Here is a 54,191-nt window from a genome sequence, read left to right on the forward strand (position 1 = left end):
CGCCGTCGATGGTCGTGAACTCGTGCTGGACGCCATCGATCTGGATGGCCTCGACGGCAGCACCGGAAAGCGAGGAGAGAAGGACCCTGCGCAGCGAGTTGCCGAGCGTATCGCCATAGCCGCGCTCGAGCGGCTCGGCGCTCACGCGCGCGAGGTTCTCGTTGATCTCCTCGACCGACACCTGGGGTCGGATGAATTCGGACATTGCTACCTCCAAACCTGGTCGGGCTTACTTGGAGTAAAGCTCGACGATCAGCTGCGCGTCGATGTCGAGGTCGATCTGATCGCGCGTCGGCAGCTGGAGGACGGTGCCCTTGAGCTTCTCGATGTCAACCTCGAGCCAGGCCGGCACGGCCATGTGCTCGGAGGAGATGAGGGCCTCCTTGATGGGAAGCAGGTCGCGGGCCTTCTCGGCGACGGCGACGACGTCGCCGGCCTTCACCTGGTAGGAGGGGATGTCCACGCGCTTGCCGTTCACGGTGATGTGGCCGTGACGGACGGTCTGACGGGCCTCCTTGCGGGTGCGGGCAAAGCCGAGGCGGAAGACGACGTTGTCGAGACGGCACTCGAGCAGCATCATCAGGTTGTCGCCGGTGATGCCCTCGATCTTCATGGCGCGGTTGTAGTAGCCGCGGAACTGCTTCTCGAGAACGCCATAGATGAACTTGGCCTTCTGCTTCTCACGAAGCTGGATGCCGTACTCGCTCTCCTGGCGACGACGACGCTTAGGCTCGCGGTGGGAGGTCTTGTTGATGCCCATCACGACAGGGTCGATGCCGAGCTGACGGCACCTCTTGAGGACGGGAGTCCTATCGATAGCCATTGATATTCCTCCTAGCTACACGCGGCGACGCTTGCTCAGACGGCAACCGTTGTGCGCGATGGGGGTCTTGTCCTGGATGCCCGAAACCTCGAGGCCGGCGGCCTGGAGGGAACGGATGGCGGTCTCACGGCCGGAGCCGGGACCCTTCACGAAGACGGCGACCTTGTGCAGGCCGTGCTCCATGGCCGCCTTGGCAGCGGCCTCGGCGGCGAGCTGGGCGGCGAACGGCGTGGACTTGCGGGAGCCCTTGAAGCCGACGGTGCCGCCGGACTGCCAGGAGATCACGTTGCCCTGGGGGTCGGTGATCGAGACGATCGTGTTGTTGAACGTGCTCTTGATGTGGGCCTGGCCCACGGCGATGTTCTTGCGCTCGGAGCGGCGCACGCGGGTGGTGCGCTGGTTCTTCTTCTGCGGCATTGTCTACTCCCTAGCCCCTCTTCTTGGCACCGATCTGACGCTTCTTGCCCTTGCGGGTACGAGCGTTGGTGTGGGTGCGCTGACCGTGGACAGGAAGGCCCTTGCGGTGACGGAGGCCGCGGTAGCAGCCGATCTCCATCAGACGGGCGGTGTTCTGCCTCACCTCGCGGCGAAGGTCGCCCTCGGTGGTGAAGTTGGCATCAATGTAGTCACGGATCTTGGTGACCTCATCCTCGGTCAGATCCTTGACGCGGGTGTCGGGGTTCACACCGGTCTCAGCGCAGATCTTGGTGGCGCTGGTGCGACCGATGCCGTAAACGTAGGTGAGTCCGATCTCGACGCGCTTCTCACGCGGCAGATCGACGCCGTTAATACGGGCCAACTGAAGCTCCTTCCTTAGCCCTGACGCTGCTTGTGGCGCGGGTTCTCGCAAATGACGTAAACCTTGCCATGGCGACGAATGATCTTGCACTTGTCGCACATCTTCTTGACCGAAGGACGTACCTTCATGCGTCTTTTCCTTCCGATCGTGCTGATACGAACTTATCTACTCGCCCAGCCGCTGGCGTGAATATCCGAGGCTGTGTGAGCGCGCCTACTTGTAGCGGTAGGTGATGCGCCCCCTGGTCAGGTCGTACGGGGAGATCTCCACAACGACCTTGTCACCGGGGAGGATGCGGATGTAGTTCATCCTGATCTTCCCGGAGATGGTGCAGAGAATGGTCTTGCCGTTCTCGAGCTCGACGTTGAACATGGCATTGGGCAGGGGCTCGACGACCTTGCCCTCAAGCTCGATGGCATCTTGCTTGCTCAATGTTCTATCCCTCTCATCGCTGCCACAGCGACCAAATATCATACCTAATAATCACAAAAACTTCCAGGCTGCATCAGACGCACATAAGACGCAGCCTGGAAGTTCATGAGACGGGAAACTACTCCTCGACGCCGCCCTGCATCGGGCACCACGGGCCCTGCTCGTCCTCGGTGAGGATGACGGGGCCGTCGGCCGTGATCGCAACGGTGTTCTCGTAGTGCGCGGCGGGCAGGCCGTCGCGCGTGACGACGGTCCAGCCGTTGGCGAGGGTCATGCACTGGTAGGTGCCCATCGTGATCATGGGCTCGATGGCGATGACCATGCCGGCCTGCAGACGAACGCCGCGACCGCGCTTGCCGTAGTTTCTGACCTCGGGGTCCTCGTGCATGACGCGGCCGACGCCGTGGCCCACGTAGTCGCGGACCACGCCGTAGCCGTTGCCCTCGGCGAGCTCCTGCACCGCAGCGCCGATGTCGCCGAGGTGGTTGCCCGGGACGGCCTGCTCGATGGCGGCCTTGAGGCAGTCGCGCGTGCACTCGCAGAGCGCCTTGTACTCCTCGGAGGGCTCGCCGACGTAGAACGTCCAGGCGTTGTCGCCGACCCACCCCTGGTAGGTGGCGCCGGTGTCGATGGAGATGATGTCGCCGTCCTGCAGCACCGTCGAGGGGGACGGGATGCCGTGGACGATCTGCTCGTTGACCGAGGAGCAGATGCTCGCGGGGAAGCTGCCGTAGCCCTTGAAGGTGGGGGTGGCGCCGTGGAGGCGGATGAAGCCCTCCACGACCTGGTCGATCTCCTTCGTGGTGACCCCGGGGCGCACGAGGGCCCCAGCACGACGAAGGGCCGCCTTGGACAGAGCCCCGGCGGCCTTCATCTGGTCAATCTCAACAGGTGACTTGATGTTGATCATAGACCGAGGAGACTCTTGGCATCGGCGTAGACAACGTCGACGGGACGGTCTCCGTCAACCTCCTTCAGAATGGAGTGACCCTTGTAGTACTCGATCAGCGGCGCGGTCTGCGTCGCGTAGACGTCCAGGCGGTGCTGGATGGTCTCGGGCTTGTCGTCATCGCGCTGATACATCTCGCCGCCGCAGCGCGGGCAAGTGTCCACGCCGGCGGGCGCCGTGTAGCCGCAGTCGCGGCAGGTGCGGCGGGAGCTCAGACGCTCCACGATGACGGAAGGCTCAACGGAGACGAGCAGGGCGGCGTCGAGAGAGCGGCCCATGGCGGAGAGCTCGGAGTCGAGGGCCACGGCCTGCGCGGTGTTGCGCGGGAAGCCGTCGAGGATGAAGCCCGCCTGAGCGTCATCGGCCTCGAGGCGCTCCTTGACCAGGTCGATCACGAGGTCGTCAGGAACGAGCTGGCCGGCGTCCATGAAGCCCTTGGCCTTCTTGCCGAGCTTGGAGCCCTCCTTGATGGCCGCGCGAAGCAGGTCACCGGTGGAGATGTGGGCAAAGCCAAACTCTGCCACGAGCTTCTGGGCCTGCGTGCCCTTGCCCGCGCCCGGACCGCCGAGAAGAACGATGTTCATTGCAACCGCCTTTCTGTAGCCTGTCCCTACCCTGCCAACGACGGCCTACTTGAAGAAGCCGTCGTAATTGTGCATCTTGAGCTGGCTCTCGATGGACGAGAGGGTGTCCATGGCAACGCTCACCATGATCAGGATCGAGGTGCCGCCAAAGGCCTGGATCAGCGGATTGCCCGTGAACCAGAAGATGACCGTCGGCACGACGGCGAGAACCGCCATGAACAGCGCGCCCGGCAGCGTGATGTGATCGATGGTGCTCTTGATGTACTCGGCCGTGGCCGCGCCAGGACGGACGCCCGGGATGAAGCCACCCTGCTTGCGCAGCTGGTCCGCGGTCTCGGTGGGGTTGAACACCATCGAGGAGTAGAAGTACGCGAAGGCCACGATGAGCAGGACGGAGAGCACCCAGTTGATCCAACCGGAAGAGAGCGCGTTGGCGACCGCCTGGACCCAGTCGACGCTCGGGAAGAAGACGGCGAGCTGAGCCGGGAGGTACAGGATGGCCGAGGCAAAGATGATCGGCACGACGCCGGCGGTGTTCACCTTGATCGGGAGATAGGTGGACTGGCCGCCCATCATCCGACGCCCCACGACGCGCTTGGCGTACTGGATGGGGATGCGGCGCTGGCCACGCTCGACGAAGACGATGAGCGGGATGACCGCGACGATGATCACGAGGGTCACGACCGTCAGGATGATGTTGCCCGCAGAGGTCACGGAGCTGATCAACGAGGTCGGCAGACCGGACATGATGTTCGCGAAGATGATCAGCGACATGCCGTTGCCCACGCCGCGCTGGGTGATGATCTCGCCGAGCCACATGATGATCATGGCGCCCACGACCATCGTGAAGACGACGAGGACGTCAAGCAGAAGCTCGGGAGCCCCCGCGTTGGCGAGGCTCACGCCATAGCTCCTGAACAGGAACAGGTAACCGATGGCGTTGAGCAGGGCGAGGCCGATCGTGAGATAACGCGTGTACTGCGTGATCTTGCGCTGACCGGCCTCGCCCTCCTTCGCGAGTTCGCCAAGGGACGGAATCACGGCCTGGAGCATCTGCAAGATGATCTGCGCCGTGATGTAGGGCATGATGCCGAGGCTGAACACGGACATGCGGGAAAGCGCGCCACCCGAGAAGAGGTTGAGCACGGCCATAGCACCGCTCGAGGACAGCCCGGCCTGATAGGCGCTGAGCAGGTCCTGGAACGGGGCACCCGGAACGGGCAGATAGGCGCCAAAGCGGTAGAGCAGAAGAACGCCCGCCGTCAGCAGCAGCTTCTGTCGGAGCTCCGGAATGCGGAATGCGTTGGCGATTCCCTTTAGCACGCCTGCTCGACCTTTCCTCCGGCCGCCTCGATCTTAGCCTGGGCAGAGGCGGAGACCTTGTCCACCTTGACGGTGAGCTTCTTGGAGAGCTCGCCGTCGCCGAGGACCTTCACGGGAATATAGTTGTGCTTGATGACGCCCTTGGCAACCAGGGCATCGGCGTCCACGACGTCACCGTCGGCGAACAGCGCCTCGAGACGGGCGACGTTCACGGGAGCGTACTCGACGCGGTTGTGGTTGATGAAGCCGGGGAGCTTGGGGAGACGCATCGCGAGCGGCTGCTGGCCACCCTCGAAGCCCTTGCCCTTGCCGCCGCCGGAGCGGGAGAGCTGGCCCTTGGTGCCGCGACCGGCCGTGGTGCCGTGACCGGACGAGTTGCCGCGGCCGATGCGCTTGCGGTTCTTGCGCGAGCCCTCCGCGGGACGCAGATCGTTGAGCTGCATGAGTGACTCCTAGTTCTCTTCCACGGTGACAAGGTGCTTGACCTTGAAGATCATTCCACGAATGCTCGGGTTGTCGGGCTGGACGACCTCGTCGCCGATCTTGCGGAGGCCGAGCGCCTTGCAGGTGGCCGTCTGGTCCTTCTTGACGGAGGCCACGGCGCTGCGCACGAGCTTGATCTTGAGGGACTGAGCCATCGTTAGTTCTCCTTCCCGCAGAACATCTCGCCGACGGTCATGCCGCGACGCTCGGCGGCCTGCTCGGGGCTGGAGAGCTCCTTGAGGCCCTCGGCGGCGGCCTTGATGATGTTCATGGCGTTGTTGGTGCCGAGGGACTTCGAGAGCACGTTGGTGATGCCAGCGAGCTCGAAGAGCGGGCGCACCGGGCCGCCGGCGATGACGCCGGTACCCTCGATGGCCGGCTTGATCAGGACGCGGCCGGCGCCGTAGTGGCCCTCGACGGTGTGCGGAATCGTGCCGTGCTCGGTGACGGGCACCTTGAACATGTTCTTCTTGGCGTCCTCGATGCCCTTCTGGATGGCCAGCGGCACCTCGGCGGACTTGCCCATGCCGAGGCCGACGTTGCCCTTGCCGTCGCCGACGGCGACGAGGGCGACGAGGGACATGCGGCGACCGCCCTTGACGGTCTTGGAGACACGGTGGATGTAGACGACGCGCTCCTGAAGATCCGTGTCCTGCTGGCGCTTACGATCTCGTGCCATTGAATCCTCCTAGAACTTCAGGCCCGCGCTGCGGGCACCGTCTGCCAGAGCCTTGACACGGCCGTGATAGATGCGACCACCGCGGTCGAAGGTGACCTCGGTGACGCCCTTCTCGACGGCGCGCTTCCCGACGAGCTCGCCCACGAAGGTGGCGGCGTCCTTGTTGGAGCCGAGCTTGCCCGTGGCGCGGAACTCGGGGTCGAGGGTCGAGGCAGAGCAGATGGTCTTGCCGTCGGCATCGTCGATGACCTGAGCGTAGATGTTGGCGTTGGTGCGGTGCACGCTGAGGCGCGGACGCTCAGCGGTGCCGAAGATCTTGGCGCGGACGCGGCGCTCGCGGCGCTTGAGGCCGGCCTTCTTCGCCTGCTGCTTGTTCATTCCTTCTCCTTAGACGTGCCATTACCTGACGGGGTAATGGTCTTTCCTAAACCTCAGGCTACTTGGCGGCCTTGCCGAGCTTCCTGCGGATGTGCTCACCCACGTAGTGGATGCCCTTGCCCTTGTAGGGCTCGGGCGGACGCTTCATGCGAATCTCGGCCGCAACCTGGCCGACCTGCTCCTTGGAGATGCCCTTGACGTTGATGTGGGTGTTGTCGGGCACCTCGAACGTGATGTTCTCGGGAGCGGGGTAGATCACGGGGTGGGAGTAGCCCAGGGAGAGGTCGAGGTCCTTGCCCTTGAGCGTGGCACGGTAGCCGACGCCGGTGAGCTCGAGCTTCTTCTCGAAGCCCTCGGACACGCCGACGACCATGTTGTGGAGAAGGGTGCGGGTGAGGCCCTGCTGGGCGTTGGAGGCGGTGGACTCGTCGACGCGCACGACGTGAAGCTCCTCGCCCTCCTCCTCGATCTTGACGAGGTTGGAGAAGGTGCGGGTCAGCTCGCCCTTGCCGCCCTTGACGGTAACGGTGGTGCCATCAACTGTCACAGTGACTCCGGCGGGAACCTGGACAGGCTGCTTACCAATACGAGACACGTCAGTCTCCTTTCATTCCTGCCGGGAGTTACCAGATGTAGGCGATGACCTCGCCGCCGATGCCCTGCTTGCGGGCGTCGCGGTCGCACATCATGCCCTTGGAGGTGGAAATGACGGCGGTGCCGAGGCCACCGAGAACGCGGGGGAGCTTCTCGGCGGTGGAGTAGATGCGAAGACCCGGCTTGGAGATGCGACGGATGCCGCGGATGACCTTCGCGTGACGGGCGCCGTACTTGAGGGTGACGTGCAGGGTCTTCTGCGGGGTCGTGTCCTCGACCTCGTAGCCTGCGATGTAGCCCTCCTCGCAGATGACGCGGGCAATCTCAACGAGCACCTTGGTCGAAGGCATGGAGACCTCCGGCTTGTTGGCAGCGTTGGCGTTGCGAATGCGCGTCAGCATGTCAGAAATGGGATCAGTGATCTTCATGGATCATTCTCCTTCGGTAATGATGAACCTGCGTGTCCGGTTCGCCTGCACCCATGGCGCAAACGCCTGGACGCGAGAGCCCCGGGGTCCTACCAGCTCGCCTTGCGGACGCCAGGAAGCTCGCCCTTGCTCGCAAGCTCGCGGAAGCAGACGCGGCAGAGGCCGAACTTGCGATAGACGGAGTGGGGACGCCCACAACGCTGGCAGCGGTTCTGCTTGCGCGTCGAGAACTTCGGCTCGCGCTGAGCCTTGACGATCATCGATGTCTTAGCCACAAATCCTCCTTCAGTGCACTCTTGGCGACCCGGGTCCCCGGGACGCCGTGACGATATTTGACCTACTCAGCCTTGAACGGGAAGCGGAAGGCCTTGAGCAGCGCCTTGCCCTCCTCGTCGGTCTGAGCGGTGGTCACGATGGTGATGTCCATGCCGCGGGTGTGGTCGATCTTGTCGAAGTCGATCTCCGGGAAGATGAGCTGCTCGGTGACGCCCATGGAGAAGTTGCCACGGCCGTCGAAGCTCTTCGGGGAGATGCCGCGGAAGTCGCGGATGCGCGGGATGGCGATGCAGATGAGACGATCGAGGAACTCCCACATGCGGTCGCCGCGCAGGGTCACCTTGGCGCCAATGGGCATGCCGGCGCGCAGGTGGAAGGTGGCGATGGACTTGCGGGCGTGGGTCACGAGCGGCTGCTGGCCGGTGATGGCGCGCAGGTCGGCGACGGCGCCGTCGATGGCCTTGGCGTCCGTGGCGGCCTCGCCGACGCCCATGTTCACGACGATCTTCTCGATCTTGGGGATCTGGTTGACGTTCTTGTAGCCAAACTGCTTCTGGAGCTCGTCACGGACGGTGGCGAAGTACTGCTCCTTGAGACGCGGGACCATCTTGTCTGCCATGTTCTTCTCCTCAACTCTTGGGGTTCTCAGCACGGGGTTTCTGACCTCGTACCTCCCGGCTTGGCGGGCCGGGAGCCATATGCGCGCGCCCGAGGCAGAACTGTCCCTACCTACAGACGCAAGGAAACAGTTTATGCCTTTGCACACAGAAATTCCAGCACGTCGTTCACAGCGCGGAATGTCCACATTCCGCGGTCATGAGGGGCGACACGCGGCGTTGACCCCAAGCGAGCGCGCCCCGCTCGAGGGTGTGCACCCCGTCCTGAGGGTGCGCACACCGTCTGATTTCGAACGGCCCACGTTTGCACAGGCAGTCAATCCACTGAGAAGAACGCGCCGGACGGATGTGCGTACCTGCCCTCAGAGCAGGGCGCACGCACCCTCGCAGGCCGATCGGGAGCGAGCTGCGGCCGCTGTCGCACTGAGCGCCCTTCGCGCGCCGAGCATGCCATATGGGACGGTTTCCCGGCAGCGGATGCCGGATTCTGTCCCATATGGCATGCTCGGGCGGAGGGGCCCAGGGGTGCTGGCGAAAAGGGCCGGAGGAGAACTCACGACCCGGCGGCAAGCCGCGCGTCCCGCCTCAGATGTCAACAACGGGCCAACCGCCCACCCGTGTCCCAGCCCCAGCCGCCCAACGATCCGCGCCCCATCGGTCGGAAGCGTGTGCCTACAGAGCAGAGCCCCCGGTATTCCGGAGAGAAGTTTCACGTAGCGCACTTCTCGTAGGAATACCGGGGGCTCCCCTACTGCGATGAGGTCAAGCTCTTAGAACTTGGCGCCGCACTTCTTGCAGACGCGGACCTTCTTGCCCTCGTCGTTGACGTCGTGGCCAACGCGGGTGGGCTTGCCGCAGGTCGGGCAGACGACCATCACGTTGGAGGCGTCGATGAAGGCCTCCTGCTCGATGATGCCGCCCTGCTGGTTCTGGGCGTTGGGGCGCACGGCCTTCTTGACCACGGCGACGCCCTCGACGAGAACCTTGCCCTCGGCGGGCTTGGCACGGAGGACGGTGCCCTCCTTGCCCTTGTCCTTACCGGAGAGCACGACGACCTTGTCGCCGCTCTTCACATGCATCTTAGCCATTCGTCCTCACTCCCTAGAGCGTCTCAGGCGCGAGCGAGACGATCTTCATGTACTTGTGGTCGCGCAGCTCGCGGGCGACGGGCCCGAAGATACGGGTGCCCTTGGGCTCGCCCTCCTTGTTGACGAGAACGCAGGCGTTCTGGTCAAAGCGGATGTAGCTGCCGTCCTTGCGACGGGTCTCCTTGACCGTGCGGACGATGACGCAGCGAACGATGTCGCCCTTCTTCACCTGTCCGCCCGGGGTGGCCTCCTGCACGGCGCCGATGATGACGTCGGCCAGGCCGGCGTAGCGACGCTTGGAGCCACCGAGGACCTTGACGCACTTCACGCGTCGGGCGCCGCTGTTGTCAGCGACGTTGAGCATGGTCTCCATCTGAATCATTGGTGTTCCTCCGAACGTGTGCCCACCCAGAGGTGCGTCCGCACGTGCGACGCACGTGGGTTAAGGCTCGTCACTGATACTTACTTGGCGCGCTCGACGATCTCCACGAGACGCCAACGCTTGGTCTTGGACAGCGGGCGGGTCTCCATGACGGTGACGGTGTCGCCGAGGCCGCACTCGTTCTTCTCGTCATGGGCGTGGAGCTTCTTCGAGATGGTCATCATCTTGCCGTACTTGGGGTGACGCTTGCGGTAGTCGATCTTGACCGTGATGGACTTGTCGCCGGAGATGGAGACGACAGTCCCGGTGACGACCTTACGAGCGTTCCTGGTGGTCTCAGCCATAGTCATTCTCCTGCGATCTAGTTCTGCGCAGCGGACTTCTCCGCGGCGATCTGACGGGCGCGCTGCTCGGTGAGGACGCGCGCGATGTCCTTCTTGACGGTCTTGACGCGAGCCGTGTTGTCGAGCTGGCTCGTGGCCATCTGGAAGCGGAGGTTGAAGAGCTCAGCGCGGCCCTCCTCCAGCTTCTTGGCGAGCTCGTCGTCGCTCATGGCCTTGATGTCGGTGTACTTCATTGACTATTCCTCCCCGTCCTGCTCGGTGCGGGTGACGATCTTGCTCTTGATGGGCAGCTTGTGCTGAGCGAGACGGAGGGCCTCACGGGCGACCTCGTCGGAGACGCCGTCGATCTCGAACATGATGCGGCCCGGCTTGACAACGGCCACCCACTCCTCGGGGTTGCCCTTGCCGGAGCCCATGCGGGTCTCGGCCGGCTTCTTGGTGATGGGCTTGTCCGGGAAGATGGTGATCCAGACCTTGCCGCCACGCTTCATGTAACGGGTCATGGCGACACGGCAGGCCTCGATCTGGCGGTTGGTGATCCAGTGAGCCTCGAGGGCCTGGATGCCGTAGCTGCCAAAGTGCAGCTCGGTGTTGCCCTTGGCGTGGCCCTTCATGGAGCCACGCTGGACCTTGCGGTGAAGAACGCGCTTAGGTGCGAGCATTAGCGGTTCCTCCTCTCGTTGCGACCACGACGGGGACGGCTGGAGCCCTCAAGCGCCGGACGCGGGGTGGCCTGGCCGGGGAGCTTCTCGCCGAAGTAGATCCAAACCTTGATGCCGCAGGCACCCATGGTGGTGCGGGCGGTGGACTGGCCGTAGTCGATCACGGCGCGGAGGGTGTGCAGGGGCACGCGACCCTCGCGGTACCACTCGCGGCGGCCCATCTCGGCGCCGTTGAGGCGGCCGGAGCACTGGATGCGGATGCCCTTGGCGCCGGCCTTGCGGGCGGACTGGACGGCCTTGCGCATGGCGCGACGGAAGGCGACGCGGCCCTCGAGCTGCTCGGCGATGGACTGGGCGACGAGGTTGGCGTCGAGCTCGGGGCGCTTGACCTCGATGACGTCAACGGCAACCTGGCCCTTGGAGACGCCGGCGACCTTCTCGAGGTCGGCGCGCAGGACGTCGATGTCGGCGCCCTTCTTGCCGATCACGATGCCGGGACGGCCGGTGTAGATGGTGACCTTCACCTTGTCGCCGGCGCGCTCGATGTCGACGCGGGAGAGGGCGGCCTTGGCGAGGCGCTTCTCGAGGTAGGAGCGAATGGCGAGATCGTTGCCGAGGTTCTCGGCGTAGTTCTTATCGGCGTACCAGCGGGAACGCCACTCCTCGGTGATGCCGAGACGGAAGCCAGTCGGCTGAACCTTGTGACCCATGCTTTCCCTACGCCTCCTTTCGAGGAGCGACGACGACGGTGATGTGGCTCATGCGCTTGTTGATGCGAGAAGCGGAGCCCTTGGCGCGCGGACGGATGCGCTTGAGCGTCGGGCCCTCGTCAACGTAGGCGAGCTTGACGACGAGCGTGTCCTCGCGCAGGCCGTTGTTGTTGACGGCGTTGGCGATCGCGGAGCGCAGGACCTTGGCGACATCGACGGAGGCCGCGCGGGTCGAGAACTGCAGGACCTCGAGGGCCTTCTCGACGGGGAGGTTGCGGATCAGCGAGACGACGGCGCGAGCCTTGCGAGGGGCGACGCGGACATACTTGGCCGTCGCGCGGACCTCGTTGGTGTTGTTCTGAGGCATGTTAGCTCCCTACCCTACTTTTCCTTGTGACCACGGAAGGTGCGGGTGGGGGCGAACTCGCCCAGCTTGTGCCCGACCATGGACTCGGTGACGTACACGGGCACGTGCTTGCGGCCGTCGTGGACGGCGATCGTGTGACCGACCATCTCGGGGAAGATGGTCGAGGAGCGCGACCAGGTCTTGATGACCTCCTTGGTGCCGGCCTCGTTCTGAGCGGCGACACGCGCGAGGAGGCGAGTCTCCACGAACGGGCCCTTCTTGAGACTTCTGCTCATGCTTTCTATCTCCTACTACTCGTGTTGCGACTACTTGGACTTGCGGCGACGGATGATCAGGCGGTTGGAGGCCTTCTTCGGGTCGCGCGTCTTGTAACCCTTCGTCGGCTTGCCCCAGGGCGTCACGGACGGACGGCCGGAGGTGTGGTTCTTGCCCTCGCCGCCGCCGTGCGGGTGATCGACCGGGTTCATGACCGTACCACGAACGGTCGGACGGACGCCCTTCCAGCGGTTGCGGCCGGCCTTGCCGATCACGATGTTGGAGTGCTCGGCGTTGCCCACCTCGCCGATGGTGGCGCGGCAGGTGAGAAGAACGCGGCGAAGCTCGGAGGAGGGCATGCGCAGGACGGCGTAGCCGTTGTCCTTGCCCATGAGCTGCACGGAGGTGCCGGCGGCACGAGCCATCGCGGCGCCCTTGCCGGGCTGGAACTCCACGGCGTGAACCAGGGTGCCGACGGGGATCTCAGAGAGCGGCATGCAGTTGCCGGGCTTGATGTCGACGTCCTTGGTGCCGGAGTAGACCACGTCACCCACGTGCAGGCCCTCGGGGCACAGGATGTAGGCCTTGGCGCCGTTGGCGTAGTGGAGCAGCGCGATGCGGGCGGAGCGGTTGGGGTCGTACTCGATCGTGGCGACCTTGGCCGGCACGTCGTCCATGCGGCGCTTGAAGTCGATCTTGCGGTACTGACGCTTGTTGCCGCCACCCTGGTGACGGGTGGTGATGCGGCCGTTGTTGTTGCGGCCGGCCTTCTTGGGCAGGGGCTCGAGAAGCGACTTCTCGGGCTTGGTGCAGGTGATCTCGGAGAAGTCCGAGACCGTCTGGAAACGCCTGCCGGCGCTCGTGGGCTTGAGGTGCTTGACTGCCATTGACTCTTTCCCTTCGTTTCCGTTGGCCGTCCCGCTCAGGGAGTGGCGGGCGACACCGGATTACCACGGTACCGCGCGTATCCATCACACGCGGCATAGAAGCCCGGCCCCTTTCGGGGCGCGGGCGGAGTGCCGAGCTACTCGGCGGCCTGCTGGCTGCCGAAGATCTCGATCGTCTCGCCGGCGGCGAGGGTCACCACGGCCTTCTTCCAGGAGCGCGTGGTGCCGGGGTTCTGGTAGCGGACGCGCTTCTTCTTGCCGGAGACGTTCATGGTGTTGACCTTGACCACGTGCACGTTGAAGAGCTTCTCAACGGCGGCGGCGATCTCCTCCTTGGGGGCGTTCTTGGCCACCTCGAAGGTGTACTTGCCCTGCTCCATGAGGTCGAAGGAACGCTCGGAGACGATCGGGCGGATGATCACGTTGTAGACGGAGTTCATTATGCGAGCACCTCCCCGAGCTGCTTGGCGATGTCGGCGGTCATGACGAGCGCGCCGTTGTCGATGAGGTTGCGGGTGTTGGCCTCGGAGACGCCGATAACGTTCACCTTCTGGAGGTTGCGGAAGGAGAGGTAGGCGTTGACGTCATCGTCGGAGACGACGACGGTCACGCGCTTCTCGGCGATGCCGAGGGCGGCGAGAAGGGCCACGGCCTGCTTGGTCGAGGGCTTCTCGAAGGAGAGGCTGTCGACGAGGACGAGCTCGCCGTCGGCGACCTTGCCGGAGAGCACGGAGCGCATGGCCAGCTTGACCATCTTGCTGTTGATGCGCTTGGCGTGGCTGCGCGGGGTGGGCCCGAAGATCACGCCGCCGCCGGTCCACTGACCAGCGCGGATGGAGCCCTGGCGAGCGCGGCCGGTGCCCTTCTGACGATAGGGCTTGACGCCGCCGCCGGAGACCTCGTGGCGGTTCTTCACGGAGTGGGTGCCCTGACGAGCGCAGCTCTCGATGGCAACCACGGCCTGGTGAATAACGGGGATGTTCGGCTCGATGCCGAAGACGCCGTCGGCGAGCTCGGCCTCGGCGACCTGAGCCCCCTCGACGTTCTTGATTGCGTACTTGGACATTCTGTCCTCCTTGTTAGCCTAAGAGTTTTCCTGGCACTTAGGCCATGCGGATCTGGACGAGAGCGTTCTTGCCGCCGGGGACAGCGCCCTTGACGAGCATGAGGTTCTGCTCGGCGTCGATGCGGACGAGCTTGAGGTTCTTGACCGTCACGCGAGCGTCGCCCATGTGGCCGTACATGTGCAGGCCCTTGCGGACGCGCGCGGGGTAGGCGCACTGGCCGATGGAACCCGGGCGGCGCTGGTTGCGGGAGCCGTGGGTCATGGGGCCACGGGAGAAGTTCCAGCGCTTGACGGTGCCCTGGAAGCCCTTGCCCTTGGAGGTGCCGATGACGTCGACGGCCTTGACGTCGGCGAAGTCAGCGACGGTCACGACGTCGCCGGTCTTGTGCTCCTCGCCGTTCTCGACGCGGACCTCGCGCAGGTAGCGCATCGGCTCGACGCCGGCGGCCTTGAAGTGGCCGGCCATGGGCTTGTTGACGTGCTTGGCGGAGATGTCTCCGAAGCCGATCTGGACGGCGTCGTAGCCGTCGGTCGCCTTCGTCTTGACCTGCGAGACAGTGCAGGGGCCAGCCTGGATGACGGTGACGGGCACGACGTTGTCGTTCTCGTCCCAGATCTGCGTCATCCCAAGCTTGCGGCCAAGGATCATGCTGACCATGCTCTTTCCTAACCCTCAGTGGTCATGGGCTATTTCGGACGCCCCTTGCGTCCGTCCCCAGAGGACCACGTCCTGTATCTGCTGCTCCGTGGGCACGGCATAGCTGTCCCCATTAGCGCAGCCTGTCTAGTCTACACGCGCATACGCGAATTCACAATGTCTACGCAAAAGTTTTGTGGCGTCTGAGCTGGGGCTCGACTTTCCGCGGCGCCGGGCGTATCCATTCCCGAGGCGAGGCTCTTCTCCTGGGCCGTCTCGCTTCTCTGTCCCTGCATCGAGTGCGGTCCGGGCCGCACTCGTTCGCCGCACTCGATGCCGTCCCGCGAGAGGGTGGGCGCACTTGAGGGGCCGACCGCCCAAAAACGGCCGCACTTCTCGACCGCACTCATGAGTGCGGCCGCACTTCTCTGCAACACCCGAGACGCGGCCCGCACTTCTCAGCCCCCGCATCGAGTGCGGTCCGGGCTGCACTCGTTCGCCGCACTCGATGCCGTCCCGCGAGAGAGTGGGCGCACTTGAGGGGCCGACCGCCCAAAAACGGCCGCACTTCTCGGCGTGACAATTTAACCTGTCCTAATTGTCACGCCGCTGGTTCACGATCTGCTCGCACGCAAATGCGCGCGTCGCGGAGTCGAACTCGTAGACCAGAACGCAGCAGTTGCCGAGGTGGACGTCCTGCGGGCAGCGCGCGAGCGGCTCCCAGGCGCGCTTGAACTGAAGCGTTGCCGAGCCGTGGCTCACCGCGAGCACCGTTTGCGCACGCGAGGAGAGCATGAGCCCGGTTATCGCGCCCACGATGCGCTCCCGCAGCGCGGCGCTCCCCTCCCCACCGTACGGCACGAGCGCCTCGCCGGGATCCCAGAGCTCGGCGGGGACGTCGGCAGCAGGGCCGCTCTCAAAGGGGCCGTAGCTCCGCTCGATCAAGCCGTCGACAGGCTCCACTTCCGGCGCGGGCAGCCCGGCCGCCGCCAGCTCCTCGCGCACAATCTCCGCTGTGGCGAGCGCACGCCCGAGCGGGGACGAGAAGATCCTCCCAAGGCGCGGCCCCTGCGCGGCGAGCCACGCCCCCGCAGCGTGGGCCTGGGCGACCCCGAGCTCGGTGAGCGGCGAGTCGCAGTGGCCCTGCACGCGGCGCTGCAGGTTGAACTCGGTCTGACCGTGCCGCAAGATGTAGAGACGCGGCATGCTAGAGGGCCTCCGTGATGGCGGCGAGCAGCTCGTCGTAGGACTCGAGCGCCGGAAGGTCGGGGTTGGCCTCCTGGATCGCTACCGTGCTCCTAAAGAGGAAGCCCGCCTTGCTTGCGCGGATCATGGCAAGGTCGTTGAAGGAGTCGCCCGCAGCGATGGTCTCATAGCCGCAGGACTGGAGCGCGCGGACGGTCGTGAGCTTGGAGTTCTCGCAGCGCATGACGTGACGGACGATCTCGCCGGACGGCGCCACCTCGAGCGAGTTGCACATCAGCGTGGGCCAGCCGAGCTTGCCCATGAGGGGGCGCGCAAACTCCTCGAACGTGTCGGAGAGAATGACGACCTGCGTGCGCTCGCGCAGCGCGTCGAGAAACGCGCGCGCCCCGGGCAGCGGGTCGATGCGGGAGATGACGTCCTGGATCTGGCGCAGGCCAAGGCCGTGCTCGCGCAGGACGCCCAGACGAAACGCCATGAGCTTGTCGTAGTCCGGCTCGTCGCGCGTGGTGCAGCGCAGCTCGGGGATGCCCGACTCGTCAGCGAACGCGATCCAGATCTCCGGCACCAGCACGCCCTCAAGGTCCAGGCACACTATGTTCATAAGACACCCTCCAACGACGCCGTTCTTCTCGCCATACTAGCGTGCGGGAATAGCGCAATGCAACGCAAGCTGTGGCATGGCACCACCCGTGAAACAATCGTCGCGCCCAGACGAAGCACGCCGGTCTCTTTGGAAGACGGGGATCTCTAGATCGGATTGAAGGAGCCGCCATTGGCGCTGGAGTTCATGTCCAGACTTTCCGCATAGGACCGCATCTCGGCGTACTGCTCACGCTGTAGGGAGCTGCCGCTATCGTACTGAAGGTCGGTCGCCAGGTAGACGACGTACTTCTTGTCCTCGCTCAGGCCCGCGACGAAGGAGGCGGGGATGTCCGCGTAGGCATTGTCCCCCCAGTCGAACGCCTCGAGCGTGAAGACCCTCCCGCCGTAGCCCGCCTCCAGAGCCTTCGAGTAGCTAAAGACGAGGGTGGTGGAGTCGACGGCCTCGATGTGCCACAGACCATCCTCGACCTGGCTTCGAGGCATATAGAGGTTAAAGTGGTCAGTGGAGAGAAGCGCGAGGCCGTCTGTGAGGCGAAGCGTAATGTTCGAGGCAATGTCATAACCGGCGGTCGAACCCGCCCCATCAGAGTCGTCGTGAGATGTGGACGCATCCGAGCCGTAGGAGGAGCCCGACGAGGCTCCCGCGCTCTTCTCAGCGTCGCCATCAAGCAGCTCGTCTGCCTCGAAGTCCTCGTACTCAAGGCTCTGAGCGTCGGTCACCCGAATCTCATCCCCGAGAATGGTGTAGTAGTTGAGGCCGTCACGCACCCTTCCGTAGGGCTTGCCTCGGAACAGGCAGTGGTCCACCTCCTCATCCCCCGCTGCATCGGCGTCAAAAACATGACGATAGGGCTTCTCGTTGGATGCCTCGTAGAGCACGCCCCCATCGTAGATGACCACGTCGACCGTGTCCCGTATCTCCCGCTCGAGCCCCACGTCCTCGAGGGCGTCCTCGCCTGCCCGCAGCACCAGCAGCTTGTCTGAGACCAAATACACGTCATCGCCCTCCGCGAGGAGCAGCGACTCATCGTAGCGATCGCGCGCCTCCTCTACGATGACCGCCTCGGTACCGTCGAGACCGCACCTCAAGAGGGCACCGTCCTCGCCGAGCACGACAAGCGAGCCATCGGCAACGACGTAGTCCCAGACGCCGCTCATCAGCCCCTCTTCGTCGCCGCCGTCGACGGGCGCACCGTACAAATCGCCCTCCACGAGATAGATGATCCCCTGGGACGTCACCCAAAAGTCCTCAATGCCGCCCTGCGCAACAAGAAGCTCCGCATCCTCCGCATCATCCCTGGCGTCCATGCGGTAGATGCCGCCGTCCGTGGAAACGTACAGAACGCCGTCGAGCGCAGCGAGGCGACGGACGTCGTCATCAAAGGCGCCGGCGTCCTCAAGCTCCTCGAGCCCGCCGTTACGCGCGATCGAAGCCACCCGGAGCCCCTCGTCCTCTCCCCAGAAAAGGTAGTCATCGACGAACTCGACATAGGCAGATGCGCGGCCCTCGACCTCGGGGGCCTCATCGGAGACCTCCGCAGCCTCCTTGGACGACGCGTCCGACACGGCCTGCCCGCTGCATCCCGCAAGCCCCACAACAAGCCCGGCGCCAAGAAGGGCGCACAGCGCGAGAAGGACAAACGCGGCGTTCGGCCTAGTCGGACGTCTCATGGCTGCCCCATTCACTCAGTTTCCAACGGCAGCCTATCACATGCCTCGTCGTCCTCTTGCTCGCACCCGCACTCATAACGCCAGGCGGCACCAGACCTCGTCCTGACGGAACGTCGCGGGGCCAAAGTGGCGGCGAGAAAGAAGAACGCCCCGACCTCCTTGGAAGGTCGGGGCGCCCAAACCGTGCGTTAGAGACTAGAGCTTGATCTCGATGTCCACGCCGGCCGGGAGGTCAAGACGCATGAGCGAGTCGACCGTGGAGGGCGAGGGGTCGAGGATGTCGATGAGGCGCTTGTGGGTGCGCATCTCGAACTGCTCGCGGGAGTCCTTGTCCTTGTGCGGCGAGCGGATGACCGTGTAGAGGTTGCGCTCGGTGGGCAGGGGGATGGGGCCGGACACGCGGGCACCGGTCTTCTGAGCGGTGTCGACGATGAGCTTCGCGGACTGATCAACGACCTCGTGATCGTAGCCCTTGAGGCGAATCCTGATCTTCTGGCTTGACACTTTGTACCTCCAAATGAGCTAGGGCTCGTGGTCGTTGACTTAAGAAGCGCTTCCGCCGTTCTTGGCGACGATCTCGTCACGGATGTTCTTCGGGACGGGCTCGTAGGAGTCGAACTGCATGGTGTAGCTCGCGCGACCCTGCGTCTGGGAGCGAAGGTCGGTGGCGTAGCCAAACATCTCGCCCAGGGGCACCTTGGCCTTGATGACCTTGGTGTCGCGACGATCCTCCATGCCCTCGATCTTGCCGCGGCGGGAGGAGAGGTTGCCCATGACGTCGCCCATGTACTGCTCGGGCGTCTCGACCTCGACCTGCTCGACGGGCTCGAGGAGGATCGGGTCGGACTTGCGCAGGGCCTCCTTGATGGCCATGGAGCCGGCGATCTTGAAGGCGGCCTCGGAGGAGTCGACCTCGTGGTAGGAGCCGTCGATGAGCTTCACCTTGATGTCGACGACCGGGTAGCCGGCGATGACGCCGCTCTCGAGCGCCTCCTGAATGCCCTTGTCGATGGAGGGGATGTACTCCTTCGGGATGACGCCACCGACGATGGCGTTCTCGAACTCGTAGCCCTTGCCCTCCTCGTTGGGCTCCATGTCGATGATCGCGTGACCGTACTGGCCGCGGCCGCCGGACTGGCGGACGAACTTGCCCTCGGCATGCATGACGGCCTTGCCGGCGGTCTCGCGGTAGGCGACCTGGGGCTTGCCGACGTTGGCGTCGACCTTGAACTCGCGACGCAGACGGTCGACGATGATCTCGAGGTGCAGCTCGCCCATGCCGGAGATGATGGTCTGGCCGGTCTCGTGGTCGGTGTGGACCTGGAAGGTCGGGTCCTCCTCGGCGAGCTTGGCCAGGCCCACGGACATCTTGTCCTGCTCGGCCTTGGTCTTGGGCTCGACGGCGACGGAGATGACCGGGGTCGCGAACTCGATGGACTCGAGGATGATCGGGTGCTTCTCGTCGCAGAGGGTCTCGCCGGTGGTGGTGTTCTTGAGGCCGACGCAGGCGACGATGTCGCCGGCGAAGCAGGCGTCACGGTCAACGCGGTCGTTGGCGTTCATCTCGAGGATGCGGCCAAGACGCTCGCGGTTGTCCTTGACCGAGTTGTAGACGTAGGAGCCCGCCTCGGCCTGGCCGGAGTAGACGCGGATGTAGGTGAGCTTGCCGACGTAGGGGTCGGTCATGATCTTGAAGGCGAGGGCCGCGAAGGGCTCCTTGGCGTCGGCGTGACGGACGTCGGGCTCGCCCTTGAGGTTGGTGCCGTCGATCTCGGCGACGTCGAGCGGGCTCGGGAGGTAGTCGACGACGGCGTCGAGCAGCTCCTGGATGCCCTTGTTCTTGTAGGCGGAGCCCACGAAGACAAGGTTGAGCTCGCCGGCGATGACACCCTTGCGCAGGGCCGCCTTGAGGTCGTCGACGGAGATCTCGGCCTCCTCGAGCACGGCCTCCATGATCTCGTCAGAGAAGTTGGAGGCGGCGTCGAGCAGCTCCTCGCGCTTCTCCTGGGCGAGGTCGGCGAACTCCTCGGGGATGGAGTCCATGACCTCGGGGTAGATCATGCCCTTGGAGTCCTCCTTGAAGTCCCACGCGGTCATGGTGACCAGATCGATGAGACCCCAGAAATTGGACTCGGAGCCCATGGGGATCTGCGCGGCAACGGCGTTGGCGTGCAGGCGGTCCTTCATGGTGTCGATGGCGTGGAAGAAGTCGGCGCCGACGCGGTCATACTTGTTGATGAACGCGATGCGGGGGACGCCGTAGGTGGTCGCCTGACGCCAGACAGTCTCGGACTGCGGCTGGACGCCGGCGACGGCGTCGAAGACCGCGACCGCGCCGTCGAGGACGCGCAGGCAGCGCTCGACCTCAGACGTGAAGTCAACGTGGCCCGGGGTGTCGATGATCTGGATGACGTGGTCCTTCCAGAAGCACGTGGTGGCCGCGGAGGTGATGGTCACGCCGCGCTCCTGCTCCTGAACCATCCAGTCCATGGTGGCGGCGCCGTCGTGGACCTCGCCGATCTTGTGGGTCTTGCCGGTGTAGTAGAGGATGCGCTCCGTCGTGGTGGTCTTGCCCGCGTCGATGTGGGCCATGATGCCGATGTTGCGGAGGTCCTCAAGCTTGTACTTGGGCTTAGCCATGTGGCAACTCCTCGATCTCGCGGACTAGAAGCGGTAGTGAGAGAAGGCGCGGTTGGCCTCGGCCATCTTGAAGAGGTCCTCGCGACGCTTCACGGAAGCGCCGACGCCGTTGGAGGCGTCGAGGATCTCGTTGGCGAGGCGCTCGGACATGGTCTTCTCCTTGCGGGCGCGCGAGAAGTTGACCATCCAGCGGATGGCGAGCTGGGTGGAGCGGCGGGAGTTGACCTCCATGGGCACCTGGTAGGTGGCGCCACCGACGCGCTTGGGCTTGACCTCGAGGGTCGGGCGGATGTTGTCCATGGCCTTCTTGAAGACGGTGAGGGCGTCCTCGCCGGACTTCTCGGCGACGATGTCGAAGGCGCCGTAGACGACGCGCTCGGCGGTGGCCTTCTTGCCGTCGAGAAGGACCTTGTTGATGAGCTGGGTCACGAGGCGGTTGTTGTAGACGGCATCCGGCTGAATCTCGCGACGGTGGGTCTTAGATGCACGACGCGGCATGTTTGTATCTCCTCAGATCTTAAGGTGCGTTTACGTGACGGACTACTTGGGGCGCTTGGTGCCGTAGCGGGAGCGCGCCTTCTGGCGGTTCTGCACGGCGGCGCAGTCGTAGGCGCCACGGATGATCTTGTAGCGGACACCGGGGAGGTCGCGGACGCGGCCGCCGCGGATCAGCACGATGGAGTGCTCCTGGAGGTTGTGGCCCTCGCCGGGGATGTAGGCCGTGACCTCGATGCCGTTGACGAGGCGCACACGGGCGACCTTACGAAGGGCGGAGTTCGGCTTCTTGGGGGTGGTGGTGAAGACGCGGGTGCACACGCCGCGCTTCTGGGGGTTGTGCTGCAGGGCTGCGTTCTTGGACTTCGACTTGACGCTCATGCGTCCGTTGCGAACGAGCTGGTTGATAGTAGGCAAAGTTCTCTCCTTCTATACCTATCGACGTGCCTTTTTGTTGTATTCAAGGGCCGAGCAGCACCTCTGCCCCGGATTGACGCGACGTTGAACTCTACGCGCATGGCTCCCTGTTGTCAAAACGCCACGGAGCCGGGCGTATCCATCCTCCACGTAAAGTTCACGCGGGCGAGAAGAACGTGCGGCGACCGGACTGTTCTTCTCGGCAGACCGTCCGGAAGCCGCACGTTCCCGAGGCGCATGCGGGTTCCGGACGGTCCGGGAGCCCAAAGTGACCGGAAGCCGCACGTCCGAGAAGAGCGTGCGGGTTCCGGACGGTTCCCAAGTCCAAACCGTCCGGAACCCGCACGAAGGCGGACTGTCGCAGAGACGCTATGCCCAGGAGAGGCCCACGGCACCGAGGCCGAGGTGCTCGGCGAGGACCGGGCCGCCGTCCTTCACGCGGACGCGCGCCTCCGGGAAGCGGGCGCGCACGGCGAGAAAGACCTCGCGGGCCTCGACGCCACGCGGGCCGAAGTGGGAGATCACGAGGTCGGTGGTGCCGTCGGGCACCTGCTCGGCCATCACGGCCGCCATGCCGCGGGCGCCGCGGCCGTCATCGAGCTGCTTGATGCCGCCCTCGTGCAGGCACATGACCGGATAGCGGTTGAGCTTGGTCGCGACGGCGCGGCGGATGGCGCCGAGGCGGCCGCTGCGGGAGAGCGCGTCCATGTTGGGCACGCTGAAGACGATGCGCGTGTCGCGGCGCAGGGTCGCGAGGTCGGCGAAGACCTCCTCGAGCGTGCAGCCGCCGTCGGCGAGCGAGCGGGCGCGGCGGACGAGAAACTCGAGCGCGCCGGCCGTGACCCAGGAGTCCAGGACGGCAAGGTTCTCGCTCGCGAGGTGGGTCGCGGCGTCCTCGGCGCTGCGGAACGCGCCGGACAGGCGCGAGGAGATGGTGACGCAGAGCACGTCGTTGCCCTCGTCGAGCAGGCGCTTGAAGACCTCCTCGAAGACGGAGGTGCGCACCGCGTGGGTGGCGACGTGATGGCTGCCCGAGAAGAGCGCGGCGTAGTCGCCGCCCTCGCCGACGAAGCTCTCCTCGTGCCAGGTGGCGTCGACGGTGTAGGTCATGGGGACGACGGTGACGCCCAGCTCGGAGGCCTCGGCGCGGGTGAGGCCACAGGTGGAGTCGGTGACTATTGCGAGCATATGCGGTTTCCTCCCATTGCGCGGAACTTATCGTAACGACGGCTGACCAGCTCCTCCGCGGAGAGTCCGGAGAGCTCGTCGAGGGCGATCTCGACCTCGCGCATCATATCATGCGCGATCTCTGCGTGGGTGAGGCCGAGGTCCGGCACCATACCGTCGACAAGACCGAGCTCGACGAGGTCGCCCGCCGTGATGTGCAGGGCGGCGGCCGCCTCGTCGGCGCGCTTGGTGTCCTTCCAGAGGATCGACGCGCAGCCCTCGGGGCTCACGACGGAGTAGGCGGCGCTGCCGAGCATGTAGACGCGGTCGGCGAGGGCCAGGGCGAGCGCGCCGCCCGAGCCGCCCTCCCCCACCACGACGCTCACGATCGGCGTCTTGAGCCCGCTCATCTCCACGAGGCTCGAGGCGATGGCCTCGCCCTGGCCGCGCTCCTCTGCACCGATGCCGCAGTAGGCGCCCGACGTGTCCACGAGGCACAACACCGGGCGGTGGAACTTCTCGGCCTGGCGCATGAGGCGCTGGGCCTTGCGGTAGCCCTCGGGGTGGGCCATGCCAAAGTTGCGGCGCACGCGCTCCTTGGTGGTGTTGCCGCGCTCGATGGCAACGACCGTGAGCACGCGCCCGCCCTTCCAGCCGATGCCGGCGACGACGGCCGCGTCGTCGGCGAAGAGGCGGTCGCCGTGCAGCTCGACAAAGCCGTCGAGGCCGCGCTGGGCGAGCTCGAGCGCCGTCGCGCGGTCGGTGGAGCGGGTGAGCTTGACGATGTCATAGGCGCTCTGGGGCTCCGGCGCGCGCCTCGGGCGGGCGCCGCGACGGCCGCGCGGCTCCTCGTGGGCGAGCGCGTGCGGGGCGCCCGCGGCCGGGACCTCGCCCTTGTGGAGGGCGAGGAGCTCGGCGAGGGTGGCCGCCAGGTCCTTGCGCTCCACGATGAGGTCGCAGAACCCGTGCTCGAGCAGGAACTCGGAGCGCTGAAAGCCCGCGGGCAGCTTCTTGTGCGTGGTCTGCTCCACCACGCGCGGGCCGGCAAAGCCGACGAGCGCGCCGGGCTCGGCGATGATGACGTCGCCCTCCATCGCAAAGCTCGCGGTGACGCCGCCGGTCGTGGGGTCGGTGAGGACGGTCAGGTAGAGCAGGCCGGCCTCGGAGTGGCGCCGCACGGCCGCGGAGACCTTGGCCATCTGCATGAGCGAGGTCGTGCCCTCCTGCATGCGCGCGCCGCCGGAGACGGTGAACCCCACGACGGGCAGGCCGAGCTCGCGGGCGCGCTCGAAGGTCCGCGTGATCTTCTCGCCCACGACCGAGCCCATCGAGCCCATCATGAAGTCGGCGTCCATGAAGAACAGGGCGCACGCATGCCCGCCGATGGTGCCGCGGCCGCACACGACGGCGTCAGCCTCGTGGCTCTTCTCGCGCGCGGCCTCGAGCTTCTCGGCATAGCCCGGAAACTCGAGGAAGTCCGTAGCGGCGAGCCCGCGGTCCCACTCCTCGAAGCTCCCCTCGTCGACGGTGATGCGCATGCGCTTGCGCCCGGAGACGCGCAGGTGACGACCGCAGCGAGGGCAGACCTCGAGGCTCTTCTCGAGCTTGTCCTGGTCGATGACGCGCCGGCACCCGGGGCACTTGACGAGGACGTGGCGCTCGGGGAACTCCGGCGAGGCCTCGGTCATGGGCCCCTCGAGGGCGTTGACGCTCTTCTCGCGCTTACTCATAGAGGTGCTCCATCAGGTTGGTGTGATAGTTGCCGGAGACGAACTCGGGGTTGGAGAGGATGTCGAGGTGCAGCTCGCTGTTCTCGGCCACGCCCTCGACCACGAGCTCGCCCAGGGCCGAGCGCATCTTGCGGATGGCCTCCTCGCGCGTGGACGAGCACACGATGAGCTTGCCGAGCAGCGAGTCGTAGTACGGCGGCACCACGGCGCCCACGTAGAGCGCGGAGTCAAAGCGCACCTGCGGGCCGCCCGGGACGTGCAGCATCGTGATGTCGCCGCAGGACGGGAGGAACTCCGGGGTCTCGGCGTTGATGCGGCACTCGATCGCGTGGCCGGTGATGGCGATGTCGTCCTGCGAGAAGGGCAGCTCGGCGCCGGCGGCCACGCGCAGCTGCCACTTGACGAGGTCGATGCCGCTCACGAACTCCGTGACGGGGTGCTCGACCTGCAGGCGCGTGTTCATCTCCATGAAGTAGAAGCTGCCGTCGTCGGCGTAGAGGAACTCGATCGTGCCCACGCCCACGTAGCCCACGGCGCGCGTGAGGTCGCGGGCGGCCTTGTGCATGCGCTCGCGCACCTCGGGGTGGGCGTCGAGGCACGGCGCCGGGCTCTCCTCGATGAGCTTCTGGTTGCGGCGCTGCACGGAGCACTCGCGCTCGCCGAGGCTGACCACGTTGCCGTGGGCGTCGGCCAGGACCTGCACCTCGACGTGGTGGGCGGGCGAGACGAACTTCTCCATGTAGCACTCGCCGTCGCCGAAGGCGGCCTCGGCCTCGGCGCGCGCCTCGGTGAAGGCGCGGCCCGCGTCCTCGGGGCACTCGACCTTGCGGATGCCGCGGCCGCCGCCGCCCGAGCGGGCCTTGATCAGGACCGGGCAGCCGATGCGCTCGGCCTCGGCCACGGCCTCCTCGGCGCTGCCCAAAAGGTCGCAGCCGGGAACGATGGGCACGCCGGCCCCCCGCGCGGTGCGCCGGGCCGCGTCCTTGTCGCCCATGCGCTCGATGACCTCGGGCGCGGGGCCGCAGAACACGAGGCCGCAGTCGCGGCACTCGCGGGCGAAGTGCGCGTTTTCCGAGAAGAACCCGTAGCCGGGGTGGATGGCCTTGGCGCCGGACTGCAGGGCCACGGTGAGGATGGCGTCCTCGTTGAGGTAGCTGTCCGCCGGGCGGGGGCCGCCGACGCAGTAGGCCTCGTCGGCGAGCGCCACATGGAGGGCCTCCGCGTCCGCAGTGGAGTACACCGCCACGGTCTTGACGCCCATCTCCTTGCAGGCGCGAATCACGCGGACGGCGATCTCGCCGCGGTTCGCAATGAGAATCTTGTCGAACATCGTCGCCTCCTGGCGTGCCGCGCAAAAGTGACAGTCACTTTTGCGCGGTGCTCTCTCTCCAATGCCCGGCGCCGTGCAAAAGTGACTGTCCCCTTTGCACGGGGGAGCCTCCGTCACATCAGGGCGAAGGACATCTCCGCCTGGCAGCAGAGCTCGCCGTTCACGCGGGCCTCGCCCGTGGCAAAGCGGAAGGGCCCGCGGCTCTTGGTGATGCGGCAGGTGAGCTCGATGGTCTCGCCGGGGCGCACGGGGCGCTTGAAACGCACCTTGTCGAGGCTCGTGTAGAAGGGCGTGGCACCCTTGGCGGCCAGGTCGTCGGCGAGAAGGACGCAGCAGTTCTGCGCGAGCATCTCGCACTGGATGACGCCCGGGACGATGGGGTTGCCGGGGAAGTGGCCCTGGACGAAGAACTCGTCCCCGGTGATGGTGATCTTGCCGTGGGCCTCGCCGTCGACGACCTCCGCCTCGTCGAGCAGGAGCATGGGCTCGCGGTGCGGCAGCAGGCTCTTGAGCTCTTCCTTGTTCATGGCTCTTCTCCGCTCCTAGTAGATCTTCATGAGGCAGCAGCCGTACTCGACGAGGTCGCCGTCCTTCACGCAGACGTCGACGACCTCGCCGTCCTCCTCGGCGGTGACCTCGTTCATGACCTTCATGGCCTCGATGACGCAGAGGGTGTCGCCCTTCTTGACCTTGGAGCCCACGTGAACGAAGGGCTCGGCACCGGGCGCGGGGGCGGCGTAGAAGACGCCGACCATGGGAGCGCGCACCGCGGTGGTGTGCGCCATGTCGATGGGCTCGTCCTCCGCGGGAGCGGCGGGCGCCGGGGCGGCGGGCGTCACCGGGGCGACGCACCCGCTCTCGAGCTCCACGGCCGAGCCGTCGGGCTCCTCGACGCGCACGCGGACGAGGCCGTGGTCGCGCATGATGTCGGCGATCTGGGAGATCTTGGCAGCATCCATCGCTAGCTCCTCTCGACGGCGCGCAGGGCGAGCGCCGCGTTGTGTCCGCCAAAGCCGAGGTTGGTCGAGAGCGCCCAGGTGAGCTCGCACTCGACGGCCTCGTTGGGGGTGTAGTCCAGGTCGCACTCCGGGTCGGGAGTGCGGTAGTTGATGGTGGGGGGCACCACGCCGTTCTCGAGGGCGAGCGCGCAGGCCATGGCCTCGACGGCACCCGTCGCGCCGATCATGTGGCCGGTCATCGACTTGGTCGAGGAGACATGCGCGGCGCGGGCGGCGTCCTCGCCGAGGGCCTGCTTGAAGCCGCGGGTCTCGGAGGCGTCGTTGAGCTTGGTCGAGGTGCCGTGGGCGTTGATGTAGAGGCCCTCCTCCGGCTTGACGCCGCCCTCCTCCACCGCGAGGCGGATGGCGCGCGTGATGCCGTCGGCCTCGGGGTCGGGGCTCGTGATGTGGTAGGCGTCGTCGGTGTTGCCGTAGCCCACGACCTCGGCGTAGATGTGGGCGCCGCGCTCGACGGCGTGCTGCCACTCCTCGAGGACGAGCACGCAGGCGCCCTCGCCCATAACAAAGCCGTTGCGCTCCGCGTCGAACGGGCGGCACGCGGTGGCGGGGTCGGGGTTGGTGGTGAGGGCGCGGCAGCTCGTGAAGCCCGCGATGGAGTCGGGCATGATCGCGGCCTCGGCGCCGCCCGCGAGGATGGCGTCGGCGTAGCCATGCTTGATGGCGCGGAAGGCCTCGCCCACGGCGTGGGCGGAGGTGGCGCAGGCGGTCACGACGGGCAGGGTGGGGCCGAGCGCCTTGTGGCGGATGGCGATGTTGCCGGAGGCCATGTTGGCGATCATCATCGTGATCATGAAGGGGGAGGCGCGGCGCGGACCGCGCTCGGAGATGACGTGGACGTTGTCGGCGAAGGCGTTGATGCCGCCCACGCCCGAGCCCACGTAGACGCCGAGGCGCTCGCGGTCGATGACGCCTTCGGCGTCGAGGCCGGAGTCGGCCATGGCCTCGTCGGAGGCGACGAGCGCGTACTGGGAGAAGAGGTCCAGGTGCGCCGCCTCCTGCTTGCCGAGAAGGGCCGCGCCGTCGAAGTCCTTGACCTCGGCCGCGACCTTGACCTTGAAGATCTCGGTGTCGAAGTGGGTGATGGGGCCGATGCCGCAGCGGCCGGCGACCATGCCCTCCCACGTCTCCTTGGCCGTGTTGCCAAGCGGCGTGACGGCACCGATGCCCGTGATTGCTACCCTGTGCTCCATCTCATCTCCCAACGGGTCAAAAGGGGACGGTCCCCTCTTGACGTATGCCAATGGGCCGGAAGGGGACGCTCCCCCTTCGGTCCGTTTACATCGCCATGCCGCCGTCGACGCGGATGACCTCACCGGTCACGTAGGACGCGGCGTCGCTCACGAGGAAGCGGGCGACGGCGGCGACCTCGTCGGCGCTCGCAAGCCGGCCGAGGGGGATCTGCGCCTCGTAGTTGGCGCGGACCTCGTCGGCGAGCACCGAGGTCATGTCCGTCTCCACGAAGCCCGGCGCGATGGCGTTGACGGTGACGCCGCGCGGCGCGAGCTCGCGCGCGAGGGACTTGGTGAGGCCCACGAGGCCCGCCTTGGAGGCGGCGTAGTTGGCCTGGCCGGCGTTGCCCATGAGGCCCACGACCGACGCCATGTTCACGATGCGGCCGCCGCGCTGGCGCATGAAGGCGCGCGCGAGGGCGCGGGCGGTGTGGAAGGCGCCCTTGAGGTTGACGTCGATCACGCGGGAGAAGTCCTCGTCGCTCATGCGCACGAGCAGGCCGTCGCGGGTGATGCCCGCGTTGTTGACGAGGGCCCAGACGCTCCCAAAGTCGGCGAGGACCGCGTCGACCGTGGCCTTGACGGCCTCGGGGTCCGAGACGTCGCAGCGGTAGGCGCGCGCGGTGGCGCCGGCCGCCTCGCAGGCGGCGACGGCCTCGGCGGCCGCGGCCTCGTTGCCCGCGTAGACGAGGGCGAGGTCAAAGCCGTCCGCCGCCAGCCCCTCGGCGACCGAGCGGCCGATGCCGCGCGAGGCGCCGGTGACGAGGGCCACGCGGCGGGAGGCGTCGCGCTCGAGGGCGCCGCTCTTCTCGGCCATGGCTACTCCCCTTCCTTTGACAGGGCGGCGAGAACCGCCTCGAGCTGCTCGGCCGTCTCGCACGGCAGCGCGGTGACGCCCTCGAGCGTGCGGGTCACAAGACCCGTGAGGGTCTTGCCGGGCCCGACCTCGACGAAGATGTCCACGCCGTCCGCCGCCATGTTCTGGAGGGTGCGGACCCACTGGACGGGGTTTGCCACCTGGCTGGCGAGAAGGGCGACGCGCCCCGCCTCGTCGGCCGGATAGGCCTCGCCGGTTCGGTTGGCCAGCACAGGCACGGTGGGCTCGGCAGGCGCGTGGCCGTCCTCGAGGTAGGCGGCGAGGCCGCGCTCGGCCTCAGCCATGAACGGGCTGTGGAAGGCGCCCGAGACGGCGACCTTCATCGCGCGGCCCTTGGCCTCCTTCACCAGCGCGTCGAGGCGCTCGCAAGCCTCGGGCGTGCCGGCGACGACGGTCTGCAGCGGGCTGTTGTAGTTCACGGGCCAGCACGCGCCATCCTCGCCCGCGGCCTCGGCCGCGAGGCGCTCGACCGTGGCGGAGTCGAGCTTCACGACGGCGCGCATGGCGCCCGGGTTCTTCTCGGCGGCGTCAGCCATGAGCTCGGCGCGGTGGCACACGAGCTCGAAGCCCTGCTCGTCGGTGTAGGCGCCGGCAAACGTGAGCGCGGCGACCTCGCCGAGCGAGAAGCCCGCGACCACGTCCGGCGTCACGCCGCGCGCGGCCAGCGCGCGGGCGCAGGCGAGGTCGGCGGCAAAGACGCAGGGCTGCGTGTTGATGGTCTGCGAGAGCTCCTCCTTGGTGCCGGAGAGGCACTGCTCGGTGGTGCCGGGACGCACGGCGTCGGCGGCGTCGAAGACGGCCTTGGCCGCGGCCTCGGACTCGATGAGGTCCGCACACATGCCGGGGTGCTGGGCGCCCTGGCCGGCAAACAGAAACGCTACCTTACCCATTGCATCGCTCCTGCCAGGACCTTCTCGGCCCCGTTGACGAGGTCGTCCACGATCTCGAGCGCGCTCTGGCGCTCCTTCACCATGCCGGCGATCTGCCCGCACAGGAAGCTGCCGTTCTCGTAGTCGCCCTCCTTGGCGGCCTTGCGCAGGGCGCCGGTGCCGAGGGCGTTGAGCTCCTCCTCGGAGGCGCCGGCGGACTCCATCTGGGCGTACTTGTTGGAGAACGGGTTCTTGAGGGCGCGGACGGGGTGGCCGGTGGAGCGGCCCGTCGCGCGCGTGGAGATGTCGTTTGCCTTGAGGACCAGGTCCTTGTACTGGTCGGACACGGTGCACTCGTTGGCAACGAGGAAGCGCGTCCCCACCTGGACCCCCACGGCACCGAGCATGAAGGCCGCGGCGACGCCGCGACCGTCGGCGATGCCGCCGGCGGCGATGACGGGGATCTTCACCGCGTCGACGACCTGGGGGACGAGCGCCATCGTCGTGGTCTCGCCGATGTGGCCGCCGGACTCGGTGCCCTCGGCGACGACGGCGACGGCGCCGGCGCGCTGGACGAGCTTGGCCATGGCCACGGAGGCCACGACGGGGATGACCTTGATGCCGGCCGCGTTCCAGGCCTTCATGTACTTGGTCGGGTTCCCTGCGCCCGTGATGACCACGGGCACCCGCTCGTCGATGACGACCTGGGCGACCTCGTCCGCAAACGGGCTCATGAGCATGACGTTCACGCCAAAGGGCTTGTCGGTCTTCTCGCGAAGCTCGTGGATCTGGTCACGCAGCCAGTCGGCGTTTGCGTTCATGGCCGCGATGATGCCCAGGCCGCCGGCCTCGGAGACCGCCGAGGCCAGGGAGGCGTCGGCAATCCAGGCCATCCCGCCCTGGAAGACGGGCTTCTCGATGCCGAGAAGGTCGCAGATGGGGGTGCGCAGCATGACTAGTTCTCCAGAAGGGAGTCGACCATCTCGACGAACTCGCCGATGGTGGTGGGGTTGGACTCGGCGTCAATCTCGATGCCAAACTCGTCCTCGCAGGCCATGACGGCCTCAACGGTGGCCAGGCTGTCGAGGCCAACCTCAGCGAGCGTGGTCTCGGCGGTCAGCTCGACGTCGTCGAGGCCGCCCTGCTCGCGGACGATCGCGCACACGCGCTCAAAGGTGCTCTGGTCTGCCATTGTTGGTACTCCTTCTTTTTCCATGCGCCCGACGGGCGCTCCAATGGACGTGATGCGGCGCCTACTCCCAGCGAAGGAGGCAGGCGCCCGTGTCGAGGCCAGCGCCAAAGCCCACGAGGGCAACGAGCTGGCCGGGAGTGATCTTGCCGGCGCGGGCGAGCCGGTCGAGGGCGAGCGGGACGCACGCGCTCGAGATGTTGCCGGTCTCCGCGAGCGAGCGCGTGACCTTGGCGTCGTCAAGCCCGAGGCGGGAGACGGCCGAGGAGAGGATGCGCTCGTTGGCCTGGTGGAACACGAAGTGGTCGATGTCCTCGACGGCAATGCCCGCCTCGCGGGCGAGCTCGGTCACCGAGGTGCAGATGGCGTTCACGCCAAACTTGAAGACGCGACGCCCCTCCATGGAGAGGACGCTCGCCGGGCGCTCCGTCTCGTCGTACGGGGAGCTGCCGGCAACGCCCGGCACGTGGAGGATCTCGACGGAGGGCTCGGTCGAGAGGCGCATCGCGAGCGGGTTCTGGCCGCCCGCGGCGAGCACGGCCGCGGCCGCGCCGTCGCCAAAGAGCACGCACGTGGCGCGGTCCTCCCAGTCCACCAGGCGGCTCATCTTCTCCGCCGCGACCACGAGCACGCGCTCGGCGCGACCGCGCGCGAAGTAGCCGTCCGCAAGGTCGAGCGCGAAGACAAAGCCCGCGCAGGCCGCGGAGACGTCGAAGGCGGGGCACGAGGCGCCGAGAAGCTCGGCGATGGCGCAGGCCTGGGCCGGGATGAGGTGGTCGCCGCTCGTGGTCGAGCAGATGATGAGGTCAAGCTGGTCGGGCGTGACGCCGGCGGCCTCGAGGGCGGCGCGGCTGGCCTCGACCGAGAGCTCGTCGAGCGACTCGGCGGTGCAGATGCGACGACTCTTGATGCCGGTGCGAGGGAAGATCCACTCGTCGGAGGTGTCAAGGAACTCGGAAAGGTCCTCGTTGGTCACCGAGCGGGCCGGAAGCGCCGACCCCGTTCCCAGAATACGAAAGCCCACCTGCCCGCCTTCCCTCGTTGTTAACCCGTCAACATCTGTTACGTAGGCTAGTCAAAGCCGGGCGCCCGTGTCGCCAGCTTTTCAAGCTTCTCAATATTGCCACGAGTCCTTCACATGCGCATCTGCGGATACAATCGTTTCCGCAAGCGTAGGAGGGAGCAGCATGGGCGTCCTGCCCGACATCCTGATCTTCGACGAGGTGGGCTCCACCAACGACGTCGCGCACGACCTTGCCGAGAAGAACGCCGCTGCCGGGACGGCCGTCGCCGCGCGCCGGCAGACTGCCGGGCGCGGGAGGCGCGGTCACGCGTGGGCCTCCCCTCGCGGCAACCTCTATCTCTCCGTGCTGTTGCGGCCCCGCGTGGCGCCCTCGCGGCTGCCGGGGCTCGCGGCAGCGTGCGGACTGGGCGCCCTCGACGGGCTCGCGGCTCTGGGGATTTCAAACGAGCCGCAGCTCAAATGGCCCAACGACGTGCTCGCGCGCGGACGCAAGCTCGGCGGCATCCTCGTGGAGGCCAGGCGCGACGGCGCGGGCGAGGCGTTCGCCGTGTGCGGATTGGGCATCAATGTCGAAAGCGCCCCGCGCGGGCTGGGGGCCGTCTGCCTGACGGAGCTGGGGGCGGCGCCGTCCTTCTCGACCCTTGCGGAGGCGCTGCGGAGCGACATCGTGGCGCGAGTCGACGGCTGGGCCGCGAGCGGCGGCGTCGAGCCGCTGGCCGGCATCCGGGACGACTACCTGGCGCGCCTCGCCTGGCTCGGGGAGCCGGTCGTGGCGCTCTCGCCCGAGGGCGAGCCCCTGGCCGCGGGGCGCCTCGAGACCGTGGACGCGTGGGGCCGCGCCGTGCTGGAGACCGCTGACGGCCCCGCGTTCTTCTCAGCCGAGCAAGCCTCCCTGCGACCCGCCACCCCGAGCAAACTCTGACTTTTCTGTACACAAAGTTCGCCGGAGCCGCGACTACCTCGCACCGCAGGCAGCCTCACAACCCAGCCCTTTGGTTGCCCGCGCCCTTCGATAAGAAGGCCGAGCGGCCCCGCCCTTCTCATCCGGCGACTTCTGCGCGAAGCGCAGTGAGCCGGAGAGAAGGGCGGGGCCGCTCTAACGGGTTCGTAGTCGAGCGCTACTCCTCTTCGGACTCCTGGCGGACCACCTGCGAGAGGAGGTCGTCGAGGGAGCCGAGATCCTCGTTGATGATGTCGGAGTCGCTGGACGGCGCCTCGGAGCCGCCGATGAGCTCGTCGTCATCGAAGTGGTGCGTGGAGGGCGCCGCGGTGCCGAGCATGATGTCGGCGTCGGCGTCAGGCGAGAAGACCATGTTCAGAAGCTGGGACAGGTCCTCGCTGTCAGCCTCGGAGTCATCGGGCTCGAGGATGTAGAGCAGACCGCGGGCCTCGAGGCCGTCGCGGAGCTCCTCGATCGCCTTGGCGCCGATGCCGTCGATGCGCAGCAGGTCGTCCTCGGTCTTGCCGATGAGGTCGCCCACCGTCTCGATGCCCACCTCGCTGAACTTGTTGGTCCAGCGCTGCGAGACGCCGAGGTCGTCGAAGAGGTAGAGCTTGGCGTCCTCGCTCGAGAGCGTGCGGCCGTTCTTGGAGTACACGCCGCCAAAGCCGTAGTCGTCGCCAACCCAGTCGAGCTGCTTGGGCAGCTGCTCCTCGATGCCCTTGAGCTCGTCGGGCGCCCACTCGGGCAGGCTCTTGGCGAGCGGGGACGTGGGGCCGTCGATCTTGGTCCCGTGGTAGGTGAGGTTGACGTCGTGGTAGGCGGAGAGGCCGGTGCCGGCCGGGATCTGCTTGCCCACGATGACGTTGGACTTGAGGTCGAGCAGGTGATCGACGTCACCCTCGATGGCGGCCTCGGTGAGGACGCCCGCGGTGCGGATGAACGACGCGCTGGAGAGCCAGGAGTCGATAGAGCTCGCCACCTTGAGGGTGCCGAGGATAACCGGCTCGGCCTCGGGCGGGGTGCCGCCGGCGAGGGTGACGTTGCGCACGGTGTCCGCGAAGACGTAGCGGTCGACGTACTGACCCAGCAGGTACTGGGAGTCGCCGGGGTTGGTCACCTGGACGCGGCGCAGCATCTGGCGAGCGATGACCTCGATGTGCTTGTCGTTGAGGTCGACGCCCTGGGAGGTGTAGACGTCCTTGACCGACTCGACGAAGATGTGCATCGTCGACTCGATGTCGGTGAGGCGACGCAGCTTGCGGAAGTTGACGAAGCCGCGGGTGATCTGATCGCCGGCACGGACCTCGACGCCGTCCTCGACGCCCGGCATGAAGCGGACGGAGGCCGGGACGCGCCACTCCTCGATGATGCGGGAGGGGTCCTCGGTGTCGTAGATGCGCAGCAGGTACTCGGTCTGCTCCGGGGTGATGCGCAGGGTGCCGGAGACGGGGGCCAGGTCGGCCTCGCGCCCGAGGATCTTCTCGTTGACGTTGCCGACGACGTCGAACATGCGGGCGACCGTGGGGAGGCCCTGCGTGATGTCGTCAGCGCCCGCGACGCCGCCGGAGTGAATGGTGCGCATCGTGAGCTGGGTGCCCGGCTCGCCGATGGACTGGGCGGCGATGATGCCCACGGCCGTGCCGATGTTGACGGGGCGACGCGTGGAGAGGTCCCAGCCGTAGCACTTCTGGCAGACGCCGTACTTGGACTTGCAGGTGAGAAGGGCGCGGAGCTCGATCTTCATGAGGCCGTGCTCGACGAGCATCTCGAGGTCGTCCTTGGACTCGACGTAGCCGTCCTTGGCGATGAGGACCTCGCCGGTGGCAGGGTCGCAGATGTCGTTCAGGGCGCAGCGGCCGATGAGGTCGGTGTTGACGCTCGTCTCGCCCGGCTTGATGAGCGGGTAGGTCACGCCCTCGTCGGTGCCGCAGTCCTCCTCGCGGACGATGACGTCCTGGGCCACGTCGACCAGACGACGGGTCAGGTAACCCGAGTCGGAGGTGTGCGACGCAGTGTCGACGAGGCCCTTGCGGGCGCCGTAGGTGGAGATGAAGTACTCGAGCGGCTCGAGGCCCTCGCGGAAGTTCGCCTTGATCGGCAGGTCGATCGTCTCGCCGGACATGTCGGCCATGAGGCCGCGCATGCCCGCGAGCTGACGGAGCTGGGTCTTGGAGCCACGGGCGCCGGAGTCGGCCATCATGTAGATGGGGTTGTCCTCGGCGAAGCCCTCGAGCATCTCGGAGCCGAGAAGGTCGGTGCACTCGGTCCAGGCGTTGACGACCTCGACGTGACGCTCGCGCTCGGACAGGAAGCCGTCCTCGTAGTACTCGTTGATCTCGTCGACGCGCGCCTGCGCCTCGTCGAGCAGCAGCGGCTTGTCCTCGGGGATGACGGCGTCCCACACCGAGACCGTCAGGCCGGCGATCGTGGCGTAGTGGAAGCCGGTCTCCTTGATGGCGTCGAGGATCGGCTCGACCTCGGCCGTGGTGTAGCGATCGCAGCAGTCGTTGACCAGGGCGGAGATGTCGCTCTTCACCATCTTGTAGTTGATGAAGGGGTAGTCGGCCGGCAGGCACTGACGGTTGAAGATGATGCGGCCCGGCGTGGTCTCGAAGCGGGCGCTGTGCTCGGTGACGTCGAAGTCCTCGAAGACGCCCTTGCTCGACAGCACGCGGAAGATCTTGCGGCCGTCCTGATCGACGTTGGCGTCGGCGGCGGAGACGCGCACGATGACGGGCTCCTGGATGCCGAGGTCACGCTTCATGTCGATGGCGAGCAGCGCGTCGTCGAAGTCGGCGAAGACCGGGGTGGAGTCGCTCTTCTCGCCCTTCTCGGTGGTGAGGAAGTAGGCGCCGAAGACCATGTCCTGCGACGGCACGGTGAGCACCTTGCCGGACGCGGGGCTGCGCAGGTTGTTGGACGAGAGCATCAGCACGCGGGCCTCGGTCTGGGCCTGCGTGGAGAGCGGCACGTGCACCGACATCTGGTCGCCGTCGAAGTCGGCGTTGAAGGGGGCGCACACGAGCGGGTGCAGGTGGATGGCCTTGCCCTCAACGAGAACCGGCTCGAAGGCCTGGATGGACAGACGGTGCAGCGTAGGTGCGCGGTTGAGAAGAACGAGGCGGTCCTGGATGACCTCGGACAGCACGTCCCAGACGGCCGGCATCTGACGGTCGATCGCGCGCTTGGCGCCCTTGATGTTCTCGACCTTGCCGAGCTCGACGAGACGGCGCATCACGAAGGGCTTGAAGAGCTCGAGGGCCATCTGCGAGGGCAGGCCGCACTGGTGCAGCTTGAGCTTGGGGTCGACGACGATGACCGAGCGGCCGGAGTAGTCGACGCGCTTGCCGAGCAGGTTCTGACGGAAGCGGCCCTGCTTGCCCTTGAGGGCCTCGGCGAGCGACTTCAGCGGGCGCCCGCCGCGGCCGGTGACCGGGCGGCCGCGACGGCCGTTGTCAAAGAGGGCGTCGACGGACTCCTGAAGCATGCGCTTCTCGTTGTTGACGATGATCGCCGGGGCGTCGAGGTCGAGCAGGCGCTTGAGGCGGTTGTTGCGGTTGATGACACGACGGTAGAGGTCGTTGAGGTCCGACGCCGCGAAGCGGCCACCGTCGAGCTGCACCATCGGGCGCAGGTCGGGCGGGATGACGGGGATGACGTCGAGGATCATGTTGGCCGGGTCGTTGCCGCCCTTGAGGAAGGCGTCGACGATCTCCAGGCGCTTGATGGCCTTCTCGCGCTTCTGCTTCTGGGCGTCGTCGGAGGCGATGATCTGACGCAGGGTCTGGGCCTCGGACTCAAGGTCGATGCCGCGCAGCAGCTCGCGCACGGCCTCGGCGCCCATGCCGCCCTTGAAGTAGATGCCGTAGTAGCGCTTTAGCTCGGAGAAGAGCCCCTCGTCGGAGATGAGCTCGCGCTCCTCGAGCTGCATGAACTTCTCGTAGGCGTCGCGGCGCAGCGCCTTCTCCTCCTCGTACTCCTCCTCGAGGTCGGCGATGCCGGCGCGGATCTCGTCGGCCGAGAGCGGCTCGACGTCGCCGAACTCGTCCTCGGGGGCCTCGCCCTGCTCCTTCAGGCGCTCGATCTGCTCGTCGCGCTCGGCGTCGAGCTCCTCGAGGTCGGCGGCCAGCTCCTCCTTGAGGTCGTCGGCGTCGGCCTCGCGGGCCTCGGTGTCGACGTTGGTGATGATGTAGCTGGCGAAGTACAGGACCTTCTCGAGGTCCTTGCTCTTGATGTCGAGCAGGCGGGCCAGCGGGAAGCTCGTGGGGCTCTTGAAGTACCAGATGTGGCTCACCGGGGCGGCAAGCTCGATGTGGCCCATGCGCTCGCGGCGCACCTTGGCCGTGGTCACCTCGACGCCGCAGCGCTCGCAGACGATGCCGCGGAAGCGGATGCCCTTGTACTTGCCGCAGGCGCACTCCCAGTCCTTCTGCGGGCCAAAGATCTTCTCGCAGAACAGACCGTCCTTCTCGGGCTTGAGGGTGCGGTAGTTGATCGTCTCGGGCTTCTTGACCTCGCCGCACGACCAGCTGCGAATGCGGTCAGCGGAGGCAAGGGAGATCTTGATCGCGTCGAAGTCGGTGGTGTCGAAATCTGCCACAGTCGCTACTCCTTATCGCTCAGAGCGTCGCCAACGAGGGCGGCCTCGGCGTTCTCAGGGTCATCGGCGAGCTCGGCGCCGTCGGAGACCATGTCGGCGAAGACGTCGACGGAGCTCTCCGCGACGGCCTGCTCCTCCTGGGCGGCGCGCTCGGCGCGCTTCTTGTAGGAGATCGGCTCGATGTCGAGCGCGAGCGAGCGAATCTCCTTGACGAGGACCTTGAAGGACTCGGGGATGCCCGCGGACGGGACGTTCTCGCCCTTGACGATCGACTCGTAGGTCTTCACGCGGCCGTTGGTGTCGTCGGACTTGACGGTGAGGATCTCCTGGAGGACGTTGGCCGCGCCGTAGGCGTAGAGGGCCCACACCTCCATCTCGCCGAAGCGCTGGCCGCCGAACTGGGCCTTGCCGCCGAGAGGCTGCTGGGTGACGAGGCTGTAGGGGCCGGTCGAACGCGCGTGGATCTTGTCGTCGACCATGTGGCCGAGCTTCAGGATGTAGCTCGTGCCCACGGTAATCGGGCTCTCGAAGGGCTCGCCGGTGCGGCCGTCGTAGAGCGTGGTCTTGCCGAGGTCGCTCAGCTGCGGGACAAACTCCTCGCGCATTCGGTCGCCGTAGTCGAGCTTGGCCTTGTTCATGAGGTTGATGTTGGTGCGGCGCAGGAGCTCGGCGACCTCGTCGTCGGTGGCGCCGTCAAAGACCGGCGTGGCCACGCGGATGGGGCCGGGCACGTAGCGCTCGGAGTTCTCGGACTCGTCGTCCCAGCCGTGAGAGGCGCCCCAGCCGAGGTGGCACTCGAGCAGCTGGCCGACGTTCATACGGGAGGGGACGCCCAGCGGGTCTAGAAGGACGTCGACGGGCGTGCCGTCGGCCATGTAGGGCATGTCCTCGACCGGCAGGACGTTGCAGACGACGCCCTTGTTGCCGTGACGGCCGGCGATCTTGTCGCCCTGCTGGATCTTGCGGCGCTGCGCGACGAAGACGCGGACGAGCTCGTTGACGCCGGGCGGCAGGTCGTCGCCGGCCTCGCGGCTGAAGCGCACCACGTCGACAACGCGGCCGTAGGCGCCATGCGGCATCTTGAGGGAGGTGTCGCGGACGTCGTGGGCCTTGGCGCCAAAGATCGCGCGCAGGAGGCGCTCCTCGGCGGTCAGGGCCGTCTCGCCCTTGGGCGTGACCTTGCCGACGAGGATGTCGCCGGGGCCGACCTCGGCGCCGATGCGGATGATGCCGTCATCGTCGAGGTTGGCGAGCATGTCCTCGGAGAGGTTGGGGATCTCGCGGGTAATCTCCTCGGGACCGAGCTTGGTGTCGCGGGCGTCGATCTCGTGACGGGAGATATTGACCGAGGTGAGCAGGTCCTCCTGGACCACGCGCTCGGAGACGATGATGCCGTCCTCGTAGTTGAAGCCCTCCCACGGCATGTAGGCCACGGTGAGGTTGGTGCCCAGGGCGAGCTCGGTGTGGTCGATCGAGGTGCCGTCGGCGAGGGGCTGGCCGGCCTCGACGTGGTCGCCCGCGTGGACGATCGGGCGGTGGTTGATGCAGGTGGACTGGTTGGAGCGCTGGTACTTGGGGAGGTCGTAGCGCTCGGAGCCGTAGGCGTCGGAGTAGACGACCACGTGGGCGGCGTCGACCTCGGAGACGATGCCGGCGTGGGCGGCGCAGATGAGCTCGCCGGAGTCGAGCGCGGCGCGCTCCTCCATGCCCGTGCCCACGTACGGGGCGCTCGAGCGGATCAGGGGCACGGCCTGGCGCTGCATGTTCGCGCCCATGAGGGTACGCTTGGCGTCGTCGTGCTCGAGGAACGGGATGAGGTTGGCCGCGACGGAGAGCAGCTGGCGCGGCGAGACGTCCATGTAGTCGACCTCGTCGACGGGGACCTGCGCCGGGGCGCCGAAGGAGCCGTCGAAGTCGCGGGTGCGCGCGATGACGCGGTCGGGGTGGGTGACGTTGCCCTTGGAGTCGACCTCGACGAAGCGGCCGGTCTCGGGGTCAAACGGCGTGTTGGCGGGGGCGATGTTGTGCGCCTCCTCCTCATCGGCCGTCATCCAGTCGATCTTGTCGGTGACCACGCCGTTCTCGACGCGACGGTACGGGGCCTCGATGAAGCCGTACTCGTTGACGTGCGCGTAGAGCGCGAGCGAGCCAATGAGGCCGATGTTGGGGCCCTCGGGCGTCTCGATCGGGCACATGCGGGAGTAGTGCGAGTTGTGGACGTCGCGCACCGCGGTGGGGACGTTGGTGCGGCGGCTCGAGCCGGACTTGTGGCCGGCGAGGCCGCCCGGGCCGAGGGCCGAGAGGCGACGCTTGTGCGTGAGGCCGGCCAGCGGGTTGGCCTGGTCCATGAACTGGGAGAGCTGCGAGGAGCCAAAGAACTCCTTGATCGCGGCCACGATCGGGCGGATGTTGATCAGGCTCTGCGGCGTGATGTCGTCCACGTCCTGGGAGGCCATGCGCTCGCGCACCACGCGCTCCATGCGGCTCATGCCGATGCGGAACTGGTTCTGGACCAGCTCGCCCACGGTGCGGACGCGGCGGTTGCCGAAGTGGTCGATGTCGTCGAGGCGCTTGGACGGGTCGCCGGCGGCCAGCGCCAGCAGGTAGCGCAGGGCCTCGACGATGTCGTCGCCGGTGAGGACGCGCTCGCCGGTCTCGGAGTCGATGCCGAGCTTCTTGTTGACCTTGTAGCGGCCCACGCGGGCGAGGTCGTAGCGCTGCTCGTTGAAGTAGAGGCCGTCGAGCAGGGAGCGGGCGGAGTCCACGGTGGGGGGCTCGCCGGGGCGCTGACGACGGTAGATCTCGAGCAGGGCGTCCTCACGCGTGGTGGCCACGTCGCGCTCGAGCGTGTTGCGGACGACGTCGGAGTCACCGAGGAGGGTGAGGATCTCGTCGTCGGTCTCGGCGATGCCGAGGGCACGCAGGAACATCGTCGCGGACTGGCGGCGCTTACGGTCGATGGACACGACGAGGTGGCCGCGCTTGTCGACCTCAAACTCCAGCCACGCGCCGCGCGCGGGGATGAACTGGGCCTTGAAGACGCGGACGCCGTTGTCCATCTCGGAGGCAAAGTAGACGCCCGGGGAGCGGACGAGCTGGGAGACGACCACGCGCTCGGTGCCGTTGATGACAAAGGTGCCGCGCTCCGTCATGAGCGGGAAGTCGCCCATGAAGACGAGCTGCTCCTTGATCTCGCCGGTCTCCTTGTTGACAAAGCGCACGTCAACGAAGAGGGGGGCCTGGTAGGAGATGTCCTTGGCACGGCACTCCGCGATCGTGTGCGCGGGGTCGCCGAACTGGTGGTCACCAAAGGTGACCTGGAGGGTGTGGGCAGAGTTCTCGATCGGGGAGAACTCCGCAAAGGACTCGGCAAGCCCCTCCCCCATGAAGCGCTCGAACGACTCCTTCTGCACGGAGATCAGGTTCGGCAGCTCCATCGCGGGAGCAATCTTGCTAAAGGTCTTGCGTCCGGTCGTTCCCTGTGGTTTCGTAAGAGCAGTCTTTGCGGTAGACACCAGGCTTTTCCTCCTTCAAAAAGGGTGGAAGGCGGCAATTGTCGCAACGTAATAAGTTACCGAAACGCCTCTCCCCGGTCAATGAAAAGCCTTGACTTGACCCCCGTTTTCGAGTATGTTCTACCGCTCACCCAATCTACCTGCGAATATATGATGCCGAGAAGAACCTTGTTGTGAAGGTTCGGTGGTGCCCTGTGAAGCCGGCCCTACCGCTCGCCGATAAGGACCTGCTGGCCGCCCGCACTTCTCGGCATCGGCCGGGAGGACGCCCGCACTTCTCGGCATCGGCCGGGAGGACGCCCGCACTTCTCGGCAGCCCTCATCCAGTGCGGGCTCCAGCGCACTCGATGCGCGCACTCGACGCCATATGCCGAGAAGGACCCCGCACCCGGGGCCCCTCCGCCCAAAATCCGCCCGCACTCCTCGCCCGCACTCGATGCACGCACTCGTAAGTGCGTGCACGCGGCGCAGGCTCTGCACGCACACAATAAGGGGCCGGACCCGTGGGCCCGACCCCTTGAAGGTACGCGATCGCGTGACCCGAAGTAAGCGAACTTACTTGAGGGTGACGACGGCGCCGGCCTCCTCGAGCTGCTTCTTGGCGGCCTCGGCGTCCTCCTTCTTGGCGCCCTCGAGGACGGCCTTGGGGGCACCCTCGACGACCTCCTTGGCCTCCTTGAGGCCGAGGCTGGTCAGAGCGCGGACGACCTTGATGACGGCGATCTTGTTGTCGCCGAAGGACTCGAGGACGACGTCGAAGTTGGTCTTCTCCTCCTCCTCGGCGGCAGCGCCGGCAGCCGGAGCGGCGGCGACGGCGGCGACGGGGGCGGCGGCGGAGACGCCGAAGGTGTCCTCGATAGCCTTGACGAGCTCGGAGGCCTCGAGAAGGGTCATCTCCTTGAGGGCGTCAATGATCTCCTCGGTGGTAAGCTTAGCCATTTTTGGTTTCCTTTCGATCCCGCGCGTCGTGCGCGGATGGTCTGTGTGGTTGCGAGGCGCGATGCGCCCCTCGGGGTGCGGACGAGCCGCGTCTGACCGCTAGGCGGCCTGCTTCTGCTCGGAGACAGCGCTGATGGTGCGGGCGAGACCGGACGGGACCTCGTTGACGCACACGGCGATGCCACGGGCGAAGCCGCTGATGAGACCAGCGATCTGACCCATGAGCTGCTCGCGGTTGGGCAGGTCGGCGTAGGCCTTGGCCTCATCGGCCGTGAGAGCCTTGCCATCGGCGATAGCACCGACAAACGCCATCTTCTTGAGCTTATCGGACTGCTCCTTGATGACCTTGGCGGCATCGACGGGGTCCTTCTCGTAGAAGACGTAGGCGCAGGTGCCGGAGAGCATCTCGTCGATGTTGGGCATCCCGGCGTTCTCGAGGGCGATCTTGACGATGTTGTTCTTGTAGACCTTCATCTCGGCGCCGGCCGCGCGCAGGGCGCGACGGACCTCCTGGGTCTCCTTGACGGAGAGGCCACGATAGTCAACAACGAAGACGCCACCGGCGGCCTCCAGGGAGCTGGCGACCTTCTCGAGCATAGCGACATTGGACTTGGACGGCATGTGTTCTGTACACCTCCTCATAGAGCTTCGGGCACGAGCCGCCAACAGGCGGGCCCTCCGCAAAAGAAGACCCCGCTGGCGCAGCCAAAGCGGGGTCCTCGAGGATGCAATCTCTGAGACCACCTCGGCAGGCGGGATTTCCCATTAAGCCTTGCGGCACCGGCTGTCTTTGGCAGCGGAACGTGCAGACGTAACGCAGGACGGGCGTCCTGCGCGTGACATTGTGTCACGGCAAAGGACGCCCGTCAAGCAATCAAGAAATCTCCAAGCGAGAAGAACGCGCTCCCGCTACTCGTCCATGAGGTTGCGGGTCTTGGTGGAGTCGATCTTGATGCCAGGGCCCATCGTGGTGGAGACGACGACGGACTTGACGTACTTGCCCTTGGCGCTGGACGGCTTCACGCGGAGCAGCTCGTTGATGAGCGCGCCGTAGTTCTCGACGAGCTTCTGGGTGTCGAAGGACACCTTGCCCATCGGGACGTGGCAGATGCCGTAGCGGTCGGCGCGGTACTCGACGCGGCCGGCCTTGAGCTCGCCGACCATCTTGGCAACGTCCATGGTGACGGTGCCGAGCTTGGGGTTGGGCATGAGGCCACGGGGGCCGAGGATCTTGCCGAGGCGGCCGACCTTGCCCATCATGTTGGGCGTGGCGATGGCGGCGTCGAAGTTCAGCTCGCCAGCCTGGATCTGGGCCACGAGGTCATCGGAGCCGATGACGTCGGCGCCGGCGGCCTCAGCCTCGCGGGCCTTCTCGCCCTCGGCGAAGACGGCGACGCGGACGGTCTTGCCGGTGCCGTGGGGCAGCGCGATGGAGCCGCGGACGTTCTGGTCGGCCTTGCGGGTGTCGACGCCGAGACGGACGGCGACCTCGACGGTCTCGTCGAACTTGGCGGGGGACAGCTCCTTGGCGAGCTCCATGGCCTCCTTCGGGGTGTAGAGCTTGGTGCTGTCGACCTTGGCGGCGGCGGCCTTGTAGTTCTTTCCGTGCTTAGGCATGTTCTTACCTCCTGTGGTCAGCGGGCTTCTCGCCCTCCCACATCGATGACGAAAAGGGACGGTCCCTCTTCATCAGTGCTGGCTACTCGGCGATGGTGACGCCCATGGAGCGAGCGGTGCCGGCGACGATCTTCTTGGCGGCCTCGATGTCGTTGGCGTTGAGGTCGGGCATCTTGATCTCGGCGATCTTGGTGAGCTGCTCCTGGGAGAGCTGGCCGACCTTGTCGCGCTGGGGGACGCCGGAGCCACCCTTGAGGCCGAGCTCCTTCTTGATGAGCTCAGCGGCAGGCGGGGTCTTGCAGACGAAGTCGAAGCTGCGGTCCTCGTAGACCGTGATCTCGACCGGGATGATGTCGCCGGCCTTGTCCTGCGTAGCGGCGTTGAAGGCCTGGCAGAACTGCATGATGTTGACCTGGGCGGCACCGAGGGCGGGGCCGACGGGAGGCGCGGGGTTGGCGGCGCCGGCGGGAATCTGGAGCTTGATGAAGTTGGTGACCTGCTTCTTGGCCATGTCTCTCTCCTTGGGGACTCTGTCGTTGCGATCTATGAAGGCGCCCAGCCCGAGAAGCTATCCTCACCGATGCCGGGTGGGCGGGATGTCTGCTATCCGATGACCGAAATCTGGTCGAGGGTGAGCTCGACGGGCGTCTCGCGGCCGAAGATGGTGAGCATGACCTTGACCTTGCCGGACTCGGGCATGACCTCGGACACGAGACCGTCGAAGTCCGCGAGGGGCCCGGAAAGGACCTTGACGGACTGACCGACCTCGATGTTGGTGGCGGTGCGCTTGGGCGCCGGGGCAGAGGTGCCGCGGCCGCCGGAGCGACGCATGATCTTGTCGAACTCGTCGCGACGAAGCGGCGTCGGCTTGCCGTCGAGACCGACGAAGCCGGTCACGCCGGGGGTGTTGCGCACGACGGCCCAGGTGTTGTCGTCGATCTCCATGCGAACGAGGACGTAGCTCGGGAAGACCTTGGACTCCTTGGTCTCGCGCTTGCCGCCGTCCTTGATCTCGGTGACCTCCTCGGTCGGGATCTGGATGTCCACGACCTTGTCCTCGAGGCCATAGGTCTCGATGCGGTGCTCGAGGTCTGCCTTGACCTTGTTCTCGTACCCTGAGTAGGTGTGAATCACGTACCAGCGCTTAGCCATGGTCTACCCCCTCAGGCCGGTGTAGCCGACGAGCGCGGCGACGATACCGGAGTCGACGAGCCAGATGATGATGCCAAAGACGATGAGCATCGCGATGATGGCCACCGAGTAGCTCTTGAGCTCGCTCTTGGAGGGCCACACAACGCGACGCATCTCGGAGCGGACGTCGCCGAGATAGTTGCGCAGACGGCGGATGGGGCCGGGGTGCGCCTTGGCGCGCTCCTCCTTGGCGGCCTTCTTCTCTGCCTTGGCGGCGGCCTTCTCGCTCTTCTCGACCGCCTTCTTGGCGTCCTCGGGCTCAGAGGCGGCGCGCGCAGCCTCGACGCGAGCGCGCTCCTCGGCTCGCGCCTTGCGGACGCTCCTCTTGTTACGGTCCTTGTTGGCCATCCCTCGACTCCTAAGAAAACGGTCCCTTACATGGAAACCGGCTAACCCCGAAGGGAAAGCCGGTGGTGAAATCTGGCAGGCCAGGAAGGACTCGAACCCTCAACAAACGGTTTTGGAGACCGCCGCTCTACCATTGGAGCTACTGGCCTGTGATGAAAACCCACCTTGGTTAGCGGGTCTCCCTGTGAAGCGTGTGCTTACGGCACCACGGGCAGTACTTCTTCAACTCCATGCGATCGGGGTTGTTGGACTTGTTCTTGTCCGTGGTGTAGTTGCGGCGCTTGCACTCGGTGCACGCGAGGGTAACTAGAGTACGCATTGATCCTCCTGAAGAACTTCTCGTTGGAGGGGGTTTCCCTCGAACGTGACGCGATGGAGAACGATACCATCGGTCTGCCCGAACTGTCAACCCCCTGACGACGACACGGCTCGCATCACAAAATCCGCAAATAGCGAGAAGTACGCGCAAAAAAGACCCGGCGTCGCGAGAACGCCGGGTCTTGAACTAGCTTCTGGTGAAGTTAGTCGAGAATCGAGGAGACGCGGCCGTCGCCGACGGTGTGGCCACCCTCGCGGATAGCGAACTTGAGGCCCTGCTCCATGGCGATCGGGTGGATGAGCTCGCAGGTGACGGTGATGTGGTCGCCAGGCATAGCCATCTCAACCTTGGTGCCGTTGGTGTCGGTGAGCTCGGAGATGTCACCGGTGACGTCGGTGGTGCGGAAGTAGAACTGCGGACGGTAGCCGGCGAAGAACGGGGTGTGACGGCCACCCTCCTCCTTGGTGAGGACGTAGATCTCGCCGGTGAACTTCTGGTGCGGCTGGACGGAGCCGGGCTTGCAGATGACCTGGCCGCGCTCGATGTCCTCGCGCTTGATGCCGCGCAGGAGGATGCCGACGTTGTCGCCAGCCTCGCAGAAGTCCATGGTCTTGCGGAACATCTCGATGCCGGTGGCGACGGAGGTCTGCTTCTCGCGGATGCCGACGATCTCGACGGGGTCGTTGAGCTTGAGCTCGCCGCGCTCGACACGGCCGGTGGCGACGGTGCCGCGGCCGGAGATGGTCATGACGTCCTCGATGGCCATCAGGAACGGCTTGTCGTTGTCACGCGGGGGCGTCGGGATGTAGGAGTCGACGGCGTGCATGAGCTCGACGATGGAGTCGACCCACTTCTGCTCGCCGTTGAGGGCGCCGAGAGCGGAGCCGCGGATGATCGGCAGGTCGTCGCCGGGGAAGTCGTACTCGGTGAGGAGGTCGCGGGTCTCCATCTCAACGAGGTCGATGAGCTCCTCGTCGTCAACCATGTCGCACTTGTTCAGGAAGACGATGATGTAGGGGACGCCGACCTGACGAGCGAGAAGGATGTGCTCGCGGGTCTGGGCCATGGGGCCGTCGGTGGCGGCGATGACGAGGATGGCGCCGTCCATCTGAGCCGCACCGGAGATCATGTTCTTGATGTAGTCAGCGTGGCCCGGGCAGTCGACGTGAGCGTAGTGGCGCTCCCAGGTCTCGTACTCGATGTGGGCAACGTTGATGGTGATGCCGCGCTGACGCTCCTCGGGAGCCTTGTCGATGTTCTCGAAGGCGGTGTAGTCGGCCTTGCAGCCCTCGGTCTCGGAGAGGACCTTGGTGATGGCCGCGGTCGTGGTGGTCTTGCCGTGGTCGACGTGACCAATGGTACCGATGTTTACGTGGGGCTTGGAACGATCGAACTTCTCCTTGGCCATTGCCATCCTCCTTCTGGAACCGACCTTCTGGCCTTCCAATGTACTTGCTTCGTTCTTATGCCAAGCGGCGCCGAAGCGCCGCCAAGAACTCTGGTACCGGTGACTGGACTCGAACCAGTGACATCGCGGGTATGAGCCGCGTGCTCTAACCAACTGAGCTACACCGGCGTGGTGCCTTGCGACTGAATGGCGGAAATGGAGCCCGCGACCGGATTTGAACCGGTGACCTCTTCGTTACCAACGAAGTGCTCTACCGACTGAGCTACACGGGCAGATGGTGGGGATGCTTGGACTCGAACCAAGGAACCCAGAGGGAGCGGATTTACAGTCCGCCGCAGTTGCCGCTGTGCCACATCCCCATTCCGTTTTCAGCCACCCGCGAGGCGCGTTCTCCCTCGCAAGCGGATAGTAGAATACGGCGTGCGCAAGAACTTGTCAACGTATACCCCCCAGCCGGGCGTATCCATCATCACGAGCAGCACACATCCGCAGGTCAACCACTTTATTTTTACCGAGAAGAACGCGAGGCCGCGACCCTTTTGGGCCACGGCCTCGAAAAATAATTCTGGAGCCGGCAGAGGGAGTCGAACCCCCAACCCACGGTTTACAAAACCGTTGCTCTGCCATTGAGCCATGCCGGCGCGTTCGTCAATGATAGCGGAACGGATGGGACGAGGGGGCGTGAGACGAGGGGACAGGCTCGTTTGTCTCGCGCCCCGACTGCTAGCCGCGCAGCATCCGCCAGAGCTTCTCGCGCGCGGCCGGGTCGATGCGGTCCTCGAGGCGCATGTGCTGGGTCTGCCGCGCATCGTTTTCTCGGCGATACTCCACCGCGAGGGCGCCCACGTCGGCCACGAGCACGTCGCTCGAAACGCGCGTGACCGGGATGCCGCCCACCGTCGCTCGTATCGTGCGGTCCGATGTCACCACCGTCACCGCGTGCGGCGCGAGGCGCGCCTCGGTGACCAGGCGCTCGATGACGGCGTCGGCGGACTCCCCCGCCGCCGAGAAGATCACGCGCACGCCGGCCCGGGAGAGGTCGGGGCGCTCCGGCGAGACGTTGCCCGCGGCGTCGAAGACGATCACCGGCTCGAAGCGGCCCTTCGCGTAGGCGGCAACGTCGGAGATGAGCAGCTCGCGCGCCTGCTCGAAGGGGTCGCCCTCGCTCGTCTCGTCCATGCGGTCGAGGTAGCGGGAGGACTTGTAGATGACGTTGTAGCCGTCCACCACGAGCAGTTCGCGCGAGGCGCCGGTCCTAGGCACCCGCCTCGCCGCCCGTCTCCTGCCGGCGCAGCCACTCGTAACAGAGCACCGTCGTGGCCTGCGCGACGTTGAGCGACTCCACGCGCCCGCGCTGAGGCAGGCGGCACGAAAAGTCGCACTTCTCGGCAACCAGGCGCGAGATGCCCTCGCCCTCCGAGCCCATCACCAGGGCGAGGCGCCCGGCAAACGGCGCGTGCCAGACGTCCTGCTCGGCGTGCTCGGTGGCGGCGCAGGCCCAAAAGCCCGCCGCCTGAAGCTCCTCGATCGCGCGCGCGAGGTTGGGCACCTGCGCGATGGGCAGGTGCATGACGGCGCCCGCGGAGGTCTTGTAGGCGCCCACGCCCACCGAGGCGGCGCGCGCCTTGGCCACCACGACGCCCGCCGCGCCCACGACCTCGGCCGTGCGCACGATGGCGCCGAAGTTTCCCTGGTCGGTCACATGGTCGAGCACCACGACGAGCGCCGGACCCTCGCCCGCCGCGGCGATGACCTCGGAGAGCGACGCGTACTCGAAGGGGCACGTGCGCACGACGACGCCCTGGTGCGCCCCGTGGCTGGAGAGCGCGTCGAGCCTGCCGCGCGGCACGCGCTCGACGGGCACGCCCGCCTCGCCCAGGCGCGCGGCGATCTTCTCGAGCGCCTGGTCGCGCTCGCCGGAGCGCTCCTGCACGAGCGCCGAGCGCAGCGGCATCCCGCAGGCGAGCGCCTCCTCGACGGCGCGGCGTCCCTCGATCAGGTCGCCGCGCTCCTGCGGCCCGCGGCGCGCGGCCCCCGGCAGCGGACGGGGCACGCGGCCCTTCTCGGCACGCTGGCCCCTGCCCGACCCGGGGCGCCCGGAGCGCCCCGCCTGGGGGCGTCCGCCCTTGCCCTTGCCGCCGCGCACGTCGCGGCCGGGCGTACGAGACTGATTCTTTGCCACGCTTACTCCTTGCGGTGCAGGCGCGCGCCCGAGGCGGTGTCCTCCACCACGAGGCCGAGCGCGGTGATGCCGTCACGGATGGCGTCAGCGACGCCCCAGTTCTTCTCGGCACGTGCCGCCTGGCGCGCGGCGAGCAGGGCCTCGGCCGCCTCGGCGGCAGAGGCGCCCTCGTAGCCGGCCTGGTCGCGCGCGAGGTCCACGAGCCCGGCGGGCAGGTCGTCGTCGCCGGCGGAGCGGCCCAGGCCGATGCCCATCACGTCGGCGAGCTCGCAGAGCATGTCCGCAGCGCGCAGGCAGACGGCGGTGGAGGTGTCGTCGGCGGCCTCTGCCAGATAGGTGTTTGCGGCGGTCACCAGCGAGAAGATCGCGGCGAGGCCTCCCGCGGTGTTGAAGTCGTCGTCCATCTGGCGGCAGAACTCCTCGCGCGCCTCGTCGATCTTGCGGCCGAGGGTGCGGTCGGCGTCGTTGAGCTCGCCGTCCTGCGGGGAGCGCTCGGCGGCCCAGCGGAGGTTCCGCGCGCAGGTCTCGAGGCGCTCGAGCGTGCCGGCCACGCCCTCGAGGCGCTCGAAGGAGAAGTCGAGCGGCGCGCGGTAGTGGGTCTGCAGCATGAGCAGACGCACGGCGTCGGCCGGGTACTTGTCGAGCACCTCCTTGAGCGTGTAGAAGTTGCCGAGGCTCTTGGACATCTTCTCGCCGTTGACGCGCAGCATCCCCGTGTGCATCCAGGTGTTGGCGAGCGCCGTGTCCCAGGCGCACATGGCCTGGGCGGTCTCGTTCTCGTGGTGCGGGAAGATGAGGTCGGCGCCGCCGCCGTGGATGTCGATGGGGGTGCCCAGGTAGCGGTGGATCATCGCGCAGCACTCGGTGTGCCAGCCGGGACGGCCGTCGCCCCAGGGGCTGGGCCAGCTCGGCTCGCCGGGCTTGGCGGCCTTCCAGAGCGCGAAGTCAAACGGGTCACGCTTCTCGTCGTTGACCTCCACTCGCTCGCCGGCGCGCATCTGGTCGAGGTCGCGGCCGGAGAGAATGCCGTAGCTGTGGTCGGCGCGCACGGAGAAGTAGACGTCGCCGGAGGGCACCGGGTAGGCCACGCCGCGCTCGATGAGGAGCGTGATCATCTCCTGCATGGCCTCGATCTCGTGCGTGGCGCGCGGGCGGATGTCCGGGTCGAGCACGCCAAAGCGGTGCATCTGCTCGATGAAGGCGGCCGAGCACTCCTCGGCGACCTCGGCCGCGGTGCGGCCGCACTCGTTGGCGCGGTTGATGATCTTGTCGTCCACGTCGGTGAGGTTCTGGGCAAAGGTGACCTGATAGCCCTTGTACATGAGGTAGCGACGGATCACGTCAAACGCGAGGAAGGTCCGCGCGTTGCCGATGTGGATCTGGTCGTAGACGGTGGGGCCGCAGACGTACATGCGAATCTTGCCGGGCTCGATGGGGACGAGCTCCTCCTTCTTGTGCGTCTGACTGTTGTAGACGAGCATGCGCGCTCCTTGGGTGTCTGTCGGAAACGTTCCGACCAGTATAGCGCGGCGCCCGCGGGGTGAGTTCTTCTCGCCCGGCGCGGGGGCGGGGCGCGGGCGGGGCGGCTGCGATTCGCGCGGATTTGTAAGCGCAAAACGGACTGTCAGCGCGATGGGCCGGAAAGTCTAAGCAACGCGGCGCATTACGCGGCGCGGCGCCCGTCGCGCGAGCTCAGCAGGCCGAGAAGGACTACCGGCCGTCGTCGAGAAGGGCCACGGCCCAGGCGGCGATGCCCTCCTCGCGGCCCACGAACCCGAGCCGCTCGGTGGTCGTGGCCTTCACGCCCACGGCATCCACGGGCACGCCCAGCGCGGCAGCCATGTTGGCGCGCATCTGATCGCGGTGGGGCGCGAGCTTGGGCGCCTGCGCCGCGACGGTGCAGTCCACGTCGAGGATGCGGTAGCCGCGCTCGCGCGCGAGCTCGGCCACGCGGCGCATCAGGACGAGCGAGTCCGCGCCCTCGTAGGCGGGGTCGGTGTCCGGAAAGAGACCCCCGATGTCACCCGCGCGCATGGCACCGAGCACGGCGTCCATGAGCGCGTGGGCGAGCACGTCGGCGTCGGAGTGGCCGGCGAGCCCCCGCTCGCACGGCACGTCGACGCCTCCGAGCACCAGACGGCGCCCCTCCGCGAACGCGTGCACGTCAAAGCCGTGTCCGATGCGCAGCATGACAGTTCCTTTCTGGCAGACTTGACAATCTCGTCAGGTTATATTGTCAAGCGCTCGCGCTTGACAATATAACCTGACGAGATTGTCAAGTCTGCCAAGCCCCTGCCCCCTGGGTCACCCAAGCAGTCGCCGCTCGAGAGCGGCCTCGGCAAGGGCCAGGTCCTCGGGCAGCGTGACCTTGATGTTGTCGCGCGAGGACTCGACCACGCGCACCTTGCCGCCCATGCGCTCCACCAGGGAGGCGTCGTCGGTCCCCAGGTACTCGTCGCGCGCGGCGGCCTTGTGCGCGGCGAGAAGGACCCGGCGCCGAAAGACCTGCGGGGTCTGGGCGGCCCAATAGAAGCTGCGGTCGGGCGTCGCCACGATGGTCGTACCCTCGACGAGCTTGAGGGTGTCGACGGAGCGCGTCGCGAGGATGGCGCCGGCAAGCGCCGGATCCTGGCGGACCGCCGCGATCGCGGCCTCGATCATCTCGGCCTCCACCAGCGGCCGCGCGGCGTCATGGACGGCGACGAACTCCAGGTCGCGGGGGACCGCCCCCAGCCCGGAGAGCACCGAATCCTGACGGGTCGCCCCGGACGGGGCGAGCGCCACCGGCTTTTTGAGGGAGAGCCGCGCGAGCACGTCCTTCTCGACCTGCGCCGCCCGGTCCGGGGCGCAGACCACCACGAGCCGCGCCACCGACGGCGCCTGCTCGAACGCGGCGATCGACCAGCACATGAGGGGCAGGCCGGCGAGCTCGACGAACTGCTTTCCGCGCGGGTCGCCAAAGCGCTCGCCCGAGCCTCCCGCGACGATGACGGCGCAGGTGTCGGCGGGGGGCTCGGCGGAGCCGACGCGGCAGGCGCACGCCTCGGGGCAGGGGGCGCCGGCGCCCATCACTCGCCCTTCCCCCACATGCGGTGCAGGCTGTTGGCGAGCACGTCGGGATTCTTGACGCCGATCTTGCCGAGGCGTGAGGGGTCGTCGTCCACGGCCTCGAGGACCTCCTGCAGCGAGCCGTACTCGTCGACGATCTTGTCGGCCATGCCCTCGCGCACGACGGGCACGCGCGAGAGCGTGCGCAGGCCGAGCGGGGTCATGATGCTGTCCTCGCCGCAGTCGTCGCCAAAGCCGAGGATGCGCGCCACGGTCTTGGCGGAGCGCAGCTGCGTGTTGACGGTGTCGTGCAGGCGGCGGCGCACGGTGCGCGCGGTCTCCTCGGAGGAGTCCGCGGCGTAGTCGCGAATCATGAGGGTGTAGGCCTCGTCGACGCCGGCGAGGTACTCGTCGCGCTGCATCTGGGCGATCTTGCCCTCGCGGCCGAGCTGGACGATGCAGTCGTCGAGTTCGCTGCCGGCGGTGAGCAGCGCCTCGAAGAGGTAGAAGAGGTCGGTGAGGTCCCCGAGCGTGACCATGTTGTCGAGCTCGAGGCTCGTGAGGTGCAGCAGGTTGCGATCGAGCTGGGAGCGGGTGTTCTGCATGGCGACGGTCAGCTGGTTGACCGTCGTGAGCAAATCGCTCACCGGCTTGATCTGGAAGCCCTTGCCGTCCACGTAGACGTTGATGATCGAGCGACGAGAGGAGACCGAGACGACCATCGCCCGGGTGAGCAGGCTCATGCGGGCCGCCGTGCGGTGGCGCGTGCCCGTCTCGGACGTGGGCAACGACGGGTCTGGGTTGAGGTGGTAGTTGGCGCGCAAGATCTTGGTGAAGTCGCGGTCGATGACCACGGCGCCGTCCATCTTGCAGAGCTCGAAGAGGCGGTTGGCCGTGAACGAGACGTCGAGCTTGAAGCCGTCGTCCCCGGCGGCCAGCACGTTCTCCGTGTCGCCGACGCAGATGAGGGCGCCGAGGTGGCCCGCGAGGATCATGTCGAGCGCCAAGCGCAGCGGGGTCCCGGGCGCGGTGTTCTTGATCGCGTCCTGGAGGCGCTGCTCGCGGTCGGCGGCACCGGTGTCAAGCTGGGTGGCATCCATGGGCGGCCCTTCGTGCGCTGCCGGCACGCATGCGGGCCGGCTCCCTTATTGAGTCTGAGTATATCGCGCGGCGCGAAGCGGGGCAGGTCGGCATGTAACAATTAGGGCAGGTTGAATTGTCACATGCCGCCCCGCCCCGTTTTGACGGCTAGGTGCTCAGCGCCAGGACGTTGTTTACGCCCCGGAAGCGAGCAGCCCGCCGGCTCCGGGCGCGCCCGAGGAGGGCTCGGGCAGCGGCGCCGGTTCCGGGCCCATGAGGTGCTCGCGGCGGCGCGGCGCGGGGATCTCGCCGACGGCGTGCTCAAAGACGAGCTGGCCGTCCTTCTCGTCCACGCGAATGATCTCGCCGCGATGCCACAGACCCTGCAGCAGCTCCTCGGAGAGCGGGTCCTCGATGAGCGTCTGGATGGCGCGGCGCAGCGGGCGTGCGCCGTAGACCGGGTCGGCGCCCTCCTTGGCCACGAGGTCGCGCGCGGCGTCGGTGAGCTCGATGGACATGCCCTGCGCGATGAGGCGCTCGCGGAGGTCGGCGACCATGAGCTCGACGATGCCCCGCAGCTGCTCGGGCGTGAGCGACTTGAAGACCACTACCTCGTCCACGCGGTTGAGGAACTCCGGGCGGAAGTGCTTCTTGAGCTCGGACATGACGCGGCTCGTGATCTCCTTGTCGGAGAGGCCCGACGCCCCCTGGGCCGAGAAGCCCATCGTGGTGGTCTGCGCGATGTCGCGCGCGCCGATGTTGGACGTCATGA

General features: G+C 66.7%; 65 protein-coding genes and 5 tRNA genes (2 of these 70 running past the window's edge). 1 reads left to right on the forward strand and 69 read right to left on the reverse strand.

Annotated features, from left to right (window positions below; genetic code table 11):
* From B5F85_RS03555 to B5F85_RS03785, 47 genes are all read right to left on the reverse strand, one after another.
* A protein-coding gene (locus B5F85_RS03555) for a DNA-directed RNA polymerase subunit alpha (RefSeq protein WP_087314475.1) crosses the window boundary here: on the reverse strand, window positions 1-205 show its beginning. The gene continues 737 nt to the left of window position 1, outside the view; the window shows 205 of its 942 coding nt (coding positions 1-205); it begins with the start codon at window positions 203-205; the stop codon falls past the left edge of the window.
* A 24-nt stretch (window positions 206-229) separates the two neighbouring features.
* A complete protein-coding gene (gene rpsD / locus B5F85_RS03560; protein WP_087314476.1) occupies window positions 230-823 on the reverse strand; it encodes a 30S ribosomal protein S4 in 594 nt (197 codons plus the stop codon).
* A gap of 15 nt (window positions 824-838) precedes the next feature.
* The gene (gene rpsK, locus B5F85_RS03565; RefSeq protein WP_075279274.1) at window positions 839-1,240 is read right to left on the reverse strand and encodes a 30S ribosomal protein S11; all 402 of its coding nucleotides are present in this window, start codon (window positions 1,238-1,240) and stop codon (window positions 839-841) included.
* Window positions 1,241-1,250: 10 nt separating this feature from the next.
* The gene (gene rpsM / locus B5F85_RS03570; protein WP_087314478.1) at window positions 1,251-1,622 is read right to left on the reverse strand and encodes a 30S ribosomal protein S13; all 372 of its coding nucleotides are present in this window, start codon (window positions 1,620-1,622) and stop codon (window positions 1,251-1,253) included.
* A 14-nt stretch (window positions 1,623-1,636) separates the two neighbouring features.
* On the reverse strand, window positions 1,637-1,750 hold the full coding sequence (rpmJ, locus tag B5F85_RS03575; RefSeq protein WP_013252436.1) for a 50S ribosomal protein L36: 114 nt from the start codon (window positions 1,748-1,750) through the stop codon (window positions 1,637-1,639).
* A gap of 85 nt (window positions 1,751-1,835) precedes the next feature.
* Window positions 1,836-2,054, reverse strand: a complete 219-nt coding sequence (gene infA / locus B5F85_RS03580) for a translation initiation factor IF-1 (protein WP_075575875.1) — start codon at window positions 2,052-2,054, stop codon at window positions 1,836-1,838.
* A 118-nt stretch (window positions 2,055-2,172) separates the two neighbouring features.
* Window positions 2,173-2,964: a type I methionyl aminopeptidase gene (gene map, locus B5F85_RS03585; RefSeq protein ID WP_087314481.1), complete on the reverse strand. Its 792-nt coding sequence runs from the start codon at window positions 2,962-2,964 to the stop codon at window positions 2,173-2,175.
* A complete protein-coding gene (locus tag B5F85_RS03590) occupies window positions 2,961-3,587 on the reverse strand; it encodes an adenylate kinase (protein ID WP_087314483.1) in 627 nt (208 codons plus the stop codon). The genes map and B5F85_RS03590 overlap by 4 nt, the downstream gene beginning before the upstream one ends.
* Window positions 3,588-3,632: 45 nt before the next feature.
* The gene (gene secY / locus B5F85_RS03595) at window positions 3,633-4,910 is read right to left on the reverse strand and encodes a preprotein translocase subunit SecY (protein ID WP_087314485.1); all 1,278 of its coding nucleotides are present in this window, start codon (window positions 4,908-4,910) and stop codon (window positions 3,633-3,635) included.
* On the reverse strand, window positions 4,904-5,353 hold the full coding sequence (gene rplO / locus B5F85_RS03600; RefSeq protein ID WP_087314487.1) for a 50S ribosomal protein L15: 450 nt from the start codon (window positions 5,351-5,353) through the stop codon (window positions 4,904-4,906). The genes secY and rplO overlap by 7 nt, the downstream gene beginning before the upstream one ends.
* Window positions 5,354-5,362: 9 nt before the next feature.
* A complete protein-coding gene (rpmD, locus tag B5F85_RS03605) occupies window positions 5,363-5,548 on the reverse strand; it encodes a 50S ribosomal protein L30 (RefSeq protein WP_087314489.1) in 186 nt (61 codons plus the stop codon).
* A gap of 2 nt (window positions 5,549-5,550) precedes the next feature.
* On the reverse strand, window positions 5,551-6,072 hold the full coding sequence (gene rpsE / locus B5F85_RS03610; RefSeq protein ID WP_087218554.1) for a 30S ribosomal protein S5: 522 nt from the start codon (window positions 6,070-6,072) through the stop codon (window positions 5,551-5,553).
* A 9-nt stretch (window positions 6,073-6,081) separates the two neighbouring features.
* Entirely contained in the window at window positions 6,082-6,450 is a 369-nt protein-coding gene (rplR, locus tag B5F85_RS03615; protein ID WP_072374206.1) for a 50S ribosomal protein L18, read from the reverse strand.
* A 58-nt stretch (window positions 6,451-6,508) separates the two neighbouring features.
* Window positions 6,509-7,045, reverse strand: a complete 537-nt coding sequence (gene rplF, locus B5F85_RS03620; RefSeq protein WP_087314491.1) for a 50S ribosomal protein L6 — start codon at window positions 7,043-7,045, stop codon at window positions 6,509-6,511.
* 28 nt (window positions 7,046-7,073) lie between these two features.
* On the reverse strand, window positions 7,074-7,472 hold the full coding sequence (gene rpsH, locus B5F85_RS03625) for a 30S ribosomal protein S8 (protein ID WP_087314493.1): 399 nt from the start codon (window positions 7,470-7,472) through the stop codon (window positions 7,074-7,076).
* A gap of 89 nt (window positions 7,473-7,561) precedes the next feature.
* Window positions 7,562-7,747: a type Z 30S ribosomal protein S14 gene (locus B5F85_RS03630; protein WP_075279264.1), complete on the reverse strand. Its 186-nt coding sequence runs from the start codon at window positions 7,745-7,747 to the stop codon at window positions 7,562-7,564.
* Between the two features lie 62 nt (window positions 7,748-7,809).
* Window positions 7,810-8,367 (reverse strand): 50S ribosomal protein L5, encoded by a 558-nt coding sequence (rplE, locus tag B5F85_RS03635; RefSeq protein ID WP_087314495.1) that lies wholly within the window; start codon window positions 8,365-8,367, stop codon window positions 7,810-7,812.
* A gap of 768 nt (window positions 8,368-9,135) precedes the next feature.
* Window positions 9,136-9,453 carry a 50S ribosomal protein L24 gene (gene rplX, locus B5F85_RS03640; RefSeq protein WP_087314497.1) on the reverse strand — a complete coding sequence of 106 codons (318 nt, stop codon included), beginning with the start codon at window positions 9,451-9,453 and terminating at the stop codon, window positions 9,136-9,138.
* Between the two features lie 13 nt (window positions 9,454-9,466).
* Complete coding sequence (gene rplN, locus B5F85_RS03645) at window positions 9,467-9,835, reverse strand: 50S ribosomal protein L14 (RefSeq protein WP_087314499.1); 369 nt, start codon at window positions 9,833-9,835, stop codon at window positions 9,467-9,469.
* 80 nt (window positions 9,836-9,915) lie between these two features.
* Window positions 9,916-10,179, reverse strand: coding sequence for a 30S ribosomal protein S17 (gene rpsQ, locus B5F85_RS03650; protein WP_087314501.1), 264 nt, complete (start codon window positions 10,177-10,179; stop codon window positions 9,916-9,918).
* A gap of 17 nt (window positions 10,180-10,196) precedes the next feature.
* Window positions 10,197-10,412 (reverse strand): 50S ribosomal protein L29, encoded by a 216-nt coding sequence (rpmC, locus tag B5F85_RS03655; protein ID WP_075279259.1) that lies wholly within the window; start codon window positions 10,410-10,412, stop codon window positions 10,197-10,199.
* Between the two features lie 3 nt (window positions 10,413-10,415).
* Window positions 10,416-10,841, reverse strand: a complete 426-nt coding sequence (gene rplP / locus B5F85_RS03660; RefSeq protein WP_087314503.1) for a 50S ribosomal protein L16 — start codon at window positions 10,839-10,841, stop codon at window positions 10,416-10,418.
* A complete protein-coding gene (gene rpsC, locus B5F85_RS03665; RefSeq protein WP_087314505.1) occupies window positions 10,841-11,551 on the reverse strand; it encodes a 30S ribosomal protein S3 in 711 nt (236 codons plus the stop codon). Before rpsC ends, rplP begins: the two co-directional genes overlap by 1 nt.
* Window positions 11,552-11,558: 7 nt before the next feature.
* Window positions 11,559-11,918, reverse strand: a complete 360-nt coding sequence (gene rplV, locus B5F85_RS03670; protein ID WP_087314507.1) for a 50S ribosomal protein L22 — start codon at window positions 11,916-11,918, stop codon at window positions 11,559-11,561.
* 14 nt (window positions 11,919-11,932) lie between these two features.
* Entirely contained in the window at window positions 11,933-12,193 is a 261-nt protein-coding gene (gene rpsS, locus B5F85_RS03675; protein WP_072374173.1) for a 30S ribosomal protein S19, read from the reverse strand.
* Between the two features lie 30 nt (window positions 12,194-12,223).
* Window positions 12,224-13,060 carry a 50S ribosomal protein L2 gene (gene rplB, locus B5F85_RS03680; RefSeq protein ID WP_087314509.1) on the reverse strand — a complete coding sequence of 279 codons (837 nt, stop codon included), beginning with the start codon at window positions 13,058-13,060 and terminating at the stop codon, window positions 12,224-12,226.
* Window positions 13,061-13,197: 137 nt separating this feature from the next.
* Complete coding sequence (gene rplW / locus B5F85_RS03685; protein WP_087314511.1) at window positions 13,198-13,500, reverse strand: 50S ribosomal protein L23; 303 nt, start codon at window positions 13,498-13,500, stop codon at window positions 13,198-13,200.
* Window positions 13,500-14,126 carry a 50S ribosomal protein L4 gene (gene rplD / locus B5F85_RS03690; RefSeq protein WP_087314513.1) on the reverse strand — a complete coding sequence of 209 codons (627 nt, stop codon included), beginning with the start codon at window positions 14,124-14,126 and terminating at the stop codon, window positions 13,500-13,502. The genes rplW and rplD overlap by 1 nt, the downstream gene beginning before the upstream one ends.
* A 37-nt stretch (window positions 14,127-14,163) precedes the next feature.
* Complete coding sequence (rplC, locus tag B5F85_RS03695; protein WP_087314514.1) at window positions 14,164-14,784, reverse strand: 50S ribosomal protein L3; 621 nt, start codon at window positions 14,782-14,784, stop codon at window positions 14,164-14,166.
* Between the two features lie 573 nt (window positions 14,785-15,357).
* Entirely contained in the window at window positions 15,358-15,969 is a 612-nt protein-coding gene (locus B5F85_RS03700; protein ID WP_087314516.1) for a histidine phosphatase family protein, read from the reverse strand.
* 1 nt (window position 15,970) lies between these two features.
* Window positions 15,971-16,570: a bifunctional phosphoserine phosphatase/homoserine phosphotransferase ThrH gene (thrH, locus tag B5F85_RS03705; protein WP_087314518.1), complete on the reverse strand. Its 600-nt coding sequence runs from the start codon at window positions 16,568-16,570 to the stop codon at window positions 15,971-15,973.
* 146 nt (window positions 16,571-16,716) lie between these two features.
* Window positions 16,717-18,243, reverse strand: coding sequence for a hypothetical protein (locus B5F85_RS03710; protein WP_087314520.1), 1,527 nt, complete (start codon window positions 18,241-18,243; stop codon window positions 16,717-16,719).
* A 195-nt stretch (window positions 18,244-18,438) separates the two neighbouring features.
* Window positions 18,439-18,747: a 30S ribosomal protein S10 gene (gene rpsJ, locus B5F85_RS03715; protein ID WP_072374151.1), complete on the reverse strand. Its 309-nt coding sequence runs from the start codon at window positions 18,745-18,747 to the stop codon at window positions 18,439-18,441.
* 39 nt (window positions 18,748-18,786) lie between these two features.
* Complete coding sequence (gene fusA, locus B5F85_RS03720) at window positions 18,787-20,883, reverse strand: elongation factor G (protein ID WP_087314522.1); 2,097 nt, start codon at window positions 20,881-20,883, stop codon at window positions 18,787-18,789.
* 24 nt (window positions 20,884-20,907) lie between these two features.
* Window positions 20,908-21,381 carry a 30S ribosomal protein S7 gene (gene rpsG / locus B5F85_RS03725; RefSeq protein ID WP_087314524.1) on the reverse strand — a complete coding sequence of 158 codons (474 nt, stop codon included), beginning with the start codon at window positions 21,379-21,381 and terminating at the stop codon, window positions 20,908-20,910.
* A 42-nt stretch (window positions 21,382-21,423) separates the two neighbouring features.
* Entirely contained in the window at window positions 21,424-21,795 is a 372-nt protein-coding gene (rpsL, locus tag B5F85_RS03730) for a 30S ribosomal protein S12 (protein ID WP_087218496.1), read from the reverse strand.
* Window positions 21,796-22,164: 369 nt separating this feature from the next.
* The gene (locus B5F85_RS03735; RefSeq protein ID WP_087314526.1) at window positions 22,165-22,983 is read right to left on the reverse strand and encodes a DegV family protein; all 819 of its coding nucleotides are present in this window, start codon (window positions 22,981-22,983) and stop codon (window positions 22,165-22,167) included.
* Window positions 22,971-24,692 carry an acetyl-CoA carboxylase, carboxyltransferase subunit beta gene (gene accD, locus B5F85_RS03740; protein WP_087314528.1) on the reverse strand — a complete coding sequence of 574 codons (1,722 nt, stop codon included), beginning with the start codon at window positions 24,690-24,692 and terminating at the stop codon, window positions 22,971-22,973. The genes B5F85_RS03735 and accD overlap by 13 nt, the downstream gene beginning before the upstream one ends.
* Entirely contained in the window at window positions 24,685-26,022 is a 1,338-nt protein-coding gene (gene accC, locus B5F85_RS03745; RefSeq protein WP_087314530.1) for an acetyl-CoA carboxylase biotin carboxylase subunit, read from the reverse strand. Before accC ends, accD begins: the two co-directional genes overlap by 8 nt.
* A gap of 113 nt (window positions 26,023-26,135) precedes the next feature.
* Window positions 26,136-26,549, reverse strand: coding sequence for a 3-hydroxyacyl-ACP dehydratase FabZ (gene fabZ / locus B5F85_RS03750; protein WP_087314531.1), 414 nt, complete (start codon window positions 26,547-26,549; stop codon window positions 26,136-26,138).
* 15 nt (window positions 26,550-26,564) lie between these two features.
* A complete protein-coding gene (gene accB / locus B5F85_RS03755; RefSeq protein WP_087314533.1) occupies window positions 26,565-26,981 on the reverse strand; it encodes an acetyl-CoA carboxylase biotin carboxyl carrier protein in 417 nt (138 codons plus the stop codon).
* Window positions 26,982-26,983: 2 nt separating this feature from the next.
* Window positions 26,984-28,231, reverse strand: a complete 1,248-nt coding sequence (gene fabF, locus B5F85_RS03760; protein WP_087314535.1) for a beta-ketoacyl-ACP synthase II — start codon at window positions 28,229-28,231, stop codon at window positions 26,984-26,986.
* A gap of 85 nt (window positions 28,232-28,316) precedes the next feature.
* Window positions 28,317-29,087 carry a 3-oxoacyl-[acyl-carrier-protein] reductase gene (fabG, locus tag B5F85_RS03765; RefSeq protein ID WP_087314536.1) on the reverse strand — a complete coding sequence of 257 codons (771 nt, stop codon included), beginning with the start codon at window positions 29,085-29,087 and terminating at the stop codon, window positions 28,317-28,319.
* A gap of 2 nt (window positions 29,088-29,089) precedes the next feature.
* A complete protein-coding gene (locus B5F85_RS03770) occupies window positions 29,090-30,037 on the reverse strand; it encodes an ACP S-malonyltransferase (RefSeq protein WP_087314538.1) in 948 nt (315 codons plus the stop codon).
* The gene (gene fabK, locus B5F85_RS03775) at window positions 30,025-30,969 is read right to left on the reverse strand and encodes an enoyl-[acyl-carrier-protein] reductase FabK (RefSeq protein WP_087314540.1); all 945 of its coding nucleotides are present in this window, start codon (window positions 30,967-30,969) and stop codon (window positions 30,025-30,027) included. Before fabK ends, B5F85_RS03770 begins: the two co-directional genes overlap by 13 nt.
* Window positions 30,970-30,971: 2 nt before the next feature.
* Complete coding sequence (locus B5F85_RS03780) at window positions 30,972-31,208, reverse strand: phosphopantetheine-binding protein (RefSeq protein WP_087314542.1); 237 nt, start codon at window positions 31,206-31,208, stop codon at window positions 30,972-30,974.
* Between the two features lie 61 nt (window positions 31,209-31,269).
* On the reverse strand, window positions 31,270-32,229 hold the full coding sequence (locus B5F85_RS03785; protein ID WP_087314544.1) for a beta-ketoacyl-ACP synthase 3: 960 nt from the start codon (window positions 32,227-32,229) through the stop codon (window positions 31,270-31,272).
* A 163-nt stretch (window positions 32,230-32,392) separates the two neighbouring features.
* Between B5F85_RS03785 and B5F85_RS03790 the strand changes: the two genes are divergently transcribed.
* Entirely contained in the window at window positions 32,393-33,151 is a 759-nt protein-coding gene (locus B5F85_RS03790) for a biotin--[acetyl-CoA-carboxylase] ligase (protein WP_087314546.1), read from the forward strand.
* Between the two features lie 196 nt (window positions 33,152-33,347).
* Here B5F85_RS03790 and B5F85_RS03795 read toward each other — a convergent pair whose 3' ends face one another.
* The 22 genes from B5F85_RS03795 to B5F85_RS03900 form a co-directional block, all read right to left on the reverse strand.
* Complete coding sequence (locus tag B5F85_RS03795; protein WP_087314548.1) at window positions 33,348-37,772, reverse strand: DNA-directed RNA polymerase subunit beta'; 4,425 nt, start codon at window positions 37,770-37,772, stop codon at window positions 33,348-33,350.
* Between the two features lie 5 nt (window positions 37,773-37,777).
* Entirely contained in the window at window positions 37,778-41,287 is a 3,510-nt protein-coding gene (locus B5F85_RS03800; RefSeq protein ID WP_087314550.1) for a DNA-directed RNA polymerase subunit beta, read from the reverse strand.
* 555 nt (window positions 41,288-41,842) lie between these two features.
* Window positions 41,843-42,226 carry a 50S ribosomal protein L7/L12 gene (gene rplL / locus B5F85_RS03805; RefSeq protein ID WP_087314552.1) on the reverse strand — a complete coding sequence of 128 codons (384 nt, stop codon included), beginning with the start codon at window positions 42,224-42,226 and terminating at the stop codon, window positions 41,843-41,845.
* 99 nt (window positions 42,227-42,325) lie between these two features.
* Window positions 42,326-42,847: a 50S ribosomal protein L10 gene (gene rplJ / locus B5F85_RS03810; protein WP_087314554.1), complete on the reverse strand. Its 522-nt coding sequence runs from the start codon at window positions 42,845-42,847 to the stop codon at window positions 42,326-42,328.
* Window positions 42,848-43,135: 288 nt separating this feature from the next.
* The gene (gene rplA, locus B5F85_RS03815; RefSeq protein ID WP_087314556.1) at window positions 43,136-43,843 is read right to left on the reverse strand and encodes a 50S ribosomal protein L1; all 708 of its coding nucleotides are present in this window, start codon (window positions 43,841-43,843) and stop codon (window positions 43,136-43,138) included.
* Between the two features lie 82 nt (window positions 43,844-43,925).
* Entirely contained in the window at window positions 43,926-44,354 is a 429-nt protein-coding gene (rplK, locus tag B5F85_RS03820; RefSeq protein ID WP_087314558.1) for a 50S ribosomal protein L11, read from the reverse strand.
* A 92-nt stretch (window positions 44,355-44,446) separates the two neighbouring features.
* On the reverse strand, window positions 44,447-44,995 hold the full coding sequence (gene nusG / locus B5F85_RS03825; protein ID WP_087314560.1) for a transcription termination/antitermination protein NusG: 549 nt from the start codon (window positions 44,993-44,995) through the stop codon (window positions 44,447-44,449).
* A 3-nt stretch (window positions 44,996-44,998) separates the two neighbouring features.
* Window positions 44,999-45,382 (reverse strand): preprotein translocase subunit SecE, encoded by a 384-nt coding sequence (secE, locus tag B5F85_RS03830; protein ID WP_087314562.1) that lies wholly within the window; start codon window positions 45,380-45,382, stop codon window positions 44,999-45,001.
* Between the two features lie 73 nt (window positions 45,383-45,455).
* Window positions 45,456-45,531: transfer RNA gene (locus B5F85_RS03835), tRNA-Trp, on the reverse strand.
* A gap of 20 nt (window positions 45,532-45,551) precedes the next feature.
* On the reverse strand, window positions 45,552-45,701 hold the full coding sequence (gene rpmG / locus B5F85_RS03840) for a 50S ribosomal protein L33 (protein ID WP_072374082.1): 150 nt from the start codon (window positions 45,699-45,701) through the stop codon (window positions 45,552-45,554).
* A gap of 202 nt (window positions 45,702-45,903) precedes the next feature.
* The gene (gene tuf / locus B5F85_RS03845; protein WP_158094556.1) at window positions 45,904-47,109 is read right to left on the reverse strand and encodes an elongation factor Tu; all 1,206 of its coding nucleotides are present in this window, start codon (window positions 47,107-47,109) and stop codon (window positions 45,904-45,906) included.
* A 91-nt stretch (window positions 47,110-47,200) separates the two neighbouring features.
* Window positions 47,201-47,277, reverse strand: a tRNA-Met gene (locus B5F85_RS03850).
* Between the two features lie 28 nt (window positions 47,278-47,305).
* Window positions 47,306-47,381, reverse strand: a tRNA-Thr gene (locus B5F85_RS03855).
* A gap of 3 nt (window positions 47,382-47,384) precedes the next feature.
* Window positions 47,385-47,468: transfer RNA gene (locus B5F85_RS03860), tRNA-Tyr, on the reverse strand.
* A gap of 207 nt (window positions 47,469-47,675) precedes the next feature.
* Window positions 47,676-47,750 (reverse strand) — tRNA-Thr (locus B5F85_RS03865).
* 82 nt (window positions 47,751-47,832) lie between these two features.
* Window positions 47,833-48,372 (reverse strand): NYN domain-containing protein, encoded by a 540-nt coding sequence (locus B5F85_RS03870; protein ID WP_087314566.1) that lies wholly within the window; start codon window positions 48,370-48,372, stop codon window positions 47,833-47,835.
* A complete protein-coding gene (gene rlmB, locus B5F85_RS03875; RefSeq protein WP_239386663.1) occupies window positions 48,365-49,162 on the reverse strand; it encodes a 23S rRNA (guanosine(2251)-2'-O)-methyltransferase RlmB in 798 nt (265 codons plus the stop codon). The genes B5F85_RS03870 and rlmB overlap by 8 nt, the downstream gene beginning before the upstream one ends.
* Window positions 49,163-49,293: 131 nt before the next feature.
* Window positions 49,294-50,772, reverse strand: a complete 1,479-nt coding sequence (cysS, locus tag B5F85_RS03880) for a cysteine--tRNA ligase (protein ID WP_087314569.1) — start codon at window positions 50,770-50,772, stop codon at window positions 49,294-49,296.
* 229 nt (window positions 50,773-51,001) lie between these two features.
* Entirely contained in the window at window positions 51,002-51,481 is a 480-nt protein-coding gene (gene ispF / locus B5F85_RS03885; protein WP_087314571.1) for a 2-C-methyl-D-erythritol 2,4-cyclodiphosphate synthase, read from the reverse strand.
* Window positions 51,482-51,595: 114 nt separating this feature from the next.
* Window positions 51,596-52,360, reverse strand: coding sequence for a 2-C-methyl-D-erythritol 4-phosphate cytidylyltransferase (gene ispD / locus B5F85_RS03890; protein WP_087314573.1), 765 nt, complete (start codon window positions 52,358-52,360; stop codon window positions 51,596-51,598).
* Window positions 52,360-53,439, reverse strand: coding sequence for a DNA integrity scanning diadenylate cyclase DisA (gene disA, locus B5F85_RS03895; protein WP_087314575.1), 1,080 nt, complete (start codon window positions 53,437-53,439; stop codon window positions 52,360-52,362). Before disA ends, ispD begins: the two co-directional genes overlap by 1 nt.
* A gap of 174 nt (window positions 53,440-53,613) precedes the next feature.
* A protein-coding gene (locus tag B5F85_RS03900; protein ID WP_087314578.1) for an ATP-dependent Clp protease ATP-binding subunit crosses the window boundary here: on the reverse strand, window positions 53,614-54,191 show its end. 2,002 nt of this gene lie beyond the right edge of the window; 578 of the gene's 2,580 nt are visible here — the last part of the coding sequence; its start codon lies off the right edge, out of view; the stop codon is at window positions 53,614-53,616.

It is taken from the genome of Olsenella sp. An293, from assembly GCF_002159495.1.
GTDB lineage: Bacteria > Actinomycetota > Coriobacteriia > Coriobacteriales > Atopobiaceae > Thermophilibacter.

Coding starts and splice junctions, on each gene's coding strand:
- rplD (WP_087314513.1), bottom strand. CDS start 14,126: ATGTCCAAGTACGCAATCAAGAACGTCGAGGGGGCTCAGGTCGCCGAG.
- accB (WP_087314533.1), bottom strand. CDS start 26,981: ATGGATGCTGCCAAGATCTCCCAGATCGCCGACATCATGCGCGACCAC.
- nusG (WP_087314560.1), bottom strand. CDS start 44,995: ATGGCTAAGCGCTGGTACGTGATTCACACCTACTCAGGGTACGAGAAC.
- disA (WP_087314575.1), bottom strand. CDS start 53,439: ATGGATGCCACCCAGCTTGACACCGGTGCCGCCGACCGCGAGCAGCGC.
- rplO (WP_087314487.1), bottom strand. CDS start 5,353: ATGCAGCTCAACGATCTGCGTCCCGCGGAGGGCTCGCGCAAGAACCGC.
- rplN (WP_087314499.1), bottom strand. CDS start 9,835: ATGATTCAGATGGAGACCATGCTCAACGTCGCTGACAACAGCGGCGCC.
- rpsG (WP_087314524.1), bottom strand. CDS start 21,381: ATGCCGCGTCGTGCATCTAAGACCCACCGTCGCGAGATTCAGCCGGAT.
- rplR (WP_072374206.1), bottom strand. CDS start 6,450: ATGAACAAGCAGCAGGCGAAGAAGGCCGGCCTCAAGCGCCGCGAGCGC.
- rplK (WP_087314558.1), bottom strand. CDS start 44,354: ATGGCCAAGAAGCAGGTCACCAACTTCATCAAGCTCCAGATTCCCGCC.
- rplE (WP_087314495.1), bottom strand. CDS start 8,367: ATGGCAGACAAGATGGTCCCGCGTCTCAAGGAGCAGTACTTCGCCACC.
- rplP (WP_087314503.1), bottom strand. CDS start 10,841: ATGCTCGCACCTAAGCGCGTTCTTCACCGCAAGGTCCAGCGTGGCTCC.
- rpsK (WP_075279274.1), bottom strand. CDS start 1,240: ATGCCGCAGAAGAAGAACCAGCGCACCACCCGCGTGCGCCGCTCCGAG.
- rpsC (WP_087314505.1), bottom strand. CDS start 11,551: ATGGGTCACAAGGTTCAGCCGACTGGCTTCCGTCTCGGCATCACCGAG.
- map (WP_087314481.1), bottom strand. CDS start 2,964: ATGATCAACATCAAGTCACCTGTTGAGATTGACCAGATGAAGGCCGCC.
- rplC (WP_087314514.1), bottom strand. CDS start 14,784: ATGGTCAGCATGATCCTTGGCCGCAAGCTTGGGATGACGCAGATCTGG.
- rpsS (WP_072374173.1), bottom strand. CDS start 12,193: ATGAGCAGAAGTCTCAAGAAGGGCCCGTTCGTGGAGACTCGCCTCCTC.
- rpsD (WP_087314476.1), bottom strand. CDS start 823: ATGGCTATCGATAGGACTCCCGTCCTCAAGAGGTGCCGTCAGCTCGGC.
- B5F85_RS03780 (WP_087314542.1), bottom strand. CDS start 31,208: ATGGCAGACCAGAGCACCTTTGAGCGCGTGTGCGCGATCGTCCGCGAG.
- rplB (WP_087314509.1), bottom strand. CDS start 13,060: ATGGCAGTCAAGCACCTCAAGCCCACGAGCGCCGGCAGGCGTTTCCAG.
- ispF (WP_087314571.1), bottom strand. CDS start 51,481: ATGCTGCGCATCGGACACGGCTTTGACGTGCACGCGTTCGCGGAGGGG.
- thrH (WP_087314518.1), bottom strand. CDS start 16,570: ATGAACATAGTGTGCCTGGACCTTGAGGGCGTGCTGGTGCCGGAGATC.
- B5F85_RS03710 (WP_087314520.1), bottom strand. CDS start 18,243: ATGAGACGTCCGACTAGGCCGAACGCCGCGTTTGTCCTTCTCGCGCTG.
- rpsE (WP_087218554.1), bottom strand. CDS start 6,072: ATGGCACGAGATCGTAAGCGCCAGCAGGACACGGATCTTCAGGAGCGC.
- secE (WP_087314562.1), bottom strand. CDS start 45,382: ATGGCCAACAAGGACCGTAACAAGAGGAGCGTCCGCAAGGCGCGAGCC.
- rpmJ (WP_013252436.1), bottom strand. CDS start 1,750: ATGAAGGTACGTCCTTCGGTCAAGAAGATGTGCGACAAGTGCAAGATC.
- rpmD (WP_087314489.1), bottom strand. CDS start 5,548: ATGGCTCAGTCCCTCAAGATCAAGCTCGTGCGCAGCGCCGTGGCCTCC.
- rplX (WP_087314497.1), bottom strand. CDS start 9,453: ATGGCTAAGATGCATGTGAAGAGCGGCGACAAGGTCGTCGTGCTCTCC.
- rpsH (WP_087314493.1), bottom strand. CDS start 7,472: ATGAAGATCACTGATCCCATTTCTGACATGCTGACGCGCATTCGCAAC.
- rplV (WP_087314507.1), bottom strand. CDS start 11,918: ATGCCTCAGAACAACACCAACGAGGTCCGCGCGACGGCCAAGTATGTC.
- B5F85_RS03700 (WP_087314516.1), bottom strand. CDS start 15,969: ATGCCGCGTCTCTACATCTTGCGGCACGGTCAGACCGAGTTCAACCTG.
- rplL (WP_087314552.1), bottom strand. CDS start 42,226: ATGGCTAAGCTTACCACCGAGGAGATCATTGACGCCCTCAAGGAGATG.
- rplW (WP_087314511.1), bottom strand. CDS start 13,500: ATGAACTCCGTCTACAACGTGATCATCCGCCCGATCGTCTCCGAGCGT.
- accC (WP_087314530.1), bottom strand. CDS start 26,022: ATGTTCGACAAGATTCTCATTGCGAACCGCGGCGAGATCGCCGTCCGC.
- fabG (WP_087314536.1), bottom strand. CDS start 29,087: ATGGCCGAGAAGAGCGGCGCCCTCGAGCGCGACGCCTCCCGCCGCGTG.
- fabF (WP_087314535.1), bottom strand. CDS start 28,231: ATGGAGCACAGGGTAGCAATCACGGGCATCGGTGCCGTCACGCCGCTT.
- cysS (WP_087314569.1), bottom strand. CDS start 50,772: ATGCTCGTCTACAACAGTCAGACGCACAAGAAGGAGGAGCTCGTCCCC.
- fusA (WP_087314522.1), bottom strand. CDS start 20,883: ATGGCTAAGCCCAAGTACAAGCTTGAGGACCTCCGCAACATCGGCATC.
- B5F85_RS03770 (WP_087314538.1), bottom strand. CDS start 30,037: ATGGGTAAGGTAGCGTTTCTGTTTGCCGGCCAGGGCGCCCAGCACCCC.
- fabZ (WP_087314531.1), bottom strand. CDS start 26,549: ATGAACAAGGAAGAGCTCAAGAGCCTGCTGCCGCACCGCGAGCCCATG.
- ispD (WP_087314573.1), bottom strand. CDS start 52,360: ATGGGCGCCGGCGCCCCCTGCCCCGAGGCGTGCGCCTGCCGCGTCGGC.
- B5F85_RS03735 (WP_087314526.1), bottom strand. CDS start 22,983: ATGCTCGCAATAGTCACCGACTCCACCTGTGGCCTCACCCGCGCCGAG.
- rpmC (WP_075279259.1), bottom strand. CDS start 10,412: ATGAAGTACACCGACATCAAGGCCATGAGCGACGACGAGCTCGCCAAG.
- rpmG (WP_072374082.1), bottom strand. CDS start 45,701: ATGCGTACTCTAGTTACCCTCGCGTGCACCGAGTGCAAGCGCCGCAAC.
- B5F85_RS03590 (WP_087314483.1), bottom strand. CDS start 3,587: ATGAACATCGTTCTTCTCGGCGGTCCGGGCGCGGGCAAGGGCACGCAG.
- fabK (WP_087314540.1), bottom strand. CDS start 30,969: ATGCTGCGCACCCCCATCTGCGACCTTCTCGGCATCGAGAAGCCCGTC.
- accD (WP_087314528.1), bottom strand. CDS start 24,692: ATGAGTAAGCGCGAGAAGAGCGTCAACGCCCTCGAGGGGCCCATGACC.
- rplJ (WP_087314554.1), bottom strand. CDS start 42,847: ATGCCGTCCAAGTCCAATGTCGCTATGCTCGAGAAGGTCGCCAGCTCC.
- tuf (WP_158094556.1), bottom strand. CDS start 47,109: ATGGCCAAGGAGAAGTTCGATCGTTCCAAGCCCCACGTAAACATCGGT.
- B5F85_RS03790 (WP_087314546.1), top strand. CDS start 32,393: ATGGGCGTCCTGCCCGACATCCTGATCTTCGACGAGGTGGGCTCCACC.
- rpsQ (WP_087314501.1), bottom strand. CDS start 10,179: ATGGCTGAGACCACCAGGAACGCTCGTAAGGTCGTCACCGGGACTGTC.
- rplA (WP_087314556.1), bottom strand. CDS start 43,843: ATGCCTAAGCACGGAAAGAACTACAAGGCCGCCGCCGCCAAGGTCGAC.